We start from the raw sequence: 57,671 nt of genomic DNA on the forward strand, positions 1-57,671 counted from the left end.
TTATTGGTAAAAAAAGCAAATAAAATTGAAACAATAATGGTGATGGCATTTGCAAACAAATAATGCACTCCAAGAATAGAATCAAATAAATAGAAAACAACAATATTTACAACGGTTGTCAGACCTCCGAAAACCAAATAACCAATTACTTCGTCGTATTTACTAATGAGCTTTTTTATCTTTGTCATCTCTTACATCCATCGCTTTCTTTGCTTCTTTTAGTTTGTCGGGGACTGCTTCATCCTCTTCAGTTTCTCCTTCTGAATATTCTTGAATAAAGTAAACTGGTCGTTCCTTCGTTTCGATAAAAACACGACCCAAATACTCACCAATAATTCCAAGTGAAATGAGTTGGATACCGCCTAAAAATAAAATACCAGCAATTAAAGAAGGATATCCGTCCACATTTGCCCCAAATAAAGCTGTGCGAATAATTTCAACAGCTAAATAGATAAAGGAAAGTATTGAGATACTGGTTCCGATAATTGACCAGATCCTTAAAGGGATCGTGCTGTAGGAGGTGATCCCATTCAATGCTAAATTCATCAAATCTGAGATGTTCCATTTTGTTTCTCCACCAGCTCTAGCTTCTGCTATATAAGAAATTTCTTTCTTTTTAAATCCTATCCAACCATACATTCCTTTCGTGTAACGCTCATGCTCTCTAAGCTTAGTCAACGCTTGAATACATTTTTTATCTAACAATCTAAAGTCGCCTGCTTGAGGATAAACTTTTACTTTCGCAACCTTTTGCAGTACTCGGTAATACATAGTAGATGTCCATTTTTTTAACCATGTTTCCCCTTCGCGTTCTTTTCGAACGGCATAAACATCGTCATAGCCTTTTTCCCACCATTGGATCATTTCAGCAAACATCTCTGGTGGTTGCTGAAGATCAGCATCGATAGTGATTAGAGCATCGCCATTAGCGTAATCAAATCCTGCTAACATAGCTGGTTCTTTTCCAAAATTACGGGATAGATCTACATATTGCACACGTGGATCATTTTGTTTAAAAGCTTTTATCTGCTCAAGTGTTCTATCGGTACTTCCATCATTAACAAATAGAAATTCAAATTGATACTGAGGTAAACCTCCACAAACGCTGTCTAATTTTTCATACATTTTGTCAATTACTGCTTCTTCATTATATGCGGGAATCAATATCGTAATCGTCTTCATTTTATCTTACCTTCCATTTCGTACATCGAACTCACTATCCTACGAGTCCGTCTCTCAACTAGTATATCCTACCGAAAAAACGACGTCTATTTTTGTTACTTCTAAATGAGAAAATTCTCTTAAATAGCCAAAAGTATGCGATTTCATTACATAGATTACAAAACCGGAACAGAAAGCTGATTCCACATAACAGATATCAGGGTGTTCCACGATTGTTGAGTAAATGAGGGTGCTAAGGAGTAGTCTGATTTCCATTACATAATCGGATCCTCAAAAGATAATTACTCCTTCTTATAAAATGATTACTTTTATCCCTTTATAACATCTATAAAGTCCTTAAAATATCTTTTTCTTTCTACCCTTAAGAAACAGATAGTGTTAAACTCTTATTAAGTAAACTTCTAAAGGAGATGATTGGAAATGACAGAAAAAACGCTTGTATTGATCAAGCCAGACGCGGTAGAAAGAAACCTAATTGGGAGCATTTTAGTAGAATATGAAAGAAATGGTTTGAAAGTTCTTGATATGAAATTAATCAACGCTTCTACAGAAATGGCAGAACAACATTATGCAGAACATAGTGGGAAACCGTTTTTCAACCGCTTAGTTTCTTATCTTACAAGAAGTCCATTGGTTGCTCTTGTTTTAAAAGGTGAAAATGCCATCAGTCGCGTTCGGGCATTGAATGGAACAACAGATCCTGAAGATTCCCAAGACAATACGATTCGTGCTCTGTATGGTCTTAGTATGGCTGAAAATACTGTTCACGCTTCTGATTCACTTGAAAGTGCTACTAGAGAACGTTCGATTTGGTTTAGCTAAAAGTTATGCTACATTAAAATACCTACCAAAATTAGCTTGGTAGGTATTTTAAGTTATGTGACAAGTAGTGTTACTTTTTTTAAGCTCTAGTTCAAACAGTATGGGTGATTCAAAAAAAATTTCTTCTGGAATGGACGAGTTTGCTCGTGAAACCATGGCACCGCTTGAAGCCTAAAGAGAAGTCTTCCAGCTTTCAAGCTTCAAACACACCGTAATCGCTGAAGCGCCAACGTTGTGTAATTCTCATTGAATCCTTAACATGGTTACAAGCAGCTCTATTCCGCCAGAAATTTGGATAAGTAATTGGATCAAAGCTATTAACATTAAAAAATTATCGACCAAAAAGGACATTCTTTAGATAAGAATGTCCTTTTTTGGTTTTATTCTGTTCTACTTTTGCACGAATCTCGTTCAATGATCTTGTGCGGCAAGATAACTTTCATTGCTATTGTTTGTCTGCCTTCGATAAATTCAACCAATTTCTCCACTACTTGACTGCTCAAATAATCAATATGGACGTCGATCGAAGTTAACGCTGGTTGGATCATTTCAGCAAAAATAGAATTATTGAAACTAATAATCGAAACATCATTTGGCACCGATAATCCAATATCTTTCAAAAAATTACTTAGACTCATAGCTACTATATCATCACTCGCTACTACTGCTGTGGGATGTTCCTCAGCAAGAAATAATGCTGCCAATCGCTGTTTATACTCTGTTCCTTTAAAGGCTTCTGCGATAACATAAGTTGGATCAATGGCTATATTCGCTGCCGTCAGAGCCTGTTGGTAGCCCGATAAACGTTCAGCTGTAACCATTTCATCCATGTCGTTACAAATATAGGCAATCTTTTGATGATTTAACCCAATCACATAATTTGTTGCATCTTTTCCGGCTAATTGGTTATCGTTATCGACATATAAGATTTCATTTTCATGCTGATAAGGTTTTCCAATAATGGCATAATTCAATTTCTCCTGATACAAATAGTCGATCACTTGATCTTCTTTTTTAGAATATAAGACGATAAAACCGTCTGCTCGACCACCTTTTGCCATCATTCGAATACTCTCTAATAATTCTTCTTCTGTTGTCCCTGAAGCAATAGCCACCATGTATTTTTTTTCATTACAGGTCTTACTGATACCGCGAATCATTTCTAAAAAGAAAGGATTTTGGAAGACTAACCCGTCCGATACAGGCAAAACAATTCCAATCGTCTGGGTGTTTTGATTCACTAATCCTCGTGCTGCCAAATTAGGTTGATACCCAAGTTCTTTCATTATCAAACGAACTTTTTTCTTCGTTTTTTCGCTAATACTTGAATGATCTTGAATCGTTCGAGAAACGGTTGAGGTCGCCACACCTGCTTTTTTTGCAACATCTTTAATCGTGATCGCCATCTGCCCACTCCCTCAACCTGTATTGTTTTTGTTTCTTTCTCTTATCATAAGTTAGAAATTAACGATTAGCAAGACTGTCAAGCAGAAAAATGATAGGTTGTTTGTGAAAAGTATTGCTCTCCTGGTTTTAAAACGATTGATTGGAAATGAGGATGATGAACAGCGTCCGGCAACTCTTGCGTTTCGAGAGCAATTCCTAAGTGACTGCACATTTTTTTGCCCATCACTATGTATTCTTCATCCATTCCGGTTGTCGAAAAAACGACGACTGCTTCTCTAGTCGTACGAATCGCCACTTGTCGACCACTTTCTGGTTCATTTAACAACACGTTTCCAGTGGTTAATTTAAAAGGTGTGTCATAGCCAGTAGGTTGTTTTGCTAATGCTTCGCTTATGAAAATAGAATTTCGGAAATCGTAAGGTGTTCCATCAACTGGGATCAACCTTCCCGTCGGGCATTTATCAGCTCCAACTTCAGCATAAACAGCGCTGGCAATTTGCAATTTATGGTTTAAAATAGTCCGTTTGGCTGACCCGCTCAAGTTGAAATACGTATGGTTCGTCGGATTGAACAATGTTGTTGCATCCGTCTCTGCTCGAATATCCATAGTCCAAACGGCCTTTTCAGTCCATCGATAAACCACTTTTACCGTTAAGTTTCCTGGATACCCGTTGTCTCCAGCTGGACTTTTATGGGTAAAGATAATATCGATAAAATCGGCAGCTTCATTTACTTCAGTGTCCCATATAATTTGACTGAAATTGGCCCGACCACCATGAATATGGTGCGGCCCTTCATTTTGAGTCAATTTATAGGTTTCCCATGTTCCGTTTTTGATTCGTCCGGCTACTCGTCCAACTAACGCACCAAAGTAGGGCGAATCCTCAATGTACTCTTCAAGAGTATCAAAGCCCAACACCACATTTTCACAGTTTCCGTTTTTATCAGGTACTTCAATACCGGACACGATCGCTCCGTAATTTAAGCACTTAAAAACAGCACCTTGTGTAGTGGTCAGTTGGTATTCTGTTATCTCTTGATCGGCTATCCAACCGAATCGCTTTTTAGTAAACTTCAACAGACTCTGCCCAAACAGCGGTCAATAAATCTGCAGTCAACTCATTGGTCGAAGCAACAACTTTAGCAGCTGCTCTCAATGTTGTCTTGTCTCCAACAGCTACTGCTGCCATACCAGCACTATTGATCGATTGAACTCCTGCCGCTGCATCTTCGATCCCGATGCACTCTTGAACGGATACATTCAATTGCTTAGCTCCTGTTTCAAAAATTTCTGGGTGAGGCTTTCCTGCAGCTAATTTAGCTGGGTCTACGATCGTATCGAAGAAGTCTTTCAAGCCTAATTTCTCTAAAATATTGGGTCCGTTTTGACTTGCTGAAGCCAACCCCAATAAAATACCTTTAGCTTTTAGGTCAGACAATAAGGTTTTGATTCCAGGCAAGATATCAGCAGCAGACATTTGCTCAATCATTTTTTTGTAGACATCATTTTTCTTAGTTGCTAAGGCCTCTTTTTCTGCATTTGAAAAATTTTCTTCTAAGCCGTCTTTAGCCAAAATCAAAGCTAAAGAATCGGTTCGGCTGACGCCTTTTAATTGTTCATTGAATGCTTCATCTATTTCAATTCCTAATTCGGCACCTAACGCCTTCCATGCTTGGTAATGATAATTGGCTGTGTCTGTCAGGATCCCATCTAAATCAAATAATACAGCTTTCATTTCGTTTCCACCTTCCTATTTCACTACTGCTACTGCTGTTGCAGTAGTTGTTGCACAAGTATATTGATCTTTTAATGAAATAACTTCTTCGTAGACTTTCATTTCTAGCGGTTCACCGGTCACTAATTCAATCGTTGTAGCCGTTTGAGATACATTGATTTTCAATAAGCGTCCTCGATAATTGATATGGAATTCATAATGAGTCCAGTTTGTTGGTAATAATGGTGCAAAAGCCAATGTTTCATTTGCCGTCCGCATACCAGCAAAGCCTTCCACGATCGTTAACCAGCTGCCCGTCATCGATGTAATATGCAGCCCATCTTGCGTATCGTTATTGTAATTGTCTAGATCCAATCGAGCTGAACGGCCATATAGTTCAACAGCCTTATCCATTCGGTGTAGATCTGCTGCTAAAATTGCATGGATACTTGGTGAAAGACTTGATTCATGAACTGTCATTGGTTCATAAAAATCAAAATTACGCTGTTTCTCTTCTTTCGTAAATTCTTCTTTAAAGAAATAAATACCTTGCAAGACATCGGCTTGTTTGATGAAAGGCGAACGCAAGATTTTATCCCACGACCAATTCTGACTCAATGGCAGATCACTTGGAGCTAATTCAGTAACTGGACGCAAATCTTTATCCATAAAGGTATCGTGTTGGATGAATACGCCTTTTTCAGCGTCATACGGATAATACATTTTTGCAATGATTGCTTTCCATTCATTTAATTCCGCTTCCGTTACAGTCAACGCGTCTTTTTTGTTTGGAGCTTTTTCTAAAGCCGCCAACGTATAGTTCAATGTCCAAATTGCCATCGTATTTGTATACCAGTTGTTGTTAACATTATTTTCATATTCATTCGGACCTGTGACACCGTGCATCATATATTGGTCTTTTCCTTGGTTATAGTGGATACGATCTGCCCAGAAACGGCTGATTCCCACTAAAACATCTAATCCTTTATCCACTAAGTAACTTTCATCACCGGTATAATTCGTGTAATTGTAAATAGCATAAGCCATTGCCCCATTACGGTGGATTTCTTCAAATGTGATCTCCCATTCATTGTGGCATTCAACACCAGTGAATGTCACCATTGGATAAAGTGCTCCTTTTAATCCTTGTTGGCGCGCATTGTGTTCAGCTTGAGGTAATTGATTGTGTCGATAAGTCAGTAAATTTTTAGCCACTTTTTGATCAGCCAAAGCTAAGTACAATGGAACGGCGTACGCTTCTGTATCCCAGTATGTTGCTCCACCGTATTTTTCACCCGTAAAGCCTTTTGGTCCAATATTTAAACGCTCATCTTCACCATAATAAGTTGAGAATAGTTGAAATAAATTGTAGCGGATCCCTTGTTGCGCAGCACTATCGCCTCCGATGACCACATCGGCTTTCGCCCAACGTTCTTTCCATAATTCAGCATGTTGTTTTCTTAATTCTGCAAAAGAGAAAGGGATTAAGTCAACACTCAATGCTTGGCTGCGTGTTCCTACTTCTTCTTTTGAACTGTCTCGCGAAGTTGTTAAAATAACCAACTTTTCAATAGATGCTTGTTCTCCTACAGCTAGTTTCCCAGCAAACTCTTCATTGACCCGCATATCTGATACAGTATCACAGATTTTTTCAACGCCGACAGTGCGGTTTAACATCGTAGCAGCTACTGTAAATTGTTCAATTCCAAAATCATTTGGTTTTGTTTCAACCATCAATGTGTCTTTGACTGCCATTACTGGAAGCCAGAATTTTTCTTCATAATTTGAATCTTCATTCGTAACATTACTGTCTAGACCTGGAACAAAACGTATGTCAACGGCTTCATTCAGACTAGTCACATTCATCCGAATCGCACATAATTCTTTTTGAGCTATACTAACAAAACGTTCAACCTCAACCTGCACTTGCTTCTCATTCTTCTCAACGATATACCGGCGCGATAAGATCCCCGTCTGCATGTCTAACTCCATTTCAAATTCACGAATGGTATCGGTATACAAATCTACTGGCTCTCCATCTATAAATAAATCCAATTGGATAAAGTTCATCGAATTGATTACTTTACCGAAGTAATCAGGGTAACCGTTTTTCCACCAGCCAACACGCGTTTTATCCGGATACCATACACCTGCTAAATAACTGCCTTGATGGTGATCGCCTGAATAGCGTTCTTCAAAATTCCCTCGCATACCCATATATCCATTTCCAATACTGGTCAAGCTTTCTTGCAATCGTCTTTGTTTTTTATCTAATGTTTGTGTTGTGATTTTCCATTCGTCTAATTCAAATAATCGTTTATTCCCCATTTTTCTTCCTCCTCGACCTGCTTGATCCATATATTTTAAACTGTACAGCAGACTTTTTAATGTTCTACCGCAATCATAAACGCAAACGATTGCGTTGTCAATTTCATTTAAAGGAAAATCCTATTTCTATTTACTATAACGTACTATAGATGAAACTTTCTAAAATGCCTTTGCAGTGAGATATCCTGTTACCGGTAACAACATTCTAATTTCGTTCACTTCTCTAGAAATCGCTTGCAAGTTATATTTTTAGTGGTTATAATCAAAGCAATCGTTTGCATTGATTATACTATTTGAGGAGATGAACAAAAATGAAGAAAATGTTTTCATTTGATTTTTGGCAAAAACTTGGAAAGGCTTTAATGGTCGTTATCGCTGTTATGCCTGCTGCAGGTTTAATGATTAGTATCGGAAAAATGATCGTCATGTTTGGAGGCGATGTTCAATTACTAGCCGTCATAGGAAATGTGATGGAAAGCTTGGGTTGGGGTGTCATTGGGAATCTACACATTCTTTTTGCCGCTGCTATCGGGGGATCCTGGGCTAAAGAACGAGCTGGTGGAGCTTTTGCCGCATTGTTAGCCTTTATTTTAATGAACGTTACTACCGGTGCTATTTTTGGTGTATCAGCAGACATGTTGATTACTGAAGGCGCTACAACTAAAACCTTATTTGGTTCAGAAATTTTAGTCAACGGGTACTTTACATCTGTCCTTGGTGCTCCTGCCTTAAATATGGGTGTTTTCATCGGGATCATTTCAGGTTTTGTTGGAGCGATCGTTTTCAACAAATACTATAACTACCGTAAATTACCAGAAGCTCTTTCCTTCTTTAATGGAAAACGCTTTGTTCCTTTCGTAGTCATCTTGTGGTCTGTGATCGTTTCTATCGGTTTAGCAATTTTTTGGCCAATCGTTCAAACGGGGATCAACAACTTTGGACAATGGATCGCTACATCTGGCGACACAGCTCCTATTCTAGCACCATTCATTTATGGAACATTAGAACGTCTCTTGTTGCCTTTTGGATTGCATCATATGTTGACCATCCCAGTAAACTACACTGCTCTTGGCGGAACTTATACGATCTTGACAGGTGCAAACATTGGCACTCAAGTTTTTGGCCAAGACCCATTGTGGTTAGCTTGGGTAAGTGATTTAGTAAACTTAAAAAATAGTGGCGATACGGCGGCTTATAATGATTTATTAACGTCTATCACTCCTGCTCGTTTCAAGGTTGGGCAAATGATCGGAGCTAGTGGAACACTATTGGGTGTAGCTTTAGCTATGTATCGTCGAACAGATATTGATAAACGCAAAAAATATAAATCTATCTTTTTCTCAGCAGCTATCGCAGTCTTCTTAACAGGTGTTACCGAACCGCTTGAATTTATGTTTATGTTTGCGGCACCTTTATTGTATGTTGTTTATGCCGTGCTTCAAGGATTTTCATTCGCTTTAGCTGATCTTATTCCATTACGTGTTCATTCGTTTGGAAACTTGGAATTTCTAACTCGGATCCCAATGTCCGTCAATGCTGGTCTGATGTGGGATGTCATTAACTTTGTCCTAAGCAGCATTGTTTTCTTTGGACTTGCCTATTTTGTTTCTTATTACTTGATTGGTCGTTTCAGCTTTGCAACACCAGGTCGTTTAGGCAACTATATTGATGAAGCTTCTATTGAAGACACTGATTCGGTTGCTGTTACAACTGGAGAATCTGTTCCCGCAGCAAGTGCACAAGTTCAAAATATCATCGCTCTTTTAGGAGGTCCAACAAACATTTCTGATGTTGATGCTTGTATGACTCGTTTACGGGTTACTGTAAAAGATCCTGCAATCGTCGGTGACGAACCTGCCTGGAAAAAACTAGGCGCTTTAGGATTGATCAAAAAAAATAACGGCATCCAAGCTGTCTATGGTCCGAAAGCTGACGTCTTGAAGTCAGATATCCTGGATGCTTTAGGAGACTAATAGTTGAAATTATTAACTTTAAACACCCACAGTTGGTTAGAAGAACAACCGTATGATAAGTTAGATACGCTTGTCGAAACCATTCTAACTAATCAATTTGACGTAATTGCTTTCCAAGAAATAAATCAATCTATCGATGGATCTGTTCTTGATCTGTCAAATCAGTTCGCTTATCAAGCGGCTGACCCTACTGTCCAAATCAAGCAAAACAATTTTGCTTTTCTTGTACAGCAAAAATTAGAACAAGCAGGCTTAAGATATGTTTGGACTTGGCAGCCAGCTCACATCGGCTACGATATCTATGATGAAGGTTTAGCCTTTTTGAGCCTTCATCCGATCCAAGAAATCAAAACCTTTTATGCTTCCAAAAGCAGAGCGTTTGATAATTATAAAACGCGTCCTGTATTAGGCATTAAAATTGAAGACAGCTGGTACTTCAACCTTCATTTAGGTTGGTGGAATGATGAAGATGATTCTTTTAAAGAGCAATGGGCAGTGTGCTCAGCTTTTTTCAAATCGTTGCTCGGACCAATTTACTTGATGGGTGATTTTAATAATCCAGCACAAACAATCAATGAAGGTTATGAATTAGTGACCAGAGACTGGTTTGATACTTTCCATCTGGCAGAGAAACGGGATAAAGGGTACACCGTCGAAAAAAACATTGACGGTTGGGCTGAAAATAACGAAAAGTTAAGAATCGATTTCATTTTTACAAATCACCCTTCTGAAGTTGATGCCTCACAAGTCTTTTTTAATGGCAAAAACAATCAAATTATTTCTGACCATTATGGTGTCAGTATCACACTTGCAACTGCAGAAGAACGAACCATCGTCTAATATAAAAAAAGAACTCTCGACTCACAATCTTTTTGGATTGCGGATCGAGAGTTCTTTAATAATTCCCCTTTTTTCCGAAAGATAGTTGAATTACCTGTTACTATGTTTTAAACGCCCCTCCTCTTATAAAAGTGATGCATAATTTTCATATGATTTCAGGTATTATATTAGATATTATACTTGCAAATATTTTTCTACTACTTTTTTTAAGAATGGAGAAAAATACTTATGAAAATTGAAGTAGCAGACTATAAAGAAAAATGGCCACAACTATTCAAAGATGAATCTGAAAAAATCAAAGATATTTTTGGTAAAGAATTAACGACTATTCACCATGTTGGCAGTACTCCTGTGCATAACTTAAAAGCTAAACCAATTATTGATATCATGCCAATTGTGAAGCATATTGAAAATGTTGACTCACTCATTATCAATATGACCAAAATTGGCTATGAAGCACTTGGGGAAAACGGCATAGAAGGACGACGCTTTTTCAGGAAAGATGGCGATATTAGAACACACCATATACATGTATTCCAAGGCGACAACAGAAATGAGATCGATCGTCATTTAGCGGTAAGGGCTTACCTTCGAACACATCATGAAGCAAGAGAAAAATATGGAAATTTAAAAGAAGAGCTGGCTATAAAATTCCCCGATGACATTGACTCATATGCAAATGGTAAAGATAAATTTGTTAAAGAACTGGAAAAAAAGGCCTTAATTTGGTATAGAGAACAATAGTGCTTGACAATCAAATCAACTGTGTTTCATAGCATGAGTGGATAGGAATTTATTTTCAGTGAGCAGATGATATGACATTTAGCAGATAAAATGGTAAAATGAGTATCAATAGGTGTAATCTTTCCCAAAAATATGACTTATCAGATTATGCACACAATCACTGGAGGAATAACGATTATTATGAACCTAACTGACTTATTAACATCGGTAGAGATCGACTCTATCCGCCCCAATCAACTTAAAAAAGAATTAGATAACATCGATATTAAAAAAATTGCCTATCACACAAAAGAAGTCGCTGCAGATACATTATTTGTCTGTATTAAAGGTCACCAAACAGATGGACATAACTATGCAAGACATGCTGCAAAGCAAGGTGCAACGGTTATCGTCGTCGAACAATTTATTGAAGGCATGGATGTTCTTCAACTTAAAGTCTCAGATAGTCGTGAAGCCTTGGCTATTTTATCGAGTAATTTTTTTGCTCATCCTTCTAATTCGATGAGCATATTCGGCGTAACTGCTACTAATGGGAAGACGACGATTACATACATGATAGATGAGATCTTCAAGGCCTATCAATTGAAATCTGGTTTAATAGGAACTATCCTAGTTAAAATCGATAAAAAGATTGAAATGAGTAGATTAACTACCCCCGAATCTTATGATTTGCAACAGCATTTTGCAAAAATGAGAGATCATGAAATCACACATGTCTCCTTGGAAGTTTCTTCCTCAGCACTGGAACTTAAACGCGTTCATAATACTGACTTTGACGTTGTAGCCTTCATGAATATCAGTCCAGAACATATCAGACTGCATGAATCATTTGATGCTTACTTTGATGCTAAAGCATCATTGATAAGAAATGCCTCTAAAAAAAGTACCGCTATTTTGAATCTTGATGAACCGCTGCTTATCCCTTTAGAAAAAGAAACAGAGGCTCAAGTTGTTACTTTCGGAATCGAAAATAAGTCTGGTACGATAACCGTCTCAAATATTCAATTTTCTTCGGGCATACCATCATTTACAGTGTCTATTCTAAAACCTTTTAACACCCTAAGTGGAAAAAAAATCGATATAACAAGTTTCGATTTAGAAATGTCGGTTCCAGGCTATCATTCTATCTATAATGCCCTTACAGCGCTTGTTACAGGATTGGTCAATGATATACCAATCGAGGATATCCAGCAAGGAATCAAAAAATTTAGAGGTGTAGAGAGACGATTCCAGATGCTCTATGATAAAGAATTTAAAGTAATAGATGACTTGTTGTTGAATCAAAACAACATTGATTCATGCATGGAGACCATCAGTCATTTAGATTATAATAAGCTGCACCTTGTACATGCAATCAGAGGAAGTAACGGTCCTGCACACAGCACCGAAATTGCAGAGTCTTTAACAGAATGGTTCCATAAAATGAACGTTGCTAAGATCATTCTGACGACGGCGCCATCACATGCCGCCAAAAATGATGAAGTTACAGATGAAGAATTAGCAGCTTTCTTGAAAGTGATGAAACAGAATAACATTGAAGTTGCTTTTTTTAAGGGACTTGAAGATACTCTGAGATTTGGTGTTAAACAATTGAATGTAGATGATATTCTACTGATTTCAGGAGCGCATTCGATGGATCAGGGAGCAAAAAAGACCCTAGAATTATTAAAAGAAATCCATCCTAAAGTAGATCATGAAAGTATTGATCAAGTATTGAAGACCAAACTCATTGGAATGGATCCTTTCAAAGTAGCTGAAAAAATTTAAGAACCATCGAACGTCTAAAGATAAAAGAAAAAGGGTCTGTTTATCAGGAAACTGAATGAAATGGACCCTGTGTCAAGGACATTTTAAAAAAGAGACCTCATGAAACACTCAATAAAAGCTGCTCCCTGTAATGAACAGGGGGCAGTTTTTTCAGATTCCATTGTCCACGTTCATTGTTGTAATAGTCCATATAATCAGTCACAATTGCTCGAAGTTCTTCCAAATTCCCACAATCTTTATACTCTATTTCATCTTTCAAATGTCCAAAGAACGACTCTTGTGGAGCGTTATCCCAACAGTTCCCTCTTCTGGACATGGATTGCCCTAACTGATTATCAGCCAATTTCTTATGGAATTTAGGGCTGGTGTAATGGACTCCCTGATCTGAATGGATAAAGGCATCTTTATGTAGCGTTGTGCTATGGGCACTCATTAATAAATCAACCGTTGTTAATGAAAGATCAAGTTTTAAACTGTCAGACACATAGTGAGCTAGAATTTCTTTCGTTGTTCCATCTTTTACAGTTGATAAATAACCTATAAACCCGCCGGTTCCAGGTAAATAAGTGATATCTGTTAATAAAACTTTATGGGCTATTCCTTGATCAAACTGACGTTTCAACTTGTTCTCAACAGTGCTGTGTTCTTTGGTGGCTTTTGCCATTCTTTTATAGGGGTTTGCTTTACGAATAGGACAGAAGATATTAAATTTCCTCATCAGGCGCTGTACTTTTTTACGATTGACGGTAATGCCCAGAACGTTTAGGAAGTACATTACGATACTTCGAGAACCTTTCTCGTAACCACGGTAGTTATAAGCTTCTTCAATTTGAGTTCTCCAGACTTGATCTTCCTCATCACGTGCATTTCTACTGTCTAAACTTTTAACATAATTGTAGTAACCTGAACGAGAAACACCCAACGCTTTACAGGCATCTATGAGGGTTCCTGTATAGGAACCCTTGGTTTTCATTTCATGGATCCTTGAAAAGATTCTGCTAATCTTTTCGCTGTTTTCTGGCCTCCTTTCGCTCCATTCTGATTTTTTTAACAAGTCATTTTCTTGTCCTAATAATAGGATTTTGGCCTGTAACTTTTCAATTTGTTGTTCAAGTGTTAATGGTGTTTTTCGAGGTCTGCCTGAACAATCTTGTCGTGTATCTTTCAATGCCAAAACACCATTATCACGGTATCTTTTTCGCCATTTACCAGCGAATGATCTTATCCTACTTTTACCAATCATTTCCGGATCAAATCCAGCTTCAATAAATAGTTGCTTAGCCGTTTTTGAACCCAATGATTCTGAAACAAAGTAGCGTTTAAACTCATCGGAATAAGTAATACTTTTCTCCGATACATTTTTAACGTATGGGTTTGCTTTTAAAATTTGAATTTGTTCTGGTGTAAATGTTAATTTTGACATTTATCCGCTCCTTTCTGCACGAAGTGCAAGTATTAACCTATTCTTCTTTATATCAGTATACAAAAATAGACCCTATAGAGAGCACCTTTTTTTGGTGTCCATTCTATAGGGTCCATTTTAGATGAACGGACTCTTCTTTTTGTTATATACATATTGTTTAAAAAAGGTGTTGGTGTTCTAAAAAGATTTCTTCTGGAATAACGGGTTTGCTTGTGGAGAGCCATGGAAGCGCCTGAAGCCTAAAAGGAAGTTGTCATGGTTGGTTGCTGCTTTAGCAGCTTGCAAACATGATACACTTGGGCGTTATTTGCCCTCAGTGCTTCAGTTTAGGCTACAAGCAAATCCTATTCCGTCAGAAATTTAAAGTAACTTTTTATTGATTTCCCTACTCCCTTTAGTTGCAACATCCAACTAAAGATGATTAGATGGATGCTGTGATAGCTTTTTTCAAAGCCATTTCAACACTTTTAGCAACTTCATCTAATTCTGATTCGTCAAATAAACTAATAAGTTTTTCGGGGCTTGTCATTCCCATATAAGTCTTATTACCTTCTGTTCTCACTACCATTTTACACGGCAATACATATCCTATATGAATGTTTTTTTCTAATACTTCTTTCGCCTGTTTTGGATTACATACCTCTAAGACAACAAAATCATCCTTTAACTCTAGTCCTTTTTCAGCAAGCTTATCCTTAAAATTTAATTGCCATAATATTCCAAAACTATTTTCTTTTAAATTTTCTTCTAATGATTGAATAGCTTCTTCTAAGTTTTTATCTGTTCTCTTCTCATAAACAATGTCCATTTTCTTACCTCCTGAAATTTGTATTAAAATATAAACTGACTGTTCTACTATGCATGTTACAACCCATTCTTTAATGGGTATCTTAACAATATCAGTTTTTTTTTTTTTGTAAAGTCAAACGATTCTTAATAAAGATACACAAGTTTATACCTAACTATGCTACTTTAATTTTTATGACATTATTGTATTTAAAGAAATATGAACCATTCAAGTGTATAATAAAATTATTAAATATCGGTAGTTTTATATATAATTAGTCTATTAATATCTTTTGAGGGGGAATAAATGTGGAATTTTATATTAGACCAATTAATAGTGGAGATGGCAAAGGTTTAAATGATTTAAGACGTATGCCAGGAGTATTTGAAAATATTTTAGGGATACCTTCAGAGAGAATACAACAAAATGAAGATTTTGTTGTTAATATGGACGCTAACCAACACCAGTTTGTCGCTATTTCAAAACTTCCTAACAATGAAGAAATAATTGTAGGAACTGCTGGGTTATCTGTAAATGGTAGTCATCGTACGCGACATAGTGGAAGCATAGGCATAATGATCCATAAAGATTATCAAAATCAAGGTGTTGGTACTGCTTTAATAGCTGCACTTATAGACGTAGCAGACAACTGGTTAATGCTTGTTAGACTTGAACTTACTGTATTTGAAGACAACAAGAGCGCTATCCATTTGTATGAAAAATTTGGTTTTGAAAAAGAAGGACTTAAACGGCTTGCAGCAATAAGAAAAGGAAAATATGAAAATGAATATTTAATGGCGAGAATAAATGTTATTATTTGTCCCCCCTTTGATCAGCTGAGCAATACCTAATTCTTTAATCTTAGGTTATAATAGGGATCAAAAATATTTTTATAAGCAGCTACATAATAAAGATATGAAAAGGAGATTATTATGCTGAATTCATTTGATTACGGCTGGCTTAATTGGGGTAGCTTAGTTCTTGGATCGATTGCTTGGATCATCCCTATTTTTAATATTATGCGGCATAAAAAAATTGGGAATAGCAATTCTCTCATGATTTTATTCAGTATGGGAGCTTGTGCAATAGCTTTATGGTTTCAAATTTCTTATAACAATTATTTAGTTGAAATAAATGATCTATCTGCAATTATGGATACGATAGGTACTTTAAACTGGGTCACAGCGGTACTTCTTGTTGTAACCATTACTTTGAATATCATAAGCATTGCTTCAAATAGAAATGTACTATCAAATTAATTCTCTTCTTTCAAATAAGATTTACTCTTGGCTGAGAATTGTTATGTACTGATTTTACTATGGTAATAGTGTTTTTTATAAGTCTACAAACTCATTCAAATTTATTAAATAGAAAAGACCGCAAAAAGATTAGATTTTACTCTAACCTTTTTGCGGTCATTATTAAAATGATTTTTTATTCTCTTTTAGCTACTGAAATTTTTTTAAACTAACAAGGTTTTATACCCATTGATTTATGGGATTTCATGTATTTCAGTTTGGTAGATATCTTTGATTCTTTTTTCCATTTCTAGCTGACCGTTTTCTCTAAGCTTATCGTATCGGTTTATTTCATTATTAAAAAGAACCACATCAGCGTTAATCATATTTTCATCATAGGCTATCTGTTCATTTTTTTCTACCTCGAACACATCAGCGTAAAAATCTACTACCTCATAAACATTTACATCAATACTCATACCTGTTTCTATTGACATTTAACTCACTCCCTTAACGGTGCTGTTTATCAGTATTCTTCATAATATAAGTCTTCTTTAGAATCATCATCTGCATTTGGGAAAACATATAATAAATAACAATTTTTTCCGTCAACTTTTATTTCGTCTTTTTGATTCATTTTATCGGCTTTATTTCCAGCTATTTTGTACAAGCCTGTTCCATAAATAAAAACATCTTCATCGATATAGATCCTTTGATCTTCTGGAACGATCGTAACGACAGTGCCGTCATCTGCAATAGCAGTGTTGCTTTCTTCTGAAGAGTTATTCCCGTCGTTTTGACATCCAAAAAGTAATGAACTTGAACACACTAAAAGTATAGAGATATTTTTTTTCATAAAAATCCCCCTCTTTTTTTATACTCATTAAAACGCTCTCACTCACAGTATACACGTTTAGCTGTTGTAATAAAAAGAAGAAAGGATCCATGTGCGAACATTTGAAATACAATCACTACCTAACAATGTAAAAACGCCTAAATAAAGCTAGCAACGGTAAACAATTACAACCACTTAAACCACAAATTTCACAGCAGCCAGTTTGCTTATAAAAGGCTACTCCATCTCTATTCTAATAAACCCATCCTTTTTCAATTCAAATACCTGGTCACAGACTTCTTTTAAAAACATCCGATCATGCGAAATAGTAATAATTGAACCTGCAAAATTTTTAAATAATGTTCTAAGTTCTGGCTGAGATAGCGGTGAAAAATTTCGTGTAGGCTCATCTAATAGCAATACGTTCTGTCCTGCTAAATCTATTTTTAACAACAATAATTTGGCTTGTTGCCCTCCTGAGAGTGATTGGATCGGGTGATGCATTTCATCAGTCGTAAACCTCATGCTTCCTAAATAAGTCATCACTTGCGTTCGTTCCTCACTATCTCCTGTCTCACTAAGGAATTCAACCGGCGTTTCATCCATATGCAAATAATCAGCATAGTTTTGCGGCATGTACCCAGCTGCAATATCTGTGCGTTGGCTTAATTCTGTCCACAATTGTTTTAATAGTGTACTTTTGCCTATTCCATTTTGTCCGATGATTCCTATTTTTTGAGGAGTTCTGACCAACAATTTTAGTGAGTGGGCTAAAATCTCATCCCCCAGTTTCACACTCTCATCTTCCAAATGGAGAATCGGTTTATTTGCAGGCAGTGGTTTAGTGTTTGAAAATTTCACTAAGATAGCATCTGCTTTTAGTGGAATATCTTCGAAATTTTCTTTTTCGCGCTCAAACCGTTTCCCCATCGATTTTACTGCATGCATTTTCTTTTTGAGTAAGCGTGCTCCAGATGGATCTTGTCTTGAAATAGCCCCTTGTGCATGGTGTACACTGCTCTCAACTTGCCGGTATTTTTCCATTTGTTTTTGGTGCTCTTCACGCTGTTTGTTGCCAACTTGAGACTGGTGTTCATATCGAGCTTCTTTTTGTTCGATGTATGCTTTATACGGTAAATTAGATACTGTGGCAACTGGGAGCGTCTTATGCTGTAACAGCTCTATCTGAATGACCTTAGTTGCCGTAGCTGTAAGCAAAGCTTCGTCATGCGAGATAAAAATGATTGTTAGTGGTGTAGTTTTGATAAAGTGCTCTAGCCATTTGACCGTATCAAGATCCAAGTCGTTGGAAGGCTCATCAAGTAATAGCAAATCAGGATCTGTCGAAAGTGCTTTTAGGAGTTGGACTTTTATTTTTTCACCACCGGATAGACTGCCTACCTGTTGTGAGCTTGTTAATCGGTCCGCATCAAATCCCAATTGACCCACTAATTGATAAAGTTTTTGGTAATCAATATCCATAACATCTTCTTGACCGAAGAAATACTGATCAACCGTGCATTCCATATATTTTTGCGGCAAAGATTGTGGCAAATAAACGGTGCGGCTGAACTGGTTGATCAATTCTCCTTCCGCTTGAATGTAAGATTCAATACTTTTATCTCCTAAGATCCATTTCAATAACGTTGACTTACCATTTCCCTCTTCACCGATGATGGCTACTTTTTCTCCAGGATTGATTGTAAAACTCAAATCCTTAATGATCTCTTTCAAATCCCCTAAATGATGCAAGGTTAAATTTTTCACTTGTAACATACTAATTCCTCCTGTCTACTACATAAAAAATGACCGCCGGCAAGTTTCTGCAGACGGTCCATTAGTTTCAATTAAACAGGTAGAATGATGATGGCCTATTTCTATTAATAGGGCCATACCCGATTCGAAAGTTGTTTAAATGATTTATCTAAAAAACCGTTGCAAAGAAACCTACCTTGATGGCAGAAAAAAATTTCTTCTTCAATTCCGATTTGTTTAGATAGTGTCCATTTAGGCACAACCTTTCGATTTATTAGGTACAGTGTAGCAAATATTGTTAGCGGACGCAATGAATAGCATATAGTTTAATTTGCAGCGAAACATCGCCTCAATACGATGGATACCTTATGCTATATAACTTTGACTAGCTTATATGCGATAAATTCTCTTTTAACTTTTTGCTGTACTTTTTAGCTTTTAAAACCAAGATCCACCATCTTCAGTATAGCCTAAGTACTCGACGCCTTCTTGAACGCCCAATTTGATGGACTCGTTGACTTCAGCGAGGTAATTTTTAGAAATTTCACCCGCTTCGTATAAAAATTGGTAAAGTTTTTTCAAAGATGAGCCACATTGCTTAAGTGATGCACTTGAACTCGCTAAACTTTTCTCTACAAAAAAACTACTAAGAAAATTCCCTGCCGCCTCAGTAGAGTTTAAAGGGGTTGCTTGTTCATACTCTATTAAATAAATATTTAGATAATAATCCAGGTTTTCCATATGGCGTTTTATAGTTTTTTCACTTAGACCTTTTACAGCAATCGTATACTCTTTAAAAGCTGTTAACAATTTTTCATTATTTTTAATTGATGCTTCTATATGTGTCTCCCATTGATACGACGAAAAATTTGAAGTATCTACTTGAGAAAACTTGCTGTAATCCCAGGTCTTTTCAATCAAATACGGCTCCGTTTCAACACTTTCTAACACTTCAAGTGATTTATTTAACGCCTCTCGCAACACTTCTGCACTACTAAAGTACCCTTGTTTAGTCAATTTACTATGAATATAATTACTGAAATAGGTCATCACTTCTCTATTTATCGTCTGATTGATATTTAATCTAAAATCACTTAATTCTTCTGCCACTAAATTGACGCTTCCTAACACTGAACGATTAGAGGTAGTAGTCACTTGGATATCTCCAGCAAGCTTTAAATACTCGTCAATTTTTTCAGATGAGATTCCTGCAATCTCAAAAGCAATCCGAATAGCTTCAGGTATTAACTCTGACAATTGCTTTTTCTTTTGTGCATTAATATCTTGCAGGATAATCGGCGTTAACGTCTGATCATTGAGCAGAATGATCACTTTCTTTCGGTTCACATTGATATAATTCGCATGCCATGAAAATAACGGATTAATTTGTGCAAACTGTTTCCCATATTCTTTATCCTCTATACTTGGTAAGGCTGAAAATAAAGGTTGTGCTTTTTTAGTAGCTCCGATGATCATCTTCTTCCCCCTTTTACTCGTTTATCTATTGATTATAACAATAATTTTATCATCCTACTATTTTTGTTCGTCATAATGTATTTCATTTTATAGTAGTGCTATAATCTTGATAACGATAACGGCAGATGGGAGAAACCAATGAAATCTAAACTAATCATTATAAGAGGTAATTCAGGAAGTGGAAAAACAACGATTGCGCAATTACTGCGAAATCATTTTAAACGTGGACAAGTTATGCTCATCGCACAAGATACCATCAGATTAGACATTTTAAATACAAAAGATTTCGTGGGTAATCCAACTGTTGATTTAGTGAAAATGATTGCTGCATTTGGTAAAGACAAATATGACTATATCATTATTGAAGGTATTTTTAATTCAAAAATATATAAAGACCTCTTTTTAGAATTAGCCGATAGTTTTGAATATCATATTCATGCTTATTACTACGATCTTTCATTTGAAGAAACCGTCTTACGTCACTCTACTAGGGATAAGTCAAAAGATTTTGGACCCGATAGAATGAAGGATTGGTGGCTAGAGAAAGACTACCTCAATCTTGAAAATGAGAAAATACTCGATGGAACACTAAGCCAAGAATATGTACTGAATAAGATACTAAATGATCTATCTATCTGATTTGTTTAAACATCTTCATAAGTACGTTTAATTATAGAAATAAACTCTTAATTGACCTCCTCTTGCTGTTCTTAATAATAAAAGATCGTTAGTTATTAAATAATGATAGCGTTATCTTTTTTTAAGGTTATAATTAAATTAATCGCTATTGTTTATTGATAATGATTGATAACTGTAATATTAAATAAAAAAGCCCTAACTACTGCTTATAACAGTGCTAGAGCCTATATATTAGTATACATACATTATAACATGTTAATTATTATTGTTAAGTGGCCTTTCAATAATAATTACATAATTAGGAGGAGATATTTTGTTTATTGGGATATTTGGTTTTTTAGCTGCTGGTGTTGGGGTTATTTGGTTTATTGCATCTATTTTTACAAAGCAAAGTTTTAAAAAGCCTTTAGTCACAATAGCTGCTGGTTTTGTTATGTTTATAGTTGGAGTTTCTATTGATGACAATAATGATGAACCTACTGAAAAAACTTCTGCAGAATCTAGTCAATCTGTAAAAGATTCTAACGAAGAAGATTCGGCTTCTGTTGCTGAATCGAAGAAAAAAGAAGAAGATAAAAAAGCTAAAGCTGAAGCAATTTTAGCCGAAGAAAAAGCCAAAGCTGAATCAGAATCAATCTTAGCCGAAGAAGAAGCTAAAGCTGAGTCTGAATCCATTGCAGCTGAAGAAGAGGCCGCCGCTAAAGCTGAAGCTGAATTGAATGATCCATCTACTTATAAATCTGACGTTACTTATGAACAGATTGCTCGTACACCAGATGACTATTTACTGGAAAAAGTTAAATTTTCTGGTAAAGTTGTTCAGGTCATGGAAGGTGAAGATACTATTAACCAATTACGTGTTGCTATAAATGATGATTACGATAATATTATGCTAGTTGAATACGAAAAAGACATATTAGATTCTCGTGTACTTGAAGACGACTATATTAATATTTATGGTTTTTCTGCAGGTGTTATCACTTATGAATCAACTATGGGAGGAAATATTACAATTCCAGCTATCTCAGCTAATATGATTGAATACTAAATAAAAATAAAAAAGCTGTCAAAACATTGTGTTATCAATGTTTGACAGCTTTTCGTTTATTATTCCCACTCAATAGTTGAAGGTGGCTTGCTGGTAATGTCATACACGATACGGTTAACGTGTTTCACTTCATTTACGATACGGACAGAGATCTTTTGCAAGATATCCCAAGGGATGCGGGCAAAGTCACTTGTCATACCATCAATAGACGTAACGGCACGAATTCCGATAGTGTAGTCATACGTACGGCCATCTCCCATTACTCCGACGCTGCGGAAACCAGGAAGAACGGTGAAATATTGCCAGATGTCACGGTCAAGACCGGCAGCCGCAATTTCTTCTCTTAGAATAAAGTCGCTGTCGCGGACGATTTCTAGTTTTTCTTCTGTTATTTCACCAATAACGCGAATTCCTAGACCAGGACCTGGGAAAGGTTGACGCCATACAAGGCTTTCAGGCATTCCTAATTGGATTCCTAATTCACGAACTTCGTCTTTAAATAATGTATTTAACGGTTCGATCAATTTGAATTGCATGTCAGCAGGAAGTCCACCGACATTGTGGTGTGATTTGATCATTTGAGCAGTATCTGTTCCACTTTCGATCACATCAGTGTAAAGCGTTCCTTGTGCTAAGAATTCAACACCTTGAAGCTTCGTTGCTTCATCATCAAAGAGATAGACAAATTCATTTCCAATAATCTTACGTTTTTGCTCTGGATCACTGACGCCCTTTAGTTTAGCCATGAAGCGTTCTTTCGCATCGACACGAATAATGTTCAAGCCAAATTTTCCAACTAAGCTTTCCATTACTTGTTCGCTTTCGCCTTTACGCAATAGACCATGGTCAACAAAGATACACGTCAATTGATCGCCGATAGCTTTTTGTAAAAGCACACCTACAACACTTGAGTCTACTCCGCCTGATAATCCAAGCAATACTTTTTTATCGCCGACTGTTTCACGGATTTTTGCTGTTTCTGATTCGATAAAATCAGCAATACTCCAGTTACCTTCACATCCACAGACATCGAAGGTGAAGTTTTTCAGCATTTCATTTCCATGTTCTGAATGACGTACTTCAGGGTGAAATTGAACAGCATGAAAATTCTTTTTCGGGTCATACATTGAAGCAATTGGACAATGTGGACTAGTTGCTGAAACAACAAAACCTGCTGGAACTTGAGTAACTAAATCTCCATGGCTCATCCAAACTGTTTCATTTTCAGCTAGTGAATTGAATAAAGGCGCTTTTTGATCATTGATCGCAATGCTAGCTTTACCATATTCCCTATTTTCACTGCCTTCGACTTTTCCGCCTAATGCAGTTGTCATTAGTTGCATTCCGTAACAAATCCCTAAAATAGGAATACCCATTTTGAAGATCTCAGGATCAACAGAAAAAGAGCCTTCATCATAAACACTCATTGGACCACCAGAAAAAATGATCCCTTTGACATTCATTTTTTTTAATTCTTCAGCTGTTACTTTATGAGAAAGTAATTCAGAGTACACTCCGAATTCACGGATACGTCTTGTAATTAGTTGGTTGTATTGACTTCCAAAATCTAGTACTACCATTTTTTCAACATTTGCTAAATCTGTAACCATTACCACGTAGTCCACCCCATATTATTATTTTGAATCTATTTTTTCATTTTACCGACTAATTGACTATTGGTCAACCATACAGTTGATGTATCCCTTTTCTACTCTAATATTTCTTTAATAAAAGCTGATCGATGTAATGATTCTCTGTCTTATGGATGATCAATTCCGCTCTGTTTTTAGTAGGAGAAATATATTCTTTCAAATTTTTCAAATTCACATTTTCCCATACACCGCGAGCCATTTCAAATGCAGCTTCTCGCTCGCCTTGTGCATAAGAATAATAATAATTTCCCGGTTTCTTAAACGCTGTTTCTAATAATAGGCCAAATCGTTCTAAATACCATTTTTCTATTAATTTTGCTTCAGCATCTACGAAAACAGAAAAATCAAAGAAATCACTGATATAGATTTGTTGATTTGCAGGAAGTTGTAACACATTGATACCTTCCACGATCAATATATCTGGTTGTTCTAACCTATATTCTTCACCTTCAATAATATCGTAATACTCATGAGAATATACTGGTGAAACAACAGATGATTTCCCACTTTTAACATCACCTAAAAAAGAGATCAATCGATTCATATCATAACTCTCTGGAAATCCTTTGCGGTTCATGATCCCTTTTTTCAGCAATGTTTCATTAGGATACAAAAAACCGTCTGTCGTGATCATTTCAACCGATTTTTCTTTGTATACTCTTGAGAGCATGGTTTGTAATAACCGTGCAGTCGTGCTCTTTCCAACAGCCACACTTCCAGCAATGCCGATAATATAAGTTTTTGGAGTTGTTTCATTCTTTAAAAATTTATTTTTTTTAATTTGTAACTGCTCATAATTTTTTAAGTATACATCCAACACATGAACGATTGGTATGTAGATTTCTTCAACATCAGTAATAGAAATCTGGTCGTTTAACCCTTTTAACTCTTCTAATTCTTTTGAAGACAATGGAGCTATACTATCACTGTTTAATTTCTTCCATTCTTCACGTTCAATGATATGAAATGTAGCAGAATCTTTCATATACTTATAAGACCTCCGAGTTCCTAGACTTCCGAACTATTGTACCAAATTTACTTCTCTTTTTATAGTTTTTCTTCTCCAGTTGTTAGAAAAACGCTTGTCTTAAAAGAAACTTAACTAGCCATATATCTTATCTATAGTGTAAAATATAATTTGGTATAGCATTATTTTGTTAGAAATGTCTATAAATGATCGATACGCTAGGGAAATTTCACAGTTTGTTTTAGAAAAAATTCCTCAACTTTAACTTACAGCAATTTAAATCAAATACATTTACTACGGAATAAAGGAGTTACAACATGTTGAATATTGCTCAACCTGCAACAGGGACTGCTAACGGAAAAATTATTTTAATGGGGGAACACTCTGTAGTTTATGGAGAACCTGCTATAGCTATTCCTTTTCCTGCAACACACACCCAAGTAACTATTACAGAAACTGAAGGTCCGGTCCAACTAGACTGTGTTTATTATCAAGGAAACTTATCTTCAGCACCCAGACATTTAAAAAATCTGATTGCTGTTGTAGAATCAACGATCAGTGAATTAAAACAGGAACTAAAAGATTTCAGGCTGACCATCGAAAGTACGATTCCTGTTGAAAGAGGTATGGGTTCGAGTGCTGCCGTAGCTATTGCAATGGTTCGTGCATTGTTCTCTTACTTTTCAACCGAACTAACAGATGATAGGCTCCTGTCGTTGGCAAACATATCTGAAACGATTGCTCATGGAAACCCAAGCGGCTTAGATGCGGCCATGACAAGTGGCAGACACCCTCTTTACTACATAAAGGGTGAACCTTTTGCTCCCTTTCGTTTGTCAGTGTCAGCTTATTTGATTGTGGCGGATACCGGTCTAAAAGGCCAAACTAGAGATGCTGTTGCTAGTATTGCTCGATTAAAGCAAGAAAATAAAAAACTAACGATGGACGCTATTCACCAACTAGGTGATTTGGCCAAACAAGCGAAACTTGCAATTGAAGCTAATATTCCTGTAAAATTAGGACTGGCTATGGATACGGCTCAAGAAACGCTTGACTTTTTAGGTGTAAGCAATGACACGTTGAATCGTTTAGTGCGCACAGCACGCACTAATGGAGCTCTAGGAGCAAAGTTAACTGGCGGTGGACGCGGAGGCTGTATGATTGCTTTAGCCAGTGACAAAGATACAGCTGCACGTATTTCAGCTGCTTTATTGGATGCTGGTGCTGTAAATACATGGACACACCCATTAGGAGATGACTAAGTTGAGCAACGCAAGAAAAGTACGTGCCTATACAAATATAGCTTTGATTAAATATTGGGGAAAGCGAGATGATGCTCTTATCTTACCCACGAGCAGTAGTCTATCGCTCACTTTAGATGCTTTTTATACAGAAACTGCCGTATCTTTTGATGCATCTTGTGAAAAAGATACCTTTTACTTAAATGATAAAATTCAAGATGAAGCTGCTACACTAAAAGTTAGCCGCTTCTTAAATTTGTTTAGAGAAACAGCGGGTTTAAAAACACCCGCGACCATCAGAAGTACCAATTATGTGCCTACCGCTGCTGGTCTAGCTTCTTCTGCTTCTGGGATGGCTGCTTTAGCTGGAGCCGCTAATTTAGCGACTGGGTTAAACCTTTCTCCTCAAGAACTTTCTATCTTTGCAAGACAAGGTTCTGGGTCAGCTACCCGCAGTGTTTATGGCGGCTTTGTAGAATGGCAAAAAGGAACTTCATCAGCAGATTCTTATGCTGTAAAAGTAGACGATGCCGATTGGGATATCGGTATGGTCGTAGTCGTTGTAAACAAAAAACAAAAAGAACTTTCTAGTCGCGAAGGAATGAAACAAACTGTCACAACATCCCCTTTCTATTCAGGATGGGTCGAAAGCACCGCAGTTGATCTTGTGAATATCAAGAAAGCTATCCGTGATCAAGACTTTGAACAAGTTGGCGAGATCACAGAAAGCAATGGCATGAAAATGCATGGAACTATGTTAGGAGCCAACCCGCCAATTTCTTATTGGGAACCGGATAGTGTTGTAGCTATGCAACTCGTAAGGCAATTACGCAAGCAAGGAATTCCTTGCTACTTCACAATGGATGCTGGTCCAAATGTTAAAGTTCTTTGCCGTTTATCTGATAGCCAAAAAATAAAAACAGCTTTTCTAAATTATTTTAATGAAGAACAACTGATTATCTCTGGTCCTGGAAGTGACTTAAAAGAAGTTTCACTCTAACAGATTGAAAAAAAACAGTGTTCATTACTTAGGAGGAATTACAGTATGATTGAAGCTTCTGCACCGGGCAAATTATACATTGCGGGCGAATATGCCGTTGTTGAACCAGGTTACCCAGCTATCTTGGTAGCTGTTGATCAATTTATTACCGTATCACTTGAAATATCTGAGCATGTTGGCAGTATCACCTCTTTTCAGTATGGGAACCTTCCCATTTTATGGCAACGTGAAAATGATCGTTTAGTACTTGATAAACGAGAAAATCCTTTTCATTATATTCTAGCTGCTATTCGTTTGACCGAAGAATACGCAAAAGAACAAGGAAAAGAATTATCTTTCTATCATTTAACGGTTGACAGTGAATTGGACAGCTCACAAGGAAAAAAATATGGCTTAGGTTCAAGTGCAGCCGTCACAGTAGCTACTGTAACAGCTTTGTGTCGCTTCTATGACATCACTGTTAGTAAAAATGTTATTTTTAAGTTAGCTGCTTTGGCTCATTTATCTGTTAAAAGCAATGGATCTTGTGGCGATGTAGCAGCTAGTGTTTATGGTGGTTGGTTGGCCTTTACGACGTTCGACCCTGAATGGGTATTGGAACAAAAAGAACACAACACTGTAAAAGAATTACTTGAATTAGAGTGGCCTCATTTATCTTTTACGCCATTAACGCCACCAAAAGATTTACGTCTGGTTATCGGATGGACAGGTTCTCCTGCATCTACTTCACATTTAGTGGATGCAGTTACCAATAAACGTAGCCAAGATACTATGGCCTATGAAACCTTTTTGGAACAAAGCAAACAATGTGTTAATGCTCTGATCCATGCTTTTCAAGAGGAAAATGTAGCCGAGATCCAACGTCAGATCCGAAAAAATCGTCAGCTTTTACTTCAGATGAGTCAAGATACATCTGTTACGATCGAGACTCCTGCTTTGACAAAGCTATGTGAAATGGCAGAAGCTTTCAATGGAGCTGCTAAATCCTCTGGTGCTGGCGGAGGCGATTGCGGAATTGTCATTTTCAATCGAAAAGAAGGTTTATTATCACTTATTACAGATTGGGAAAAAGAAGGCATTATTAATCTTCCATTACATGTATACAAAAAAACAGATTTTTAATAATTCTTTTTTAAGGATAAAAAATTTTTGGAGGATCCTATTATGAAACCAACGAATAATCGAAAAAACGAACATGTTTCATTAGCCGAAAAGTTTGCTAAAGAGACTAGAAAGTCTGATTTTGATTCTTTCCGTTTTGTTCATCATTCTTTTCCAGAAATGAGCGTAGCTGATGCAGCTATTTCCACTTCATTTGCTACATTAGATATGGACTCCCCTTTCTACATTAATGCCATTACTGGTGGAAGCTCTTGGACAAAAAAAGTGAATGAAAAACTAGCTTTGATTGCTCGTGAAACGGGTATTGCTATGGCCACCGGTTCGATTAGTGCTGCTCTTAAAGATCCTTCTGTTAAAGACAGTTTTACGATCATTAGAGAAACCAATCCTAACGGTAAACTTTTCGCCAATCTTGGTGCCGGTCAAACTTTGGAGAATGCTAAAAAAGCTGTTGATCTGATCCAAGCAGATGCATTACAGATCCATATCAACTCGCCTCAAGAAATCATTATGCCAGAAGGCGACCGTGACTTTTCCAACTGGTTAACGGATCTAGAAAAAATCGTTCAACAAGTATCTGTGCCGGTTATTGTTAAAGAAGTGGGTTTTGGTATGAGCCGTGAAACGATTCAGCAATTATCTTCAATCGGGGTACAGACCATTGATATCAGTGGTCAAGGTGGAACAAACTTTGCCCAAATCGAAAACTACCGCCGTGTTAGTGACAAATTTGACTATCTAGAAGATTGGGGACAATCAACCGTTATTTCTTTAATAGAAGCACAGCCTTTCATTGATAAAATCGAAATACTCGCTTCAGGTGGTATACGCGATCCTTTAGATATTGTTAAGTCTTTAGCTCTAGGGGCACGAGCAGTAGGAATCTCAGGACTTTTCTTGCATATGGCTCTAAGAGATGGTGTAGAAGCTACGATTTTAGAAGTAAACGCTTGGAAAAAACAAATTGCATCGATCATGACGCTACTTGGGAAAAAATCGATCAATGACTTAAATCAAACAGATGTGATTTTGTTAGGAGAAGTAAAGGATTGGTGTGACGTTCGCAATATTGATGCATCGCTTTTTGCTAATCGTTCTTCACAGAATCGCTGATCCCGCTTATTTACAGCATGCCAAAAAGAAGGTCAGAAATTCGCAAATGAATTTCTAACCTTCTTTTTTATTTATTTTGTTGATTTTTAAGCTACTCTTTACTTTTTAGTATGATCCATTTGTGTGTGTCCTCAAAACCTAAGTGTTGATACAATCGTCCAATATCTGGATCGGAATAGAATAAACAAGCCGTTTTATTCTTCGCGGTACAATAATTCACCAAAGTGGCTACTATAGCTGTTGCATAGCCCTTCTCACGGTAACTTTCAACCGTACCAACAGCCATTATCATCGCTGAAAGTTTTGTTTCAACTGCAATTCTTCCTGTTGAAATAATTTTACCGGTTTCATCTTTGATGACTTGGATCGTATTCAAATCACGTTCCAAGTCATCTGTGATTTCTTCCATTGTTTGTTGCTTCTTCATGCCGATTTCTTTTAAACAATCAAGGTATGCCGCAATATCCTCTTTTTCTAAAGGCGCAACCTGTTGAATTAACGGAGCGTCTAACTTTAGTTCATTGCACTCAGATAAGTAGGTCTCTTCTTTTTCATATTGCTCAAATTCTTCTTCATATTGAGTAATGACTTCCTCACTTCCGGATATGTATAAAGGCGTTAGACTCTGGATCAAAGGTAAAAATGTATCGAACCCTTCAAACACCTTGCCATGAATAGGCATGACATTATCCTTATAGCGAACCAATACACCGTTGATTTTATCCTTGCTATCTACATAAACCCAAACATCTAAATCAAAATGCTCGAACCCGTAAGTTTCAATGTCGCCAATCGCAAATAAATTCACACTCGGTTCTTGATATAAAAAATTCAGCAATTCTTCCCGTTGGTTTTCATCACATTTATAAATCATTTTAGTTCGTCCTCTCAAGTAACAACCTTTATCCTTTTTAGCAGTTGTTTAACAAATAGTGTTGGTGTTCCACCACTATAAATTATAGACCTCTCTTAGTATACTATTTCCGAAAAGTAATTGTCGCTTTTTAGACTTCATTTAAATAGCAACTTTTTTTAAGTTCAAACAAGATAGACCATTAATGTGATAGCTGTAATTCCAAATACCATAGACAGTAACAGGTTTTTTGTTTTATAGGCTACAAAGAACACAAGAATAGACGGCAAAAGCTTTATATTAATGATCGGATTTATATTGAATTGGTTTTTCCAAAAGAAAATATCCGAAAAAATCAAAGCTGAAAATATAGATACTGGGATAAATGACATCCATTTTGAAACTTTATCTGGAATCGATCGGTTACTTAGAACAAGTAATGGCAACACTCGAGGTAGATAGGTGACAAACGCCATACCCAAAATCAACTGCAATTGTTGACTAGTCATCTTTGATACCCTCATCTCTTGTGTTCATTTTTCTGTTCATCAAGTATCCATCAGCAAAATATCCGATAAAAGAAGCTAGAATTGCGGCAATAACCAAGGCAATCGTATGCTGCAACAGAATCATGAATAATACCGCTAATACACCGGCCGTTAATCCTACAAAAATATACAGCTTAGATACAAATTGACTGACCAATAAACTGATAAACATAGCGATCAAAACATAATTTATAATGGTAGTATCAATTTCCCAAGCACTTCCAAGCATTCCTCCAACGACCGTGCTTAGTGACCAAGTCAAATAAGCTGAAATATTGGTTGCCAACGCCTTATTAGGAGTCCATTCTTGATTTTTAAATTGATTGTAATTTATAGCAAACGATTCATCCGCAAGGGTGTGACTAAAAATTAGGGTGAAAGGTAAAGACGGCTTTTTAATAAACCCCGACATACTGGAACTCATCAATAAATGACGTAGATTTAAAAAGAACGTCATTGTTATAATTGCTGAAATAGAAGCACCCATACTTACCATCGAAGCAGCCATAAATTGAGCAGCTCCTCCAAATACAAGCAGACTCATTAGAAAAATAGTTGGAGCATTGAACCCGGCATCATACAAAACCATGCCACCGGCTAAACCGAGAGGTACATAACTAATGATGACCGGATAGATTACTTTTAACCCATCCAACCAATCTTGTTTTTTCATTCTTCTCCCTCCTAAACAGACACATAACAGCTATTACATCAAAACACTAATTTTTTTCATTTTAATTTTGATTGTATCTCACTCTAACTTTTGATAATGTAAACTTATTGAACGACTAATGAAAGGAGTTGAAGTGTATGTTAAAAAGAATTATTTTCAGCTCTTTTTTTATCAGTGTCTTTTATTTTTTGGTGTATTTTTTTGTTCCAGCACTTAAAACAGCTGTTTATAGTGGCGGATTTTGGGCCATCTTACACGCTCTACTAGGAGTTATTTTGATTATCAATATTTTTGGGATCATCCTTTTCACGCTTCACTACTTATTTTCAGATCCGGATAAAACATAACATAAAAAGAGTGTTGAGAAAATCTCAACATTCTTTTTATGCATTTTTTTGATCAATCAGTGATCACTTCATGAATAAGAGGAATCGGTGCAGCTGAATCTGCTATTGTGATACCTTCCCAGATTTTTTGTTCAACTTCTGGTATTTCTTCTTTATTTGTATGGATCGTTAATAATGCTTCACCTTTTTTAACAGCATCGCCAACTTTTTTATGTAAGACGATCCCCACTGCTAAATCAATTTCACTTTCTTTTGTAGCACGTCCTGCTCCTAGAATCATAGCAGCGATCCCTAATTCATCCGCGATGATTTCAGAAATATATCCAGCTCTATTTGCTAAAATATCTACTTGATACTCTGCCTTTGGCAATAATTCCGGATTATCTATAACACTTATATCTCCACCTTGAGAAGCAACAAAGGTTTTGAATTTCTCTAAAGCTTTCCCATTTTCAATTGACTCTTCTAATAATGATCTTGCTTCATCTAAATCTTTTCCTATACCAGCTAAATGAACCATTTGACTACCCAATGTTAAACATAGATCTAATAAATCAGCTGGACCTTTACCGTTTAGAGTATCGATTGCTTCTTTAACTTCTAAAGCATTTCCAATTGCAAAACCTAAAGGTTGGCTCATATCAGAAATAACGGCCATTGTATTGCGTCCGACACTATTGCCAATCTGTACCATAGCATGAGCTAATAATCTAGCATCTTCTGTTGTCTTCATGAAAGCTCCTGCCCCAGTTTTCACATCTAAAACAATCGCATCTGCACCTGCCGCAATTTTTTTACTCATGATCGAACTTGCAATTAGCGGAATTGATTCAACAGTACTTGTCACATCTCTTAAAGCGTACAATTTTTTATCTGCCGGTGTTAAATTGCCCGATTGACCGACAACTGCTACTTTATTTTTATTTACTAATTCAATAAATTTTTCTTGTGTCAATTCTACATGGAAACCTGGAATCGATTCTAGCTTATCAATTGTTCCGCCTGTATGACCCAGACCACGTCCGCTCATCTTAGCTATTGGGACACCCAAACTAGCAACTAAAGGCGCTAGAACAAGCGTTGTCGTATCGCCTACCCCACCCGTTGAATGTTTGTCTACCTTGATTCCTTTGATTGCTGATAAATCGATTTCTTCTCCAGAATGGACGATACTCATGGTTAAATCACTTTTTTCACGGTCATCCATATCTTTAAAGTAAATTGCCATCAACATTGCACTCATTTGATAATCTGGGATCTTACCTGCTGTGTATTCTTCGATCATCGTATTTATTTCTTCAGTCGTTAATGCTTTTCCATGTTGTTTTTTTGTAATTAAGTCAACCATTCTCATTATCTTGTACCCCTCTATTTGAATTGATTTTTTATCACAATTACTAGAATTCTTTTCTCAATAGTTTCTTATTTGTAGAGTATTTCTAATGGATAACAGCCATTTTAGCTGCTGATTACCGAGCTTCTATGATTTCTAACCCTGACTCATGTCCTACAATAATAGTATTTACCCGGTTTAAGAATAATCCGTGTTCCATTACCCCTGTCAAGCCATCTAACCATTCTGCTAATGATTGCGGATCTTCTATTTTGGTCATATGCAAATCAATAATATAATGTCCACCATCTGTTAGATAGTTTTCTCCATCCTCATTTTTTCTCATTGTTGGATAGAAACCTTTCCCTTCAAAAATGCGCACTAATTGTTGGCTGCCATAAGGCATTACTTCTACGGGTAAAGGAAATGCACCCAACGTTTTGACCATTTTACTCTCATCGACGATCCATATCACTTTCTTTGAATAATCTGCAACGATTTTTTCGAATAAAAGAGCCCCACCTCCACCTTTTACGCCTTGATAATTAGCATCAATTTCATCTGCACCATCGATCGTTAGATCAACTGTTTCAACTTCATCAATGGTTTTTAGCGGAATGCCTAACTTTTCCGCCTGCTCCTTTGTTTGAGTTGAAGTCGTCACTCCGGTAATAGTTAGTCCCTCTTTGACACGTTTCCCTAAGGCTTCAACCATATAATAAGCAGTTGATCCAGTTCCCAGACCCACTACCATACCTTCTTTTACATATTCTGCAGCTTTTTCTCCAACTTGTTGTTTTAAATTCATTATCTTTACTCCTTCTGCTTCACGCTTTTATTCTTTATCAGTATAGCATAATACCAAATATATAGAGCGCTAACATGAACAAAATCAGTAAAAAGAGACTGAGATATAGATCCAAACCTCATTACCTATCGAAATATTAGTTCTAAAAGTAGCCTCATCCTTAAAAATGTAAGGTCAATGTAAGGTCATAGAACAAAAATAAATCAAACCTTTTATGATTCAAATATATAGGGTATATAATTTTTGGTGTTCATAGATTCGTTTGATCACTTACTTGAAATTTCTGCCGGAATAGGGGTTGCTTGTAGCCATGTAAAGTATTCAATGCGAATTACAGAACGTTATCGCTTCAGCGACTACGCTCTGTTTGAGGCTTGAAAGACTGGAAGACCAAAGGCTTCAAGGCGGTACCATGGCTCTCCACAAGCAAATCCGTTATTCCAGAAGTAATTTCTTTTGGAGCACCAATACCATTTTTCAAACAATCGATATGAGGCTATAATTTTTGGTATTCATAGATTAGTCTGGTCACTTACTTGAAATTTCTGGCGGAATAGGAGTTGCTTGTAGCCATGTAAAGTATTCAATGCGAATTACAAAGCGTTATCGCTTCAGCGACTACGCTCTGTTTGAGGCTTGAAAGACTGGAAGACCAAAGGCTTCAAGGCGGTACCATGGCTCTCCACAAGCAAACCCGTTATTCCAGAAGTAATTTCTTTTGGAGCACCAACACTATTTTTCAAACAATCGATATATAGAATAAAAAAGAATCTGTCATCAATTTTCTGATAACAAACCCTTTCTCTTATTCTCAATTCTTGAAAATCGCTGCGTGCCTAAACGGGAAGTTCAGCATCCTTTTATTTTCTGTGCATTTTGAATTCTAGGAAGTAGTCGTTGTAGATGCTGATGTATTCAGATCCTAAATCTTCATATACTTCTAGATTTTCCATCGTTGCTTCATTTGGATAGAATTGTTCGTCTTCTATTATCTCACTCGGTAAAAGTTTCATCGCTTCTTTGTTAGGTGTAGAATAACCAACGTACTCTGCATTTTGGGCTGCATTTTCTGGTTCCAGCATAAAATTAATAAAGGCATAAGCTGCATCAAAGTTTTTAGCTGTTTTTGGAATAACAAAATTATCGAACCACAAGTTTGATCCCTCACTTGGAATGACATAATGCAGATTTTCATTTTCCCATAACATCTCAGAAGCTTCTCCTGAGAAAGTTACAGCTGCTGCGGCCTCTTCTTGGATCATATACATTTTGATTTCATCCGCAACAATGGCTTTTACATTAGGGGTCAAACTTTCTAATTTTACAGCGGCTGCTGCTAATTGATCATCATCTTTTGAATTCAAAGAATGTCCTTCACTATTTAATGCCAATCCGATAACTTCACGCGCTCCATCGATCAGCATAAGCTCATTTGTTAATTCTTCACTCCACAAATCATCCCAATGTTGGATAGCCTTCTCATCGATGAATTTGTCATTGTAAATGATCCCCAAGGTCCCCCAAAAGTAAGGAATAGAATAGTGGTTATTTGGATCAAACAGCTGATCTAAAAATTGAGCATCAATATTATCGAGACCTCTTATCTTTGAGTGATCCAATTCAATCAGCAAGTTCTCATCGATCATTCGTTCAATCATGTATTCACTAGGGACGGCCAAATCATAATTCGTTCCCCCTTGTTCAATTTTTGTATACATAGCTTCATTAGAGTCGAAGGTTTCATAGGTTACTCTATAACCCGTTTCCTCTTCAAATTTAGTGATCAATTCTGGATCAATGTAATCTCCCCAGTTATACAAATTCAAACTATTTTCTCCTGTAATTCCTTGGGCCTTTTCCAATTGATTGGCACCAACATATAATCCGCCACAAATAGCTAAAATAACGATTATCATAACACCTAATTTTTTCATCGCATGCCCACCGCCTCAGCATGTTGTTGTTTTTTATTTTTTTGTTTTTTTGTCATATTGTGTTGTTGGATAAAGTAATAACCAATAACAAGAATCAAAGCGAAAATAAACAGCAAAGCACTTAGAGCATTGATTTCTAAGCTGACTCCTTGTCGCGCTCTTGAATAGATTTCGACTGCTAAGGTTGTAAAACCATTACCTGTTACAAAAAAGGTTACCGCAAAATCATCCAGTGAATAAGTGAAAGCCATAAAATAACCTGCTAAAATACCTGGAGCGATACTTGGCAAAACAATTTTCCCCATTACTTGCCAAGTATTCGCACCAAGATCTCGCGCGGCTTTGAGCATTGTGTCGTTCATTTCTTGTAATTTAGGTAAAATCATCAAGACAACGATTGGGATACTAAAAGCAACGTGTGACAATAAAACAGATATGAAGCCTAAACGAAATCCAATAAAGGTAAATAAAATCAAAAAACTAGCTCCAATAATAACATCAGGTGAAACCAATAAAATATTGTTAAAGCTCAATACGGCATTCCTGGTTTTCCTCTTCTTCAAGAAGTAGATCCCAATCGCTCCAAATGTACCAATAATAGTAGCTAGCAAAGAGGACAACAATGCAATAAGAAGCGTGTCCAAAACGATCCCAATCAAACGTGTATCTTCAAATACTGCTATATAATTGTCTAATGTAAAGCCGGTAAAGCTGTTCATTGTTCCACCATCATTGAATGAGTAAAAGATCAAAAAGGCGATTGGTGAATATAAAACGACGAACACAGCAATAAGATACAGATTAGACCATTTAAATCGTTTATTTTTCATTTACGAACTGCCCCTTTCTTTTTCTTTTCTCCCGTAAAGAGCATGATGAGGATCATTGCAATGATCAATACCACGCCGATCGTTGAACCCATTCCCCAATTTTGTGTAACTAAGAAATGTTGTTCAATAGCTGTACCTAACGTAATGACACGGTTTCCGCCAATTAAACGGGTCAACATAAAGAGTGATAACGATGGAATAAAGACCGCTTGAACACCGCTTTTAACGCCATTAAGGGTCAGAGGAAATACTACTCTTTTAAATGTTTCAAAACTATTTGCGCCTAAATCACGACTAGCTCTGATAAATGAAGGATTCATTTCTTCAAGTGCATTAAAAATAGGTAAAATCATAAATGGGATTTGAATATATGTCGCAACAACCAAGAAACTAAGATCGGTAAATAAAATTTGCTGTCTTCCTATTCCTACAAAAGAAAGAAAGTCGTTCACTGTTCCATTTGCACTAAAAATCCCAATAAAGGCATAAGCTTTCAATAATAAATTGATCCATGTTGGTAAAATAATCAATAAGAGCCATAATTGTTTATGTTTTGTTTTGCTTAACAAATACGCCGTTGGGTAACTAATGAATAATGTAAATATGGTGATCAAGAAAGCATACCAAAATGAATTCAAGGTCATTCTAAGATAGGTACCTGATTGAAAATATGTTTGATAATTCCCTAAAGTAAACTGCCCATCAACGTTGAAAAAAGATTGATATACGATCAAGATCAAAGGAGCAGCAACAAATAAGAGCAACCAAAAGGTGTAGGGTATAAAATAGAATACATTAGCTTTTTTTGTCATTTTTCTCCTCCTATTCTTCTTCGTAACTTTCAAGACGAGCGTCAAATTCTTGTTCTGATTCATTAAATCGCATAACGTGGATGTCTTCTGGTTCAAAGTACAAGCCTACTTCATTTCCAACGACCGCTTTTTTAGTCGAGTGCACCATCCATTCATTGTTGTCTTGGTCATAGCCGATGATCTCATAATGCACACCGCGGAATAATTGCGTGTCTACTTTGACTGACAGCTTTCCTTTTTCGACTGTGGTTAAGACTAAATCTTCTGGACGTAAAACGACTTCTACTTTTTCATTTGGCTTCATTCCCGCATCTACACACTCAAATGTATGCCCAACAAAGGCAACTTCATAGTCTTGGACCATTGTGCCTTTAATGATATTGCTCTCCCCAATAAAGTCTGCCACATAACGATTGATCGGTTCATCATAAATATCTACTGGTGTACCGCTTTGAATGATCTCGCCGTTTTTCATCACAAAAATCTCATCACTCATGGCCAAAGCTTCTTCTTGATCATGTGTAACAAAAACAAACGTGATTCCCAAACGTTGTTGTAATTCACGCAACTCATACTGCATTTCTGTTCTCAATTTCAAATCGAGAGCCGATAACGGCTCATCTAATAGCAATACTTCTGGTTCATTCACTAATGCACGCGCAATAGCTACTCTTTGACGTTGTCCGCCAGACATTTCGCTGATCGCACGGTCTTCGTAGCCCGATAATTGAACCATTTTCAACACATCTTCTACTTTATTTTTGATAACTTTTTTGTCTAATTTTTTGATTCTTAACCCAAAAGCTACGTTCTCAAAGACATTCATATGCGGAAATAACGCATAATCTTGGAAAACTGTATTTACTTTGCGCTTATTTGCAGGTACATCATTAACTTTTTTACCTTCTAAAGTAATCGTTCCTTCTGAAGTTTCAGTAAAACCGGCAATTAAATTTAGAATCGTTGTTTTTCCACAACCAGATGGTCCAAGCAAAGTATAAAATTTACCACGTTCAATTTCAAAATTGATATTTTTCAAAACCGGATCGTCATCCTCGTATTGTTTTATTACCTTTTCAAATGTAATAATTGCATTCTCTGTCATTTCTCTTACTCCCTTATAGTAAATTTTATTGGTTGATCAACAAATCATGTTGATGGACTATCCTGATTTTTTTCTTAAGTAGAAGAATTTGTTTGTGAATATTTAAGAGGAACTTTTATTACTCTAGAAATTTCGTGTGCTCAAAGATAAGAATCGGTGACTACTAGTAACAATAAACTTTCCTCATTACCGTGATTAATGATCTGATGCTTTTGTGTAGCATGAAAATAAATAGATTCTCCTTTTTTAGCAAAATACCGTTTCAAACCTATCTCGATACAAATTTCGCCCTCTAATACAAAGCCAAATGTTTCAGCTAATGAAGGACTAAATTCTTTAAATTGACCTTTTTCAGTCAATTTCAGAAAAACAGGTTCCATTTCATTTTCATTTGATCCCGGAACAAGCCATTTGATCTCATAGCCTTTCTCGTCATCTTCATAGACAGTCATCTCATCTTTTGTATACACTACTCGTTGCTCTTCTTGTTTTTCATCAAAGAAGTCTCTTGGGCTGCACCCCAAAACTTCTAAGATATCAAAAAAAACTTCCATTGATGGGACGCTTAAATCTCTCTCAACTTGAGAAATGTATCCTTTGCTCAAATTGGTGCGTTCTGCTAATTCCTCTTGTGTTAAATTTTTTTGGATCCTTAAGTTTTTTATTTGATTCCCAATTTCCATGAAAGCTCTCCTTTGAGTCTTAGTTTACTGATAGTAAACTAAGACTCACTAATGTTCACTCACAGTAAACTGCATGTTTACCACAACCTTTTATAGTATAAATCCTTTTAACTAAAAAGCAAATAAAAAATTGTGCTCAGCTTCTGCCGAACACAATTTTTTATTTGCTTTATCAAACTTTTTTTTACTGGTCATTCTTCTCCGATTATTCTTACTTCGGTTATCAATTCAACACTATTCTTTTCGAAAATGACTTCTTGGATATGGTGGATCAATTCGATGTAATCTGTTGCTGTTGCATGATTGATGTTTACAATAAATCCTGCATGTTTCATCGAAATTTGAGCTCCACCCCATATTTTCCCTTGTAAACCAGCTTCTTGAATCAGTTTTCCAGTAAAATATCCTGTTGGGCGCTTAAAGACACTGCCACATGAAGGATATTCTAAAGGTTGTTTAGACTCTCTTAAAAAGGTGAATTCATCCATTCGTTCTTTTATATCGGCAGAATGTCCTTTTTTCAATTGAAAAACAACCTCTAAGACGATATCTTGGATCTCTTGAATGCGACTATGACGGTAACCAAATTCTAACTCTTGGTTGTCAAATGTCTTTAATTCACCTTCACGTGTCAATACTGTGACTGATTCAATGACTTCACTCACTTCACCATCATAAGCGCCAGCATTCATATAAACTGCTCCGCCAATGCTCCCAGGGATCCCGCATGCAAATTCTAACCCCGTCAGTTCAGCTTCATAAGCTGCATATGAAGTATCGATCAAACGTGCTCCACTTTGAACACTGATTCTTTTATTTTCAATAATTATCTGTTTCATCTCCGTTAATATCATGACGACTCCATGTATGCCACCGTCTTTAACGATTAGATTGCTTGCATTTCCTAAAACAGTCAATGGTAATGCTTCTTCTTTTATCCACATTACAACATCTTTAATTTCTTCTGCTGTTTTTGGAAAAACCAAGATATCCGCCGGACCGCCTGTTTTAGTATACGTATAAAGAGACAAAGGTTCATTTTCTTTTATGATCAAATTTGGGAACTGCTTCTTAATTTCTTCAATTAACATAGTATTTAATACCCTTTCGTATGAGTTGAGCTGATTGCTCCACTTTTTTATAGATTTAATATACTGTTTTATACGACAAGGTATTCCCCTTATCATACTTAGTTTACCATGCCTTACTTCTTTTTTGTAGTTTGGAACAGCTTTCGATAAAAAGATTTAGTGATTTCTTAACATAACCCACGTTCCAAAAAACAGGTCTGGGACATTTGCCCAAAACCTGTTTGCTGATCAAAACAACTCATTTACCGATCATTCAATAAATAAATCGCTTATTTTAATTTATTCAAGTAATCGTAACGTTCAAATACTTTCGACTCTGCTATCCCAACGAGAATAATACCTTCTTCTATATGGTAATCTGGGCTGAAAGAGACATCCATCCGTTTTTGACCTGTTTTTCTGATCCCAATAATGTTGATTTCATATCTTTGACGTAAATCTAAAACCTCAAATGTTTTTCCGATCCAACGAACGGGCGGTTTAAATTCGATGACTGCATAATCTTCATCCAAATCGACAATATCGGTGATGTGCCTTCTTAAAAAATTCTTAGCAACCCGAGCTCCAGCTTCTTTTTCAGGACGTATTACCTTGGTTGCACCGATTTCATAAAGGACTTCCATAAAAGATTTGTTTTTCGCTTTTGCAATGATTGAATGGATACCTAATTTTTTACAATTCATGATAGCTAAAACGCTGGCTTCTAAACTCGTACCTGTTGCAACCACTACTACATCACAATTTTCTAAACCGATTCTTTTTAGAAAATTCAAATCTGTGATATTTCCTTGTACGGCTTGGGTCACATAAGGTTCAATGCGTTCAATATTATCCAAATCTATGTCAACTGCAATAATATCACAATTGAATTCACTTAATTCTTTAGCAATTGATGATCCAAAGACTCCAAGGCCTAATACACCGATCGTTTTTACTGGCATTTCAATGTTCTCCTATCCAATTAAAATTGTTGTCTTTGCATACAATTGATCTTTTGTCTTTCTACTTTTGCGACTCAAACTCAATAATATGGTAATAGGTCCGATTCTGCCGACAAACATCAAAATCATTAACACGACGTGACTAATATGTGATAGTTCTGGCGTTAAATTCACACTAGCACCCACTGTCCCCAAAGCAGACACTGCTTCAAACAGTAAAAACAAGAACGGTTGATCTTCTACTAGCATTAATACACTGACACCAGCTAATAAAAAACAAGTAAAGGTTACAACAACCACGATCGCGCGACGGACAGTTTCAAATGGGATCGTATGATGAGCGTAGTTGACATGTTTTTGCCCTTTAATTTCACTTACGATCAACAACGCTATTAGTGCAAAAGTCGTAGTCTTGATCCCACCTGCTGCTCCACCGGGAGATCCGCCGATAAACATTGCACCTATGAAAAATAATAATGAAAAAGGTTCTACTAGTTCATAATCAAGTGTAGCAAATCCCGCTGTTCTCATTGTTACAGTTTGGAAAAAGGAAGCTAATAGTTTTTGCCCAACTGTGAAACTCCCAATCGAATTAGGATTATTCCATTCAACTAGTAAAAAGACCACTGTTCCGATAACAATCAAAGCCACTGTCATATTGATAGCTAATCGAGTATGAGTTTTCAACTTGCGATACAATCGTTTCAACCCGCCTCTAGCCTTGTTCTTTAAAATAGATTGGACATTATACGTAACGTCAAACCAAACTGAAAAACCGATACCACCCAGAATAATCAAAGTAGTCACCACTAAATTCACTAATGGATCATGAACGTACTCTTGCAAACTTTGCGTACCAATATTATCAAAGCCCGCATTACAAAAAGCTGAGACGGCTAAAAATAAAGAGACAAACAGCCCACTAGCTAACCCAAAATCTGGTACAAATCTAAAAGCTAACAAGAACATCCCTACTCCTTCAATCACAAAAGTGTATCTAAGGATAGATGTTAAATATGTCTTGAAATCACCTAATTCATCACGGTTAAGGGCTTCTTTGACCGCTATCGTATTTGAATAACGCATCTTTTTACCCATTCTCATAATTAGTGTAGCAAGTATGGTCATTAATCCTAGTCCGCCTATCTGCATGAGAATGATACAAATAATTTGACCAAAAAGAGTAAACGATGTTGCAATAGGTAATGTGGATAAGCCTGTTACACAAACCAAGGAGACGGCTGTAAATAAATTGTCGAAGTAAGTTGTTTCTGAAGTTTCAAGATTACTTATAGGAAGTGATAATAAAACTGATCCTATAACGATCACAAATATAAAGCTAATAGCAATTTTTGCAGCCGGAGGAATACTCCTGAGCTTTTTTGAAAACATTTTTTCTCCTCTTTCTTTCATTTTCATATACGAATGTATTATAATCTTTAATACATAAAAGTAAAGCCCTATTCCGTTTATGAAAAAATGCCCATTGATTTTATTTGTCGTTGCTGTTTTTTTGTTCGTATTCGTCTACAATCAGCTGGCAAATACGGTGGCTCTCTAAAGAGGATCCCATACTGACAGGATTTTCTTTGCTTTGGAATCCGTCTATTGCTGAACGAATCAATGGAGCAAAACCTCTCTTTTCAAGCGTTTGCTCCCAGTCTCCGAATGTAAAGACTTGTTTTTGTCCAGCCGTTTCAACTTCATAATCGGTTAAATTCATTACACGATGGGTCCCTGTTAGAGACTGCACTTCAACCGATTCAGCATTGGCCCCTGAAACGTAATTCATCGTCGCAATGCACTCGGTATGTTCTGTTGTTAAGTGTAATACGCACGTTTTCAAATCGCCGTTTTCTTCTTTTATATTAAAATGAGTTTTGATAACAGGTTCGTCTAATAAAAATATTGCCGTATCAACGACATGGATAAATAGATCATAAATAGCATACTTTACGTTCCCTAAACTATTAGGTTTAGTTTTTTGGATCAAAATCATATTTTTGTTTGGAACTTCTTTCACCTTTTGAATCATTGGAGCGAAACGTCGATTAAAACCTGTGATAAGTAAAACATTTTTTTCATTCGCTAGATCCATTAATGCTTTCACTTCGTCAATATTTTCGCTGATTGGTTTATCTACATAGACATGGATGCCTTTTTCAATGCATTGTCTGATAAGAGCTTCATGAGTGTGAGTAGCGGTATGTATAAAAACAGCTTCAATACCACTGCTGAGTAACCCTTCTATAGAAGAATATAAATTTTTGATGCGGTATTTTTTGCCAATTTTAGTTAATTTTTCTTGATCTCGCGTGAATAAATGCCAGTCTATTTCCTTATCTATTGCCATCATTACTGGAAGATAAGCTTTTTGAGAAATATTTCCTAACCCAATGATCCCTATTTTCATTATTCGTACCCTCTTTCTTCTTCATTTTCATTTTCACCTCATATCCTATCATATTTCACATCACTTTGCCTTTTTATATGCATGAGAGTTTACTATTTATTTTAGTTTTGTACAATAAGGATAGGCTGATAATTTAGGAGGAAACAACTAATGAAATTTATCTCATGGAACGTCAATGGCTTACGAGCAATCATTAAAAAAGGGTTTATGGAAATTTTTGAAGAATTAGATGCTGACTTCTTTTGCTTGCAAGAAACTAAGCTCCAAGAAGGCCAGATAGAGTTTGAATTACCCGGATACTATACTTACTGGAATTATGCAGAAAAAAAGGGGTATGCAGGAACAGCAATTTTTACCAAGCATGAAGCTTTATCTGTAGTAACCGGTATTGGAAAGCCTGAACATGATCAAGAAGGACGAGTCATCACTTTAACCTACCCTAATTACTATGTTGTCAATTGTTATACCCCTAACTCTCAAAGTGAATTGAAACGTTTGGCTTATAGGATGCAGTGGGAAGATGACTTTTTGGCATATCTAAAAATGTTAGACTCTGAAAAGCCAGTGATTCTCTGTGGCGATTTAAATGTAGCTCATAAAAATATCGATTTAAAAAATTGGAAAACAAATCAACAAAATGCCGGGTTCAGTGAAGAAGAACGCATGAAATTTTCTACTTTATTAGATAATGGCTTTATTGACACCTTCCGTTACTTTCACCCCGATTTAGAAGGTGCTTATACTTGGTGGAACTACCGCTTTAACGCCCGTAAAACGAATGCCGGTTGGCGAATCGATTATTTTTGTGTTTCTAAACGCCTACAAGATCAATTACAAGAAGCCAACATTCTTAAAGATATCGTTGGATCAGATCACTGTCCAGTAGAACTGACTTTAAAAGATTTAGTTTAAAGTCAGTTCTACTTTGCTAGTTTTAACTACCATTGCAACAAAAAATAATTTTTGTTGCAAAATCATCTTCAACATTATATAATATTGAAGATGAAATCAATAATTTTTCATAAGGGAGTAACTGGCAGCAACAGCTGTGGCAACGTCACCAACAAGTAGATTTGCAATGATCTTCTGGTGTTGTCTTAAATAGTGAGACTTATGCACATTGTTCTCTATAAGGGACAATTTTGCATAAGTCTCTTTTTTTATCAACTTTACTAACTATCAATTAAAGGAGGATATTAAGTGAATAAAAACAAGCTTAGCTAATGATTCTAGTAACGGTTTACGATAATCATTTCCAATTAATAAAACTTGTTTGATGCGCATGTATATGCTACTATTTTTGACAAATGTATTATTTTTTATTTCTTTTTAACAACCGATTTTATCAGCAAATGATTATTTGTGAGTAAAACGGCTAATCTTTTTATGAGAGGGTGTATCACTTGGAAAATTATCAAAAAGACCAAAAAACAATATTAAAAGAATTACAGACTTCACCTGAAGGATTACAGGAAGCCGAGGTCAAAAAGCGCCAAGAACGTGATGGCTTGAATGAATTAAAACAAAAAGAAAAAGACTCCGTTCTTAAATTATTTTTAACAACTTTTAAAGATGCAATGGTTATCGTATTACTGATCGTAGCAGTCATCCAAATGGCCTTAGGTTCAGTAGTAGAATCACTGATTATTTTTGCCGTTTTAATGATCAACTCTGTCATCAGTGTTATCCAAACAAAGAAAGCTGAAAGCTCTCTTGATGCCTTATCCAGTCTTTCGGCTCCCGAATCAAAAGTGATTCGAAACGGGATCAAAATCACGATCCCCGCAAAGGAACTGGTTGTAGGAGATATCGTGATTTTAGATGCTGGCGACTATGTCCCAGCTGATGGACGATTGTTAGAAGCTGGATCACTTCAAATCAATGAAGGAATGCTAACTGGTGAATCTGTTCCGGCAGACAAAGATATTGCTATTGTTGAAAAAGAAGTACCCGTCGGTGATCGTTCAAATATGGTTCATAGTGGAACCTTAGTAACTTATGGTCGCGGATTAGTTATTATCACAGGTACAGGTAACAACACTGAAATTGGTAAAGTAGCCGACTTGATCGATAATGCAGTTACTAAACAGACACCGTTGCAAAGAAAACTAGATGATTTCAGTAAAAAATTAGGTTTCGGTATTCTTATCCTTTCAATTCTTATTTTCGCTATCCAAGCATCTCGTATTTTCTTTGGTGGTGCAACAGATGTGAATACAGAATTGTTGAATGCCTTCATGTTCGCAGTTGCGGTTGCAGTTGCAGCTATTCCTGAAGCCTTACAATCTATCGTCACAATCGTTCTTTCTACCGGAACAAATAAAATGGCTAAAAAACATGCCATTATTCGTAAACTGCCAGCTGTTGAAACTTTAGGTTCGACAAGCGTTATTTGTACTGATAAAACTGGTACCTTAACACAAAACAAGATGACGATCGTTGATTACTTTTTACCAAATGGACAAACAGGCGAATTCAATTCCACGCCTGATACATGGTCAAAAGATGAAGCTCGTTTAATGCAGATCGCTGTTTTGGCAAACGACTCAAATATCAATGCAGAAGGACAAGAAATTGGTGACCCTACTGAAATTGCTATGATTGCTTTCAGTAACAAAGTCAACAAACCTTACCACGAATTACGTTCCACTTACCCTAGATCTGCTGAGTTGCCTTTTGACTCAGATCGTAAGTTGATGTCTACCGTTCATGAGATAGATGGCGAAAACCTGATGTTAACAAAAGGTGGTCCGGATGTCGTGTTTGGTCTCAGTTCAAAAATATTGGTCGATGGAGAAGTTGTTCCTTTAACAGATGAAAGATTAAAAGCTTTATCTGATCAAAATGAGATCTTTTCAGATCGTGCTTTACGTGTATTGGCTTTCGCATATAAGCCAGTTGCAGAAGGACACACTATTGAATTTGAAGATGAGAATGATCTGATTTTAGTTGGTTTAGTGGCAATGATCGATCCACCTCGTGAAGCTGTTTACGGCGCTGTGGAACAAGCTAAAAAAGCGGGAATCAAAACGGTCATGATCACAGGGGATCACAAAACAACTGCACGTGCAATTGCTCGTGATATTGGGATCTCAGAACCAGACGATATCGCTTTGACTGGTCAAGAATTAGATGCCCTAAGTGAAGAAGAATTAAATGCTAAATTAGAAAAAATTTCTGTTTATGCTCGTGTTTCTCCTGAAAATAAAATCAGAATCGTCCGTGCTTGGCAAAATAAAGACAAGGTTTCTGCTATGACAGGTGACGGCGTTAACGATGCTCCAGCCTTGAAACAAGCAGATATCGGAATTGCAATGGGAAGTGGGACCGACGTTGCTAAAGATGCAGCTGCAATGGTTTTGACTGACGATAACTTTGTTTCGATCATCAGTGCCGTTGAAGTTGGACGTAACGTGTTCGATAACATCAAGAAAGCAATTGCTTACCTATTTGCCGGTAACCTTGGTGCTATTATCGCAATCATAGCTGCTTTGCTTATGAATTGGGTAAATCCTTTTACGGCTTTACAATTGCTATTTATCAACTTGGTAAACGATTCTGTCCCTGCAATTGCACTAGGAATGGAAAAAGGTGAACCAAACGTTATGGAACGTGACCCTAGAGATCCAAATGAAGGCATCTTTGCAGGTGACACATTAAGATCTGTTCTTTTCCGTGGTGTGCTGATTGGTTTTGCTGTTATCATTTCTCAATTCGTTGGATTAAGTTATTCAAATGAAATGAGTATTGCTATGGCCTTTACAACACTTATCTTAGCTCGTACATTGCAAACATTCCCAGCACGTTCAAATACTCAAACTGCTATTGGAGCAGGTTTCTTCTCTAATATCTATGCTATTTACGCCGTGCTATTTTGTTCTGTTTTATATATTGTTACAGTTCTTCCAGGTGTTCGTTCAATCTTTAATATTCCAGATGATTTTGGTTGGGAACAATGGGGAATTGCTGCAGGTTTAGCTGTAGTTGCTGTTATCCTAATGGAATTAGCTAAATTTATCCCTCATAAAAAAGAAGTTTAAAATAAGCTGACTTACTAAAAAATAAAAGCTATCGTTTGCTGAATTGTCAGCTGACGATAGCTTTTTTTATTGAAAAATTTTACTAGTAACTTCTACTTAAATCGTTTATACTATTAAGCGAATACTTGTTCGAGGAGGGAAAACATGAATTTTGTCGCATTAGATTTTGAAACGGCTAACCATCAACGTCATAGCGCCTGTTCAGTTGCACTGACCGTCGTTCGAAAAAGCCAGATTGTTGATCATTATTATTCTCTTATTAAACCAGAAACTGAATTTTTTTGGCGCAATGTACAAGTCCATGGCATTACCGAAAAAGATGTTCAAAATTCTCCCTCTTTTCCAGAGGTTTGGGAAAAAATAATGCCTTTCTTCACTGAAAAAAAATTGATTGTCGCTCACAATCTTCCATTTGATCGTGGCGTTTTACAAGGTTGTCTTGATTATTACCAGTTACAACAGCCCCATTTTCAAACACTTTGTACCGTTCAAAGCAGCCGAAAATTAATCACTGAAATTCCTAACCATAAATTAAATACGGTCTGTGATCACTTAGGTATTGGTTTAGAAAATCACCATAATGCACTAGAAGACAGCAATGCCTGTGCAGCTATTCTGCTTTATCTAGAAGAGCATTTTGGAACTGACCCCCTAAAGAAATTAGTTAAATATGTGTAATTAAAGAATGAGAAAAGTAGGCTGCTCATCAGGAAACTGGTGCACGGACTCTTTTTTTATTATATATATATCGATTGTCTAAAAAAGATATTGGTGTTTAAAAGAAATTTCTTCTGGAATAACGGGTTTGCTTGTGGAGAGCCATGGTACCGCCTTGAAGCCTTTGGTCTTCCAGTCTTTCAAGCCTCAAACAGAGCATAGTCGCTGAAGCGATAACGCTCTTTAATTCGCATTGAATACTTTACATGGCTACAAGCAACCCTATTCCGCCTGAAATTCCAAGTAAGTGATCAGACTAATCTTACTTGAACATTTTGATAAAAAGAGTGAAAGGTACTATAGTCAATTGCAGGTCCATTTTCTACCGATGAAGCACCTTTTAGAGGTACCTTTAGAATCAATAGTTGGATAATCAAAGAGGTTTTTCCCTAAGTCCTAGCCTCCTACTATAAAGAAAATAGCATTATAGATTCCACCGTCGTGGCTTCTTCTATAATACTAATCTTAATATGTTTTAAATTTCGCCAATCATCATGCTCATCAAGCAAACATCTAAATAGTCATCTTCGTCTTTGACTCCTCTAGGCATGATGGCTTCTAGTTTAAAACCCATTTTTTCGTATAGGTGGCGAGCTCGTTCATTGCGAGCTTGAACAGTCAACTCGACTCTTTTCAAATGACTTGACGGACTATTTGCCCATTCAATCAATTGTTCCATCATCATTGTGCCTAATCCTATTCCCCAATAGTCCTTTGCAATCGAAATGCTGATATCCCCAATGTGTTTTAGTTTTGGACTTTTATTTCCATGAACTTCAGCGATTCCAATAATTTCTTCCTTATCTAAGGCTACTAGCAGAACAGTCACATCGGATTCTAGAATTAGTTTGATTTCTTTTTGTTTGGCCTCGATTGTTTGGCCTGGTCCCTCAGATCCCATTGTCATATACCCTGTTTCAAGAGCAATTTTTTGTAAATGGTTCAATAGTTTTTCAGCATCACTCGGAATAGCTTCTCGTATTTTCATTGTACCTATCATTTATTTTCACCAAGCTTGGCTTCAAATTTTAGCATCAATTCTTCATACCTTTTTCCAACCGGATAAAAAGTCAACTCGCGTTCCATTAGGTCTTCTCCAACAGGGATAAGCTTGATTTGTAAATACTCTTGGGGTAAGTCTTCCGGAATAAAGGTTGCCCACTCGACGATCGATACTCCATCCCCTTCGAAATATTCTTCTAGACCTAGATCTATTGCGCCAGTCTCTTCTAGTCGGTACACATCCATATGATACAACGGTAATCTTCCTTCTAGGTATTCTCTAATGATCGTATAGGTTGGACTTTTAACAACTTTACTAATTCCAAGTCCTTCTGCTAAACCTTTTGTAAAAGTCGTTTTCCCAGCTCCAAGATTCCCTTCCAAAAGAATAAGATCTCCAGGTTCAAGTAGTTCTGCTAGCTTGGCAGCTACTGTTTTTGTTTGTTCTTCATTTTTTGCTTTAATGGGATTCATGTTATTCTCCTCTACTCATTTATGTTTTATTGTAATTCAAGTATTTGAAAATAGCCAAACAAAAATCAATGAAGTACGACAAAAACGATTAGGCTCGAATCCGCTAGAGGGAATCGAGCCTGTTTTTCTAGATTGTATCCTAGAATAATTATTTTGAATGAATATGAAGCATTTGTATCAACCTCATGATTTTATTACTCTAAATAACCTATTCACTACATACCGTTATTCGTTGATCAATAAATTGTTGGTTTTCAATTTCATCAACTAACGCAAGAGCAAAATCAGCATAACTTATTTCGCTTTCTCCCTTGCTGTTAGTTAACAATCGATCTTTACCCAGTTGATACTTTCCAGTTCTTGGACCTTTAGGATCAAAGAAAGCTGATGGACTTAGATAAGTCCAATTGACATCTTCAGTTAATTTTAATTGATCAAACGCTTTTCCCATATTGAAAGCTGCCGGTTTAGCTTCTTCAGGAAAGTCAGGCGTATCCATCAAACGCGTTGTCATCGCATCATCTACGTACAAGCTTCCTGCTCCGCCAACAACAATTAAACGTGGTGTTTCATGACCTTGTATTAACGACACAATATAGGACAAACTTGTTTGATGTAATTCTTCTCTTCCGACTGGAGCATTAAATGCATCGACTACTACATCTAAATTTTTTATATCCTCATATGTTAGTTCATATAAATCTTTTTCAATATAATAGCTATCTCTATTGTCTGGTAATTTGGAAGCATTTCGAATCAAAGGGATAACTTCATGACCTCTGATCAATGCCTCTGCTGAAATTTTTGAACCTGATTTACCCGTTGCTCCGATAATTCCGATTTTCATTAAATCCCCTCCTATTCATCTATTATAGTAAGAACGTATTCAATTGAGCAACTATTCTATCTTTATCCAAAAAAAAAAGAAGAATAGGATATAAATCCAAGCCTCATAACCTATCCAACTATCGGTTCTGAAGATACCTCTAAAAAGTGCATCATCGGTGGGAAATGAACCTGCATTTGACTATTTCCATTAAAAATCTACGTACATAAACGTACTCCTCTATCTATGCTCCAGATTCATAGAATTTATAATTTTAACTATCAATAAATCAGTTTGATCACTTACCTGAAATTTCAGGCGGAATAGGGTTGCTTGTAGCCTAAAATGAAGCACTGTGGGCAAATAACGCCCAAGTGTATCATGTTTATAAGCTGCTAAAGCAACAACAACCATGACAACTTTCTTTTAGACTTCAGGCGCTTCCATGGCTCTCCACAAGCAAACACGTTATTCCAGAAGAAATTTCTTTTAACACACCAACACCTTTTTTAAGCAATAGAACAAAAAAAGAATCTTTTCATCAGTTTCCTGATAAAAAGATTCTTTTTTTTATTCTAAGCCAGTTATATCCCAGCCAATTTTTCGGATAATTTTAGTCCATTAATGTTTGATTAGCTGTAATGATAGTCAATTTATAAACGTCTTCTTCATTACATCCACGTGATAAATCAGAAATTGGTTTGTTTAATCCTTGCAAAATCGGTCCAATAGCTTCAAAATTACCAAAACGTTGCGCAATTTTGTAGCCAATATTTCCTGATTGTAATTCAGGGAAAACAAAGACCGTTGCTTGTCCAGCAACTTTTGAATCTGGTGCTTTTTGTTCAGCAACAGATGACACGTAAGCAGCATCAAATTGCATTTCGCCATCAATTTCGTATTGAGGAGCTAATTTTCGGGCGATTTCAGTTGCTTCTGCCACTTTAGTAGCTTCTTCAGCGACCGCTGATCCTCTAGTTGAAAAGCTTAACATAGCAACCTTTGGTTCAATGCCAAACATTTCTGCTGTTTTAGCACTTTCTACAGCGATTTCAGCTAATTCTTGAGCATTTGGATTTACATTGATCGCGCAATCTGAGAATAAGTATCTTTCTTGTCCACGACCACGCATCATGATGAATGCCCCACTTGTACGGCTAATACCTGGTTTTGTTTTAATGATTTGCAATGCAGGACGAACTGTTTCACCTGTTGAGTGGATCGATCCACTTACTAAACCATCAACTAATCCCATATAAGTTAACATTGTACCGAAGTAGTTTTCATCTTTTAGTAATTCAATTGCTTTTTCTTCTGTTACTTTCCCTTTGCGACGTTCTACAAAAGAAGCAACCATCTCATCTAATTTATCATAATTAGCGGGATCAATAATTTCAATTTTTTCTACATCAAAACCACGAACTTTTGCAGCTTCTTTAACGACTTCCGGATTTCCGATCAATACTGGCTGAATCAAATCTTCAGCGGCCAAACGAACTACGGCACCAATAATACGATGTTCTGATCCTTCTGGGAATACGATTCGTATTTTTTTCCCTTGTATTTTTTCTGATAAACTTTCGATTAGTTCCAAGCTAACTACCTCCACAAATTTTGTTTTTATATACTTTCCTATCATACTATTATTTGCTTAGAAATGACAGTCTTTTGGGGTCTTAGACTATTAGTATTACTTATTGAATGTATCTGGGAAGCTGCCAATTTATCGGCTGTTCCCCAAATTTGATCAACGCCTCATTTGCCTTAGAAAATGGTTTTGACCCGAAAAATCCACGGTAAGCTGATAAAGGACTCGGGTGAACAGATGTCAGCACAACATGTTTTGTTTCATCGATCAATGCTCTTTTCTTTATCGAAGGGGTCCCCCATAAAATAAATACCATCGGTTGGTCTCGATCACTCAATTTTTTAATAATAGCATTGGTCAGTTCTTCCCAACCCTTCCCTTTGTGTGAATGAGCTTGTCCTTTTTGAACGGTCAAAACAGTATTTAACAACAATACACCTTGTTTAGCCCAAGCTTCTAGATAACCATGATTTGCAGGAGGGATCCCTAGATCACTTTCTAATTCTTTATATATATTAGCTAGTGACGGAGGAATTTTCACATCGGGTAAAACCGAAAAACTCAATCCATGGGCTTGATGGGGTCCATGATAAGGATCTTGTCCTAAGATCACTACTTTCACTTCATTATATGGGGTCCATTCAAAAGCTTGCCAAATATGTTGTACTTCTGGATAGATAACCGTTTCTTGGTACTCATGCGCAAGGAATTTTTCCAATGACTTATAAGAGGACGTAAGCGTTTGTTCTTGCAAGATTGGCAGCCAATCATTTTCTACAGTTAAGTTCACTATAACTTCCTCCTTGTCTTTAGCAGACTTTACCCCTATCCTACAAGAATTCCAAATTTCCTACAAGTAATGATAGTCATTTGATTTTTCCTTTTGTTCTTAAATGATCCCTTCTTTTTGACAAATCATGACAAAAAAGGCGATATGCGTTTATTTTATTACTATTAATGGTAAAATTAGTAATACAAACAAATTTTGGGAGGAACCAAAGATGATAGAGCTTATTGTATCCGATATGGATGGAACATTATTAAATGAAAAGATGAAGGTTTCTGAAATAAATGCCAAAGCCATTAAAGAAGCGATGAAACAAGGAATTCACTTCATGGTAGCTACAGGGCGCGGGTTTACAGAAGCAAAACCGTTGCTTGAAGAAGTTGACATTAACTGTTCATTTATCACTCTTAATGGAGCTCAAGTTTATAACGAAGAGGGCCATGTCATTCAAAATATTGGAATTGGTAAAAAAACGGTGCACGAAATCGTATCCGAGATAAAGAAGAGAGGCCTTTATTGTGAGATGACAACGTCAGATGGAATTTACTCAGATAATAAAGCTAAACGTATCGAGTCCGTTGCTTCTTTATTGTATGAAACAAATCCAGACACTACTTATAAAATGGCCGTTGTTTTAGCAGCAGCCCGTTTAGAAATCATGAATATCAATTATGTTGAGGATTATGAACAACTTGTACACGATGAATCTATTGAGATTTTAAAAATCATTACGTTCAGTGATGATGGCCGAAAAGTACTGGGACCACTTTCAGAGGAGCTTGAAAAATCAGGGAATCTTGCTATTACAGCTTCCTTTGTCAACAACATTGAAATCAATAACATTAACGCACAAAAAGGAATCGCTCTTGAAGAAGCTGCAAAAAAATTAAATATCCCGCTTGAAAACATCATGACACTAGGGGATAATTTCAATGATGTATCTATGCTAAAAGTAGCAGGATATAGTTTTGCCATGGAAAATGCTGAGGAAGAAGTCAAAACATATGCTAAATATCGCACGACTAGCAACAATAACCATGGCGTAGCACACGCAATCAAACTTGCATTAGATGATAATTTAGCTTCAGCTAAGGCTCCTGAAGTTATAAAAAGTACTAAACAAAAAAATTAGTCCCTCAACTAATCTCTGGGTAACAGTTCTCCGCTCTTTTTCGTTGTTATTAGTAGGTTAACGATCTAGTTGATCTATCTACTAAATGAAGGGAGAGTATAACATGGATGCAAGTACACAGTGGCTTTCTACCGTAACTGAGATTATTGGTAATGTTGGTTTCCCCATCTTTATCGCATTATTTCTGCTTCAGCGTATGGAAACAAAACTTGATGACGTAGTAAAAGCTCTGCACGAATTAGGTCAAGCTATTAAATCAGCTATTTAAGGAAAAGCCCATCTTAATTTTAAGGTGGGCTCTTCTTTACATAACTTTATATTTCGTTTTGTACCAATTTTTGGTATAATTAAAGAAAATATGTATCCGCTTAAATTACCTTTAGAGGGGCGTTTATTATGGTACTTCTTTATATGAAACAAGAATATGTTTCAAGCCACGAGAAGATACTCGTGAAAAATGAACGAGGCAAAGATATCTACCTTATTTCAGGTGAATGGGGCAGAGTTGGTGATAAACTGTCTTTATATAGCATAGATGGGACATTGCTTGTAGAAGTCAAACAGACTGTGTTATCCTTATTTCCTAAATTTGATATCTATATCCAAGGTAAAAAAGCTGGTTCGATCACTAAGCACCGTAACTTAAGAAATGTTTATTTTAAAGTTACACCGCTAGATTGGATGGTAACTGGCGATTTTTACAATCATGACTACACTGTACGCTGTAAAGGTCAACTGATAATGCAGATGACCAAAGCTTATACTTCATTTGGAGATTACTATACACTGCTTATACCAGAAGCTCAAAATGCTCCGATATGTCTCTGCCTTGCTTTGATTGTAGATAATCTCACTTTGACACGCTTACCAGACACTGCAAGAAAAAGAGTAATCCGTGCAATTCAACCTATTTATTCGATACGTAAAGCATTGATCTGATTTTAATCCAATCGATCAATGCTTTTTCAATTTATCTTCCATTGCATGTGGTCATATAAATGTTCGCCTAACTTACACTCCCATACTTTTTCAAAGCCAATGCTAAGATATAGTTGTTGTGCTTTTTTATTCAGCTGATCACAATTAAGACCGATAACTTCTTCATTCTCCGATTTAGCAATAGCCGGTAACGCTTTTAACAATTCGGTTGCTACGCCTTGACCTCTAAATTTTATGTCTGTCACCAATGAATCTAAGTACCACTCCCCTGAGACCGTTTCAGGATCCTCAATTAGCGGTTCCGTTATCCCCAGTAATGCTAGTTTCTCATTTAAAGCCTCATCGATCGTAGGTTCCAACTCACCTTTATAGCCAAAACAAACTCCTGCTCTCTCCCCTTCACGCATGCTGATAAGGGCACGATGATAACTATAGCGATAATTTTCATCTTCCATTGCTTGTTTCATCATTTTTTTTAACGTATCCATGTCTGCTTCTTGCAATAATGCTAGTTCCATATCTTCTAGTATGATCCAGATCCACTCTACTAGCTGATCTATATCTGAAATTTCTGCTCTTCGTATCATTTTATCGCCCGCTTAAGTAGATTTCATTTCACATTATTATCATAACGAACAAAAGATGGCTAATCAACCTGTTGAATAAAAACAAATAAAACAAGGCCATGTCAGATTATATTACATTAACAGATTACATTATTGTTGCAATTGGTTTAAACTTAAATTAGAATTATATCTTATACGAGGAGGGTTTTTATGAATTTACGAAAACGATCACTTTTTACACTTATGACAGCTTTTTTACTTACAGTGATTTTCACTATCTTACTGCCTATTACAGCTTCCGCACAGGAAAAAACCAAAACTTATATCATTGGAACGGATATTACTTTTGCTCCCTTTGAATACAAAGATGCTGATGGTGAATATAAAGGAATAGATGTTGATCTACTGGATGCTATTGCCATAGATCAAGGCTTTAATTATGAATTGCGACCTTTGGGTTTTAGTGCTGCACTACAAGCTCTAGAGACTAACCAAGTGGATGGCATGATTGCCGGAATGAGTATTACTCCAGAACGTCAAGAATCATTTGATTTTTCTGATCCTTACTTCGAGAGTGGCGTAGTTATGGCTGTCTCGGCAGATAACAATGAGATTGCTTCTTATGAAGATCTAGAGGGTAAAACAGTGGCTATCAAAGTTGGAACGACTGGTGCTGATTTTGCTAAGTCTATTCAAGAGGAATATGGCTTTAGAGTAAATACATTCGAGGATTCTGCGAATATGTATGAAGATGTCCAAACAGGAAACTCAGATGCTGCTTTTGAAGATTATCCTGTAATGGCTTACGCTATTCAATCAGGATTAAAATTAAAAATACCTACAGATCCTGAACCAGGTGATAACTATGGATTTGCAGTAAATAAAGGCCAAAACACTGAATTATTAGAAATGTTTAATAACGGATTGATCAATATCCGTGCAAATGGCACATACGATGAAATCCTTGATAGTTACCTTGGAGAGACCGCTCAAGAGGAAACATCTAATCTTGGTTTTTTCGGCCTGATCCAACAAAATAGCGGAGAACTACTAAAAGGGGTTGGCAGAACGCTTTTATTGACTATCACAGCTTTTGTCATTGCCACAATTTTAGGTGTTATATTTGGTTTATTCAGCGCTTCACCAAACAAAGCATTAAATTGGATAGCTATGATTTACGTAGATGTTTTACGTGGTATTCCTTTGATCGTTCTAGCCTTTTTCATATACTTCTCTATCCCACAATTCTTAAACATTCAAATACCAGCTTATATTGCTGGTGTGATAACGCTAAGTTTAAATACAACAGCTTATATCGCTGAATTGGTTCGTGGTGGTATCCAAGCAGTAGATACCGGCCAGTTAGAAGCTTCAAGAAGTTTAGGCCTTACTTACAATACGTCTATGCGTAAAGTTGTTCTGCCGCAAGCTGTTAAAATAATGATCCCATCCTTCATCAATCAATTCGTTATAACACTTAAAGATACCTCAATTCTATCAGTTATCGGTATCGTTGAATTGACTCAGACCGGAAAAATTATCATTGCCCGGACCTACTCTTCTGGAAATATGTGGTTGATCATTGGATTGATGTACATCATCATCATCACAATTCTCACGAAATTTTCAAATTATCTTGAAAGGAGATTATCAAATGACTAAACTAAAAGTGGAACATTTAAAGAAAAATTTTGGGAAATTAGAAGTTTTAAAAGACCTAAATGTTGAAGTTCAAGAAGGAGAAGTAGTTTGTATCATTGGTCCTTCAGGTTCTGGAAAAAGTACTTTCCTTCGCTGTCTGAACGCTTTAGAAGAAATTACAGGCGGAAAAGTGATCATCGATGACTTCGATCTTACCGATCCAAAACAAGACATCAATAAAGTGCGGGAAGATGTTGGGATGGTTTTCCAACAATTCAACTTGTTCCCTCATTTAACCGTTTTAGAAAATATTACATTGGCACCCAAAGAACTCAAAAAAGATTCCAAAGAAGCCATAAAAAAACATGCTTTGGAATTATTAGAAACAGTCGGCCTTTCTGAGAAAGCCAATGACTACCCTAAATCATTGTCTGGTGGTCAAAAACAGCGTGTTGCCATTGCACGTGCCTTAGCAATGAAACCAGACATTATGCTGTTTGACGAACCAACTAGT

Annotated in this window: 56 protein-coding genes (2 of these 56 running past the window's edge); 22 read left to right on the plus strand and 34 right to left on the minus strand. The window is 36.5% G+C overall.

Features of this window, described 5'->3' with window-relative positions:
- On the minus strand, nucleotides 1–179 hold the beginning of the coding sequence (locus BR50_RS02645) for a GtrA family protein (RefSeq protein ID WP_034548902.1). It extends 229 nt beyond the left edge of the window; 179 of the gene's 408 nt are visible here — the first part of the coding sequence; the start codon lies at nucleotides 177–179; its stop codon lies off the left edge, out of view.
- Complete coding sequence (locus BR50_RS02650; RefSeq protein WP_034545974.1) at nucleotides 163–1,182, minus strand: glycosyltransferase family 2 protein; 1,020 nt, start codon at nucleotides 1,180–1,182, stop codon at nucleotides 163–165. The genes BR50_RS02645 and BR50_RS02650 overlap by 17 nt, the downstream gene beginning before the upstream one ends.
- A 420-nt stretch (nucleotides 1,183–1,602) precedes the next feature.
- On the opposite strand from BR50_RS02650, the gene ndk reads away from it, so the two are divergent.
- A complete protein-coding gene (gene ndk, locus BR50_RS02655) occupies nucleotides 1,603–2,004 on the plus strand; it encodes a nucleoside-diphosphate kinase (RefSeq protein ID WP_034545977.1) in 402 nt (133 codons plus the stop codon).
- 380 nt (nucleotides 2,005–2,384) lie between these two features.
- On the opposite strand, the gene BR50_RS02660 is transcribed toward ndk, so the two are convergent.
- The 4 genes from BR50_RS02660 to BR50_RS02675 all read right to left on the minus strand — a co-directional run bounded on the left by BR50_RS02660 (nucleotide 2,385) and on the right by BR50_RS02675 (nucleotide 7,454).
- Nucleotides 2,385–3,410, minus strand: a complete 1,026-nt coding sequence (locus BR50_RS02660; RefSeq protein WP_034545979.1) for a LacI family DNA-binding transcriptional regulator — start codon at nucleotides 3,408–3,410, stop codon at nucleotides 2,385–2,387.
- 77 nt (nucleotides 3,411–3,487) lie between these two features.
- Nucleotides 3,488–4,489, minus strand: coding sequence for an aldose epimerase family protein (locus BR50_RS02665; RefSeq protein WP_034545982.1), 1,002 nt, complete (start codon nucleotides 4,487–4,489; stop codon nucleotides 3,488–3,490).
- Complete coding sequence (pgmB, locus tag BR50_RS02670) at nucleotides 4,476–5,147, minus strand: beta-phosphoglucomutase (protein ID WP_034545985.1); 672 nt, start codon at nucleotides 5,145–5,147, stop codon at nucleotides 4,476–4,478. Before pgmB ends, BR50_RS02665 begins: the two co-directional genes overlap by 14 nt.
- A 15-nt stretch (nucleotides 5,148–5,162) precedes the next feature.
- A complete protein-coding gene (locus BR50_RS02675) occupies nucleotides 5,163–7,454 on the minus strand; it encodes a glycoside hydrolase family 65 protein (protein ID WP_034545987.1) in 2,292 nt (763 codons plus the stop codon).
- A gap of 311 nt (nucleotides 7,455–7,765) precedes the next feature.
- On the opposite strand from BR50_RS02675, the gene BR50_RS02680 reads away from it, so the two are divergent.
- The 4 genes from BR50_RS02680 to BR50_RS02695 all read left to right on the plus strand — a co-directional run bounded on the left by BR50_RS02680 (nucleotide 7,766) and on the right by BR50_RS02695 (nucleotide 12,778).
- The gene (locus BR50_RS02680) at nucleotides 7,766–9,427 is read left to right on the plus strand and encodes a PTS transporter subunit IIBC (protein WP_034545989.1); all 1,662 of its coding nucleotides are present in this window, start codon (nucleotides 7,766–7,768) and stop codon (nucleotides 9,425–9,427) included.
- Between the two features lie 3 nt (nucleotides 9,428–9,430).
- A complete protein-coding gene (locus BR50_RS02685) occupies nucleotides 9,431–10,267 on the plus strand; it encodes an endonuclease/exonuclease/phosphatase family protein (protein WP_034545991.1) in 837 nt (278 codons plus the stop codon).
- A gap of 228 nt (nucleotides 10,268–10,495) precedes the next feature.
- The gene (locus BR50_RS02690; RefSeq protein WP_034545993.1) at nucleotides 10,496–11,011 is read left to right on the plus strand and encodes a GrpB family protein; all 516 of its coding nucleotides are present in this window, start codon (nucleotides 10,496–10,498) and stop codon (nucleotides 11,009–11,011) included.
- Nucleotides 11,012–11,191: 180 nt separating this feature from the next.
- Complete coding sequence (locus tag BR50_RS02695) at nucleotides 11,192–12,778, plus strand: Mur ligase family protein (RefSeq protein ID WP_034545996.1); 1,587 nt, start codon at nucleotides 11,192–11,194, stop codon at nucleotides 12,776–12,778.
- A 97-nt stretch (nucleotides 12,779–12,875) separates the two neighbouring features.
- Here the strand turns inward: BR50_RS02695 and BR50_RS02700 are convergent, their stop codons facing one another.
- The gene (locus tag BR50_RS02700; protein WP_034545653.1) at nucleotides 12,876–14,201 is read right to left on the minus strand and encodes an IS3 family transposase; all 1,326 of its coding nucleotides are present in this window, start codon (nucleotides 14,199–14,201) and stop codon (nucleotides 12,876–12,878) included.
- A 421-nt stretch (nucleotides 14,202–14,622) separates the two neighbouring features.
- Entirely contained in the window at nucleotides 14,623–15,009 is a 387-nt protein-coding gene (locus tag BR50_RS02705) for a DUF302 domain-containing protein (RefSeq protein WP_034545998.1), read from the minus strand.
- Nucleotides 15,010–15,296: 287 nt separating this feature from the next.
- On the opposite strand from BR50_RS02705, the gene BR50_RS02710 reads away from it, so the two are divergent.
- Together BR50_RS02710 and BR50_RS02715 are read left to right on the plus strand one after the other, a co-directional pair.
- Nucleotides 15,297–15,839: a GNAT family N-acetyltransferase gene (locus BR50_RS02710; protein WP_034546001.1), complete on the plus strand. Its 543-nt coding sequence runs from the start codon at nucleotides 15,297–15,299 to the stop codon at nucleotides 15,837–15,839.
- Nucleotides 15,840–15,920: 81 nt separating this feature from the next.
- On the plus strand, nucleotides 15,921–16,247 hold the full coding sequence (locus BR50_RS02715) for a hypothetical protein (protein WP_034546002.1): 327 nt from the start codon (nucleotides 15,921–15,923) through the stop codon (nucleotides 16,245–16,247).
- 233 nt (nucleotides 16,248–16,480) lie between these two features.
- Here BR50_RS02715 and BR50_RS02720 read toward each other — a convergent pair whose 3' ends face one another.
- From BR50_RS02720 to BR50_RS02735, 4 genes are all read right to left on the minus strand, one after another.
- A complete protein-coding gene (locus tag BR50_RS02720) occupies nucleotides 16,481–16,723 on the minus strand; it encodes a P-loop NTPase family protein (RefSeq protein ID WP_034546004.1) in 243 nt (80 codons plus the stop codon).
- A gap of 29 nt (nucleotides 16,724–16,752) precedes the next feature.
- Nucleotides 16,753–17,082 (minus strand): hypothetical protein, encoded by a 330-nt coding sequence (locus BR50_RS02725; protein ID WP_034546007.1) that lies wholly within the window; start codon nucleotides 17,080–17,082, stop codon nucleotides 16,753–16,755.
- A 216-nt stretch (nucleotides 17,083–17,298) separates the two neighbouring features.
- Nucleotides 17,299–18,837 carry an ATP-binding cassette domain-containing protein gene (locus BR50_RS02730; RefSeq protein WP_034546009.1) on the minus strand — a complete coding sequence of 513 codons (1,539 nt, stop codon included), beginning with the start codon at nucleotides 18,835–18,837 and terminating at the stop codon, nucleotides 17,299–17,301.
- A gap of 417 nt (nucleotides 18,838–19,254) precedes the next feature.
- Nucleotides 19,255–20,292, minus strand: a complete 1,038-nt coding sequence (locus BR50_RS02735; RefSeq protein ID WP_034546011.1) for a DUF6933 domain-containing protein — start codon at nucleotides 20,290–20,292, stop codon at nucleotides 19,255–19,257.
- Between the two features lie 138 nt (nucleotides 20,293–20,430).
- Between BR50_RS02735 and BR50_RS02740 the strand changes: the two genes are divergently transcribed.
- Together BR50_RS02740 and BR50_RS02745 are read left to right on the plus strand one after the other, a co-directional pair.
- On the plus strand, nucleotides 20,431–20,931 hold the full coding sequence (locus BR50_RS02740) for an AAA family ATPase (protein ID WP_034546013.1): 501 nt from the start codon (nucleotides 20,431–20,433) through the stop codon (nucleotides 20,929–20,931).
- 313 nt (nucleotides 20,932–21,244) lie between these two features.
- A complete protein-coding gene (locus tag BR50_RS02745) occupies nucleotides 21,245–21,979 on the plus strand; it encodes a hypothetical protein (protein WP_051905718.1) in 735 nt (244 codons plus the stop codon).
- Between the two features lie 59 nt (nucleotides 21,980–22,038).
- Here the strand turns inward: BR50_RS02745 and guaA are convergent, their stop codons facing one another.
- The gene (gene guaA / locus BR50_RS02750; protein ID WP_034546016.1) at nucleotides 22,039–23,589 is read right to left on the minus strand and encodes a glutamine-hydrolyzing GMP synthase; all 1,551 of its coding nucleotides are present in this window, start codon (nucleotides 23,587–23,589) and stop codon (nucleotides 22,039–22,041) included.
- A 103-nt stretch (nucleotides 23,590–23,692) separates the two neighbouring features.
- Nucleotides 23,693–24,616, minus strand: coding sequence for a type I pantothenate kinase (coaA, locus tag BR50_RS02755; protein WP_034546020.1), 924 nt, complete (start codon nucleotides 24,614–24,616; stop codon nucleotides 23,693–23,695).
- A 308-nt stretch (nucleotides 24,617–24,924) separates the two neighbouring features.
- On the opposite strand from coaA, the gene mvk reads away from it, so the two are divergent.
- The 4 genes from mvk to fni are packed head-to-tail and all read left to right on the plus strand — an operon-like array spanning nucleotide 24,925 to nucleotide 29,074.
- The gene (gene mvk / locus BR50_RS02760) at nucleotides 24,925–25,860 is read left to right on the plus strand and encodes a mevalonate kinase (RefSeq protein ID WP_425429678.1); all 936 of its coding nucleotides are present in this window, start codon (nucleotides 24,925–24,927) and stop codon (nucleotides 25,858–25,860) included.
- Nucleotides 25,853–26,839: a diphosphomevalonate decarboxylase gene (mvaD, locus tag BR50_RS02765; protein ID WP_034546026.1), complete on the plus strand. Its 987-nt coding sequence runs from the start codon at nucleotides 25,853–25,855 to the stop codon at nucleotides 26,837–26,839. Before mvk ends, mvaD begins: the two co-directional genes overlap by 8 nt.
- A 45-nt stretch (nucleotides 26,840–26,884) precedes the next feature.
- Nucleotides 26,885–27,961: a phosphomevalonate kinase gene (locus tag BR50_RS02770; RefSeq protein WP_034546029.1), complete on the plus strand. Its 1,077-nt coding sequence runs from the start codon at nucleotides 26,885–26,887 to the stop codon at nucleotides 27,959–27,961.
- A 42-nt stretch (nucleotides 27,962–28,003) separates the two neighbouring features.
- Entirely contained in the window at nucleotides 28,004–29,074 is a 1,071-nt protein-coding gene (gene fni / locus BR50_RS02775; protein WP_034546031.1) for a type 2 isopentenyl-diphosphate Delta-isomerase, read from the plus strand.
- A gap of 91 nt (nucleotides 29,075–29,165) precedes the next feature.
- Here the strand turns inward: fni and BR50_RS02780 are convergent, their stop codons facing one another.
- From BR50_RS02780 to BR50_RS02790, 3 genes are all read right to left on the minus strand, one after another.
- Nucleotides 29,166–29,948 (minus strand): GNAT family N-acetyltransferase, encoded by a 783-nt coding sequence (locus tag BR50_RS02780; RefSeq protein ID WP_034546033.1) that lies wholly within the window; start codon nucleotides 29,946–29,948, stop codon nucleotides 29,166–29,168.
- A 164-nt stretch (nucleotides 29,949–30,112) separates the two neighbouring features.
- Nucleotides 30,113–30,436, minus strand: coding sequence for an AzlD domain-containing protein (locus tag BR50_RS02785; RefSeq protein WP_034546035.1), 324 nt, complete (start codon nucleotides 30,434–30,436; stop codon nucleotides 30,113–30,115).
- Nucleotides 30,429–31,148: an AzlC family ABC transporter permease gene (locus tag BR50_RS02790; RefSeq protein WP_034546038.1), complete on the minus strand. Its 720-nt coding sequence runs from the start codon at nucleotides 31,146–31,148 to the stop codon at nucleotides 30,429–30,431. The genes BR50_RS02785 and BR50_RS02790 overlap by 8 nt, the downstream gene beginning before the upstream one ends.
- A 137-nt stretch (nucleotides 31,149–31,285) precedes the next feature.
- Between BR50_RS02790 and BR50_RS02795 the strand changes: the two genes are divergently transcribed.
- Nucleotides 31,286–31,495 (plus strand): hypothetical protein, encoded by a 210-nt coding sequence (locus BR50_RS02795; protein ID WP_034546040.1) that lies wholly within the window; start codon nucleotides 31,286–31,288, stop codon nucleotides 31,493–31,495.
- Nucleotides 31,496–31,547: 52 nt separating this feature from the next.
- Here the strand turns inward: BR50_RS02795 and BR50_RS02800 are convergent, their stop codons facing one another.
- The 11 genes from BR50_RS02800 to BR50_RS02850 form a co-directional block, all read right to left on the minus strand.
- Nucleotides 31,548–32,849 carry a pyrimidine-nucleoside phosphorylase gene (locus tag BR50_RS02800; protein WP_034546043.1) on the minus strand — a complete coding sequence of 434 codons (1,302 nt, stop codon included), beginning with the start codon at nucleotides 32,847–32,849 and terminating at the stop codon, nucleotides 31,548–31,550.
- A 115-nt stretch (nucleotides 32,850–32,964) separates the two neighbouring features.
- Complete coding sequence (rpiA, locus tag BR50_RS02805) at nucleotides 32,965–33,636, minus strand: ribose-5-phosphate isomerase RpiA (protein ID WP_034546047.1); 672 nt, start codon at nucleotides 33,634–33,636, stop codon at nucleotides 32,965–32,967.
- 860 nt (nucleotides 33,637–34,496) lie between these two features.
- Nucleotides 34,497–35,570 carry an ABC transporter substrate-binding protein gene (locus BR50_RS02810; RefSeq protein WP_034546049.1) on the minus strand — a complete coding sequence of 358 codons (1,074 nt, stop codon included), beginning with the start codon at nucleotides 35,568–35,570 and terminating at the stop codon, nucleotides 34,497–34,499.
- On the minus strand, nucleotides 35,567–36,400 hold the full coding sequence (locus BR50_RS02815) for an ABC transporter permease (protein ID WP_034546052.1): 834 nt from the start codon (nucleotides 36,398–36,400) through the stop codon (nucleotides 35,567–35,569). The genes BR50_RS02810 and BR50_RS02815 overlap by 4 nt, the downstream gene beginning before the upstream one ends.
- Nucleotides 36,397–37,212: an ABC transporter permease gene (locus BR50_RS02820; protein ID WP_034546053.1), complete on the minus strand. Its 816-nt coding sequence runs from the start codon at nucleotides 37,210–37,212 to the stop codon at nucleotides 36,397–36,399. Before BR50_RS02820 ends, BR50_RS02815 begins: the two co-directional genes overlap by 4 nt.
- A gap of 10 nt (nucleotides 37,213–37,222) precedes the next feature.
- On the minus strand, nucleotides 37,223–38,317 hold the full coding sequence (locus BR50_RS02825) for an ABC transporter ATP-binding protein (protein WP_034546055.1): 1,095 nt from the start codon (nucleotides 38,315–38,317) through the stop codon (nucleotides 37,223–37,225).
- Between the two features lie 140 nt (nucleotides 38,318–38,457).
- Nucleotides 38,458–39,000: a helix-turn-helix domain-containing protein gene (locus BR50_RS02830; protein WP_034546058.1), complete on the minus strand. Its 543-nt coding sequence runs from the start codon at nucleotides 38,998–39,000 to the stop codon at nucleotides 38,458–38,460.
- A 191-nt stretch (nucleotides 39,001–39,191) separates the two neighbouring features.
- Nucleotides 39,192–40,091 carry a UDP-N-acetylmuramate dehydrogenase gene (gene murB / locus BR50_RS02835; protein ID WP_034548904.1) on the minus strand — a complete coding sequence of 300 codons (900 nt, stop codon included), beginning with the start codon at nucleotides 40,089–40,091 and terminating at the stop codon, nucleotides 39,192–39,194.
- Between the two features lie 269 nt (nucleotides 40,092–40,360).
- The gene (locus BR50_RS02840) at nucleotides 40,361–41,032 is read right to left on the minus strand and encodes a potassium channel family protein (RefSeq protein ID WP_034546060.1); all 672 of its coding nucleotides are present in this window, start codon (nucleotides 41,030–41,032) and stop codon (nucleotides 40,361–40,363) included.
- A 12-nt stretch (nucleotides 41,033–41,044) separates the two neighbouring features.
- On the minus strand, nucleotides 41,045–42,424 hold the full coding sequence (locus tag BR50_RS02845; protein ID WP_081884474.1) for a TrkH family potassium uptake protein: 1,380 nt from the start codon (nucleotides 42,422–42,424) through the stop codon (nucleotides 41,045–41,047).
- 100 nt (nucleotides 42,425–42,524) lie between these two features.
- A complete protein-coding gene (locus BR50_RS02850) occupies nucleotides 42,525–43,445 on the minus strand; it encodes a Gfo/Idh/MocA family protein (RefSeq protein WP_034546062.1) in 921 nt (306 codons plus the stop codon).
- A 150-nt stretch (nucleotides 43,446–43,595) separates the two neighbouring features.
- Here BR50_RS02850 and BR50_RS02855 point away from each other — a divergent pair, with 150 nt between their 5' ends.
- The 3 genes from BR50_RS02855 to BR50_RS02865 all read left to right on the plus strand — a co-directional run bounded on the left by BR50_RS02855 (nucleotide 43,596) and on the right by BR50_RS02865 (nucleotide 48,163).
- Nucleotides 43,596–44,357 carry an exodeoxyribonuclease III gene (locus tag BR50_RS02855; protein WP_034546065.1) on the plus strand — a complete coding sequence of 254 codons (762 nt, stop codon included), beginning with the start codon at nucleotides 43,596–43,598 and terminating at the stop codon, nucleotides 44,355–44,357.
- Nucleotides 44,358–44,848: 491 nt separating this feature from the next.
- Nucleotides 44,849–47,485 (plus strand): cation-translocating P-type ATPase, encoded by a 2,637-nt coding sequence (locus BR50_RS02860; protein ID WP_034546067.1) that lies wholly within the window; start codon nucleotides 44,849–44,851, stop codon nucleotides 47,483–47,485.
- Between the two features lie 144 nt (nucleotides 47,486–47,629).
- A complete protein-coding gene (locus BR50_RS02865; RefSeq protein ID WP_034546070.1) occupies nucleotides 47,630–48,163 on the plus strand; it encodes a 3'-5' exonuclease in 534 nt (177 codons plus the stop codon).
- Nucleotides 48,164–48,677: 514 nt separating this feature from the next.
- Here the strand turns inward: BR50_RS02865 and BR50_RS02870 are convergent.
- The 5 genes from BR50_RS02870 to BR50_RS02890 all read right to left on the minus strand — a co-directional run bounded on the left by BR50_RS02870 (nucleotide 48,678) and on the right by BR50_RS02890 (nucleotide 52,882).
- Nucleotides 48,678–49,202 carry a GNAT family N-acetyltransferase gene (locus BR50_RS02870; RefSeq protein ID WP_034546072.1) on the minus strand — a complete coding sequence of 175 codons (525 nt, stop codon included), beginning with the start codon at nucleotides 49,200–49,202 and terminating at the stop codon, nucleotides 48,678–48,680.
- Entirely contained in the window at nucleotides 49,199–49,678 is a 480-nt protein-coding gene (tsaE, locus tag BR50_RS02875; protein WP_034546075.1) for a tRNA (adenosine(37)-N6)-threonylcarbamoyltransferase complex ATPase subunit type 1 TsaE, read from the minus strand. Before tsaE ends, BR50_RS02870 begins: the two co-directional genes overlap by 4 nt.
- A gap of 208 nt (nucleotides 49,679–49,886) precedes the next feature.
- Nucleotides 49,887–50,525 carry an NAD(P)-dependent oxidoreductase gene (locus tag BR50_RS02880; RefSeq protein WP_034546078.1) on the minus strand — a complete coding sequence of 213 codons (639 nt, stop codon included), beginning with the start codon at nucleotides 50,523–50,525 and terminating at the stop codon, nucleotides 49,887–49,889.
- A gap of 592 nt (nucleotides 50,526–51,117) precedes the next feature.
- On the minus strand, nucleotides 51,118–52,098 hold the full coding sequence (gene pta / locus BR50_RS02885) for a phosphate acetyltransferase (RefSeq protein WP_034546081.1): 981 nt from the start codon (nucleotides 52,096–52,098) through the stop codon (nucleotides 51,118–51,120).
- A 100-nt stretch (nucleotides 52,099–52,198) separates the two neighbouring features.
- Nucleotides 52,199–52,882: a uracil-DNA glycosylase gene (locus BR50_RS02890; RefSeq protein WP_034546082.1), complete on the minus strand. Its 684-nt coding sequence runs from the start codon at nucleotides 52,880–52,882 to the stop codon at nucleotides 52,199–52,201.
- Between the two features lie 211 nt (nucleotides 52,883–53,093).
- On the opposite strand from BR50_RS02890, the gene BR50_RS02895 reads away from it, so the two are divergent.
- From BR50_RS02895 to BR50_RS02905, 3 genes are all read left to right on the plus strand, one after another.
- Complete coding sequence (locus BR50_RS02895) at nucleotides 53,094–54,011, plus strand: Cof-type HAD-IIB family hydrolase (RefSeq protein ID WP_034546084.1); 918 nt, start codon at nucleotides 53,094–53,096, stop codon at nucleotides 54,009–54,011.
- A 103-nt stretch (nucleotides 54,012–54,114) separates the two neighbouring features.
- Nucleotides 54,115–54,279 (plus strand): YvrJ family protein, encoded by a 165-nt coding sequence (locus tag BR50_RS02900; RefSeq protein WP_231549456.1) that lies wholly within the window; start codon nucleotides 54,115–54,117, stop codon nucleotides 54,277–54,279.
- 128 nt (nucleotides 54,280–54,407) lie between these two features.
- Nucleotides 54,408–54,950: an LURP-one-related/scramblase family protein gene (locus tag BR50_RS02905; RefSeq protein WP_034546091.1), complete on the plus strand. Its 543-nt coding sequence runs from the start codon at nucleotides 54,408–54,410 to the stop codon at nucleotides 54,948–54,950.
- 26 nt (nucleotides 54,951–54,976) lie between these two features.
- On the opposite strand, the gene BR50_RS02910 is transcribed toward BR50_RS02905, so the two are convergent.
- On the minus strand, nucleotides 54,977–55,537 hold the full coding sequence (locus BR50_RS02910; RefSeq protein ID WP_034546093.1) for a GNAT family N-acetyltransferase: 561 nt from the start codon (nucleotides 55,535–55,537) through the stop codon (nucleotides 54,977–54,979).
- Between the two features lie 189 nt (nucleotides 55,538–55,726).
- Here BR50_RS02910 and BR50_RS02915 point away from each other — a divergent pair, with 189 nt between their 5' ends.
- Together BR50_RS02915 and BR50_RS02920 are read left to right on the plus strand one after the other, a co-directional pair.
- On the plus strand, nucleotides 55,727–57,178 hold the full coding sequence (locus tag BR50_RS02915) for an amino acid ABC transporter substrate-binding protein/permease (RefSeq protein ID WP_034546095.1): 1,452 nt from the start codon (nucleotides 55,727–55,729) through the stop codon (nucleotides 57,176–57,178).
- Nucleotides 57,171–57,671 carry the 5' portion of an amino acid ABC transporter ATP-binding protein gene (locus BR50_RS02920; RefSeq protein WP_034546097.1) on the plus strand. Its footprint extends 231 nt past the window's final position, so the window shows 501 of its 732 coding nt (coding positions 1–501); the start codon lies at nucleotides 57,171–57,173; its stop codon lies off the right edge, out of view. The genes BR50_RS02915 and BR50_RS02920 overlap by 8 nt, the downstream gene beginning before the upstream one ends.

The sequence above is a fragment of the Carnobacterium alterfunditum DSM 5972 genome (genome assembly GCF_000744115.1).
Taxonomy (GTDB): domain Bacteria; phylum Bacillota; class Bacilli; order Lactobacillales; family Carnobacteriaceae; genus Carnobacterium_B; species Carnobacterium_B alterfunditum.

Coding starts and splice junctions, on each gene's coding strand:
- BR50_RS02730 (WP_034546009.1), bottom strand. CDS start 18,837: ATGTTACAAGTGAAAAATTTAACCTTGCATCATTTAGGGGATTTGAAA.
- pgmB (WP_034545985.1), bottom strand. CDS start 5,147: ATGAAAGCTGTATTATTTGATTTAGATGGGATCCTGACAGACACAGCC.
- BR50_RS02790 (WP_034546038.1), bottom strand. CDS start 31,148: ATGAAAAAACAAGATTGGTTGGATGGGTTAAAAGTAATCTATCCGGTC.
- mvaD (WP_034546026.1), top strand. CDS start 25,853: ATGACTAAGTTGAGCAACGCAAGAAAAGTACGTGCCTATACAAATATA.
- BR50_RS02690 (WP_034545993.1), top strand. CDS start 10,496: ATGAAAATTGAAGTAGCAGACTATAAAGAAAAATGGCCACAACTATTC.
- rpiA (WP_034546047.1), bottom strand. CDS start 33,636: ATGAATTTAAAACAACAAGTTGGAGAAAAAGCTGCAGAATATGTAAAA.
- BR50_RS02845 (WP_081884474.1), bottom strand. CDS start 42,424: ATGTTTTCAAAAAAGCTCAGGAGTATTCCTCCGGCTGCAAAAATTGCT.
- BR50_RS02915 (WP_034546095.1), top strand. CDS start 55,727: ATGAATTTACGAAAACGATCACTTTTTACACTTATGACAGCTTTTTTA.
- tsaE (WP_034546075.1), bottom strand. CDS start 49,678: ATGAATCCCATTAAAGCAAAAAATGAAGAACAAACAAAAACAGTAGCT.
- BR50_RS02675 (WP_034545987.1), bottom strand. CDS start 7,454: ATGGGGAATAAACGATTATTTGAATTAGACGAATGGAAAATCACAACA.
- BR50_RS02695 (WP_034545996.1), top strand. CDS start 11,192: ATGAACCTAACTGACTTATTAACATCGGTAGAGATCGACTCTATCCGC.
- BR50_RS02820 (WP_034546053.1), bottom strand. CDS start 37,212: ATGACAAAAAAAGCTAATGTATTCTATTTTATACCCTACACCTTTTGG.
- BR50_RS02830 (WP_034546058.1), bottom strand. CDS start 39,000: ATGGAAATTGGGAATCAAATAAAAAACTTAAGGATCCAAAAAAATTTA.
- BR50_RS02810 (WP_034546049.1), bottom strand. CDS start 35,570: ATGAAAAAATTAGGTGTTATGATAATCGTTATTTTAGCTATTTGTGGC.
- ndk (WP_034545977.1), top strand. CDS start 1,603: ATGACAGAAAAAACGCTTGTATTGATCAAGCCAGACGCGGTAGAAAGA.
- coaA (WP_034546020.1), bottom strand. CDS start 24,616: ATGAAAGATTCTGCTACATTTCATATCATTGAACGTGAAGAATGGAAG.
- BR50_RS02735 (WP_034546011.1), bottom strand. CDS start 20,292: ATGATCATCGGAGCTACTAAAAAAGCACAACCTTTATTTTCAGCCTTA.
- BR50_RS02840 (WP_034546060.1), bottom strand. CDS start 41,032: ATGCCAGTAAAAACGATCGGTGTATTAGGCCTTGGAGTCTTTGGATCA.
- BR50_RS02855 (WP_034546065.1), top strand. CDS start 43,596: ATGAAATTTATCTCATGGAACGTCAATGGCTTACGAGCAATCATTAAA.
- BR50_RS02705 (WP_034545998.1), bottom strand. CDS start 15,009: ATGGACATTGTTTATGAGAAGAGAACAGATAAAAACTTAGAAGAAGCT.
- BR50_RS02680 (WP_034545989.1), top strand. CDS start 7,766: ATGAAGAAAATGTTTTCATTTGATTTTTGGCAAAAACTTGGAAAGGCT.
- BR50_RS02825 (WP_034546055.1), bottom strand. CDS start 38,317: ATGACAGAGAATGCAATTATTACATTTGAAAAGGTAATAAAACAATAC.
- BR50_RS02780 (WP_034546033.1), bottom strand. CDS start 29,948: ATGATTTATAAATGTGATGAAAACCAACGGGAAGAATTGCTGAATTTT.
- BR50_RS02880 (WP_034546078.1), bottom strand. CDS start 50,525: ATGAAAATCGGAATTATCGGAGCAACGGGTAAATCAGGTTCAAAAATT.
- BR50_RS02815 (WP_034546052.1), bottom strand. CDS start 36,400: ATGAAAAATAAACGATTTAAATGGTCTAATCTGTATCTTATTGCTGTG.
- BR50_RS02740 (WP_034546013.1), top strand. CDS start 20,431: ATGAAATCTAAACTAATCATTATAAGAGGTAATTCAGGAAGTGGAAAA.
- BR50_RS02650 (WP_034545974.1), bottom strand. CDS start 1,182: ATGAAGACGATTACGATATTGATTCCCGCATATAATGAAGAAGCAGTA.
- BR50_RS02785 (WP_034546035.1), bottom strand. CDS start 30,436: ATGACTAGTCAACAATTGCAGTTGATTTTGGGTATGGCGTTTGTCACC.
- BR50_RS02715 (WP_034546002.1), top strand. CDS start 15,921: ATGCTGAATTCATTTGATTACGGCTGGCTTAATTGGGGTAGCTTAGTT.
- BR50_RS02800 (WP_034546043.1), bottom strand. CDS start 32,849: ATGAGAATGGTTGACTTAATTACAAAAAAACAACATGGAAAAGCATTA.
- BR50_RS02910 (WP_034546093.1), bottom strand. CDS start 55,537: ATGATACGAAGAGCAGAAATTTCAGATATAGATCAGCTAGTAGAGTGG.
- guaA (WP_034546016.1), bottom strand. CDS start 23,589: ATGGTTACAGATTTAGCAAATGTTGAAAAAATGGTAGTACTAGATTTT.
- BR50_RS02770 (WP_034546029.1), top strand. CDS start 26,885: ATGATTGAAGCTTCTGCACCGGGCAAATTATACATTGCGGGCGAATAT.
- fni (WP_034546031.1), top strand. CDS start 28,004: ATGAAACCAACGAATAATCGAAAAAACGAACATGTTTCATTAGCCGAA.
- BR50_RS02700 (WP_034545653.1), bottom strand. CDS start 14,201: ATGTCAAAATTAACATTTACACCAGAACAAATTCAAATTTTAAAAGCA.
- murB (WP_034548904.1), bottom strand. CDS start 40,091: ATGTTAATTGAAGAAATTAAGAAGCAGTTCCCAAATTTGATCATAAAA.
- BR50_RS02795 (WP_034546040.1), top strand. CDS start 31,286: ATGTTAAAAAGAATTATTTTCAGCTCTTTTTTTATCAGTGTCTTTTAT.
- BR50_RS02895 (WP_034546084.1), top strand. CDS start 53,094: ATGATAGAGCTTATTGTATCCGATATGGATGGAACATTATTAAATGAA.
- BR50_RS02720 (WP_034546004.1), bottom strand. CDS start 16,723: ATGTCAATAGAAACAGGTATGAGTATTGATGTAAATGTTTATGAGGTA.
- BR50_RS02865 (WP_034546070.1), top strand. CDS start 47,630: ATGAATTTTGTCGCATTAGATTTTGAAACGGCTAACCATCAACGTCAT.
- BR50_RS02870 (WP_034546072.1), bottom strand. CDS start 49,202: ATGATAGGTACAATGAAAATACGAGAAGCTATTCCGAGTGATGCTGAA.
- BR50_RS02905 (WP_034546091.1), top strand. CDS start 54,408: ATGGTACTTCTTTATATGAAACAAGAATATGTTTCAAGCCACGAGAAG.
- BR50_RS02725 (WP_034546007.1), bottom strand. CDS start 17,082: ATGAAAAAAAATATCTCTATACTTTTAGTGTGTTCAAGTTCATTACTT.
- BR50_RS02900 (WP_231549456.1), top strand. CDS start 54,115: ATGGATGCAAGTACACAGTGGCTTTCTACCGTAACTGAGATTATTGGT.
- BR50_RS02850 (WP_034546062.1), bottom strand. CDS start 43,445: ATGAAAATAGGGATCATTGGGTTAGGAAATATTTCTCAAAAAGCTTAT.
- BR50_RS02660 (WP_034545979.1), bottom strand. CDS start 3,410: ATGGCGATCACGATTAAAGATGTTGCAAAAAAAGCAGGTGTGGCGACC.